Annotated in this window: 47 protein-coding genes and 10 pseudogenes (1 of these 57 only partly in view); 21 read left to right on the top strand and 36 right to left on the bottom strand. The window is 64.8% G+C overall.

Annotation, left to right across the window (positions count from 1 at the left end; translation table 11 throughout):
* On the bottom strand, nucleotides 1–840 hold an 840-nt coding region (locus ACQB61_RS22355; RefSeq protein ID WP_430514614.1), incomplete at its 3' end, for an FMN-binding protein.
* Between the two features lie 546 nt (nucleotides 841–1,386).
* Nucleotides 1,387–2,487: a DUF418 domain-containing protein gene (locus tag ACQB61_RS22350; RefSeq protein ID WP_430514613.1), complete on the bottom strand. Its 1,101-nt coding sequence runs from the start codon at nucleotides 2,485–2,487 to the stop codon at nucleotides 1,387–1,389.
* 72 nt (nucleotides 2,488–2,559) lie between these two features.
* On the opposite strand from ACQB61_RS22350, the gene ACQB61_RS22345 reads away from it, so the two are divergent.
* Both ACQB61_RS22345 and ACQB61_RS22340 read left to right on the top strand, forming a co-directional pair.
* A complete protein-coding gene (locus ACQB61_RS22345; RefSeq protein WP_430514612.1) occupies nucleotides 2,560–2,874 on the top strand; it encodes a TetR/AcrR family transcriptional regulator in 315 nt (104 codons plus the stop codon).
* Nucleotides 2,871–3,134 (top strand): hypothetical protein, encoded by a 264-nt coding sequence (locus tag ACQB61_RS22340; RefSeq protein WP_430514611.1) that lies wholly within the window; start codon nucleotides 2,871–2,873, stop codon nucleotides 3,132–3,134. Before ACQB61_RS22345 ends, ACQB61_RS22340 begins: the two co-directional genes overlap by 4 nt.
* Before the next feature lie 40 nt (nucleotides 3,135–3,174).
* On the opposite strand, the gene ACQB61_RS22335 is transcribed toward ACQB61_RS22340, so the two are convergent.
* Together ACQB61_RS22335 and ACQB61_RS22330 are read right to left on the bottom strand one after the other, a co-directional pair.
* Complete coding sequence (locus tag ACQB61_RS22335; RefSeq protein WP_430514610.1) at nucleotides 3,175–4,650, bottom strand: aldo/keto reductase; 1,476 nt, start codon at nucleotides 4,648–4,650, stop codon at nucleotides 3,175–3,177.
* Nucleotides 4,651–4,869: 219 nt separating this feature from the next.
* Nucleotides 4,870–5,523, bottom strand: a complete 654-nt coding sequence (locus ACQB61_RS22330; protein WP_430514609.1) for a GntR family transcriptional regulator — start codon at nucleotides 5,521–5,523, stop codon at nucleotides 4,870–4,872.
* A gap of 153 nt (nucleotides 5,524–5,676) precedes the next feature.
* On the opposite strand from ACQB61_RS22330, the gene ACQB61_RS22325 reads away from it, so the two are divergent.
* The 8 genes and pseudogenes from ACQB61_RS22325 (at nucleotide 5,677) to ACQB61_RS22290 (ending at nucleotide 11,837) form a co-directional block, all read left to right on the top strand.
* Entirely contained in the window at nucleotides 5,677–6,075 is a 399-nt protein-coding gene (locus tag ACQB61_RS22325) for a TIGR04076 family protein (protein WP_430514608.1), read from the top strand.
* Nucleotides 6,072–7,156 (top strand): annotated as a pseudogene (locus tag ACQB61_RS22320) (aldo/keto reductase). The gene ACQB61_RS22325 and the pseudogene ACQB61_RS22320 overlap by 4 nt, the downstream one beginning before the upstream one ends.
* Entirely contained in the window at nucleotides 7,149–7,571 is a 423-nt protein-coding gene (locus tag ACQB61_RS22315) for an ATP-binding cassette domain-containing protein (RefSeq protein ID WP_430514607.1), read from the top strand. The pseudogene ACQB61_RS22320 and the gene ACQB61_RS22315 overlap by 8 nt, the downstream one beginning before the upstream one ends.
* Complete coding sequence (locus ACQB61_RS22310) at nucleotides 7,550–7,921, top strand: ATP-binding cassette domain-containing protein (protein ID WP_430514606.1); 372 nt, start codon at nucleotides 7,550–7,552, stop codon at nucleotides 7,919–7,921. Before ACQB61_RS22315 ends, ACQB61_RS22310 begins: the two co-directional genes overlap by 22 nt.
* On the top strand, nucleotides 7,914–8,681 hold the full coding sequence (locus ACQB61_RS22305; protein ID WP_430514605.1) for an ABC transporter ATP-binding protein: 768 nt from the start codon (nucleotides 7,914–7,916) through the stop codon (nucleotides 8,679–8,681). The genes ACQB61_RS22310 and ACQB61_RS22305 overlap by 8 nt, the downstream gene beginning before the upstream one ends.
* Complete coding sequence (locus tag ACQB61_RS22300) at nucleotides 8,678–9,592, top strand: branched-chain amino acid ABC transporter permease (RefSeq protein ID WP_430514604.1); 915 nt, start codon at nucleotides 8,678–8,680, stop codon at nucleotides 9,590–9,592. Before ACQB61_RS22305 ends, ACQB61_RS22300 begins: the two co-directional genes overlap by 4 nt.
* The gene (locus tag ACQB61_RS22295) at nucleotides 9,589–10,509 is read left to right on the top strand and encodes a branched-chain amino acid ABC transporter permease (RefSeq protein ID WP_430514603.1); all 921 of its coding nucleotides are present in this window, start codon (nucleotides 9,589–9,591) and stop codon (nucleotides 10,507–10,509) included. The genes ACQB61_RS22300 and ACQB61_RS22295 overlap by 4 nt, the downstream gene beginning before the upstream one ends.
* Before the next feature lie 47 nt (nucleotides 10,510–10,556).
* Nucleotides 10,557–11,837, top strand: a complete 1,281-nt coding sequence (locus tag ACQB61_RS22290; protein ID WP_430514602.1) for an ABC transporter substrate-binding protein — start codon at nucleotides 10,557–10,559, stop codon at nucleotides 11,835–11,837.
* A 57-nt stretch (nucleotides 11,838–11,894) separates the two neighbouring features.
* Here the strand turns inward: ACQB61_RS22290 and ACQB61_RS22285 are convergent, their stop codons facing one another.
* From ACQB61_RS22285 to ACQB61_RS22245, 9 genes and pseudogenes are all read right to left on the bottom strand, one after another.
* Nucleotides 11,895–13,484, bottom strand: a complete 1,590-nt coding sequence (locus ACQB61_RS22285) for an FGGY family pentulose kinase (RefSeq protein WP_430514601.1) — start codon at nucleotides 13,482–13,484, stop codon at nucleotides 11,895–11,897.
* The gene (locus tag ACQB61_RS22280; protein ID WP_430514600.1) at nucleotides 13,477–14,184 is read right to left on the bottom strand and encodes an HAD family hydrolase; all 708 of its coding nucleotides are present in this window, start codon (nucleotides 14,182–14,184) and stop codon (nucleotides 13,477–13,479) included. Before ACQB61_RS22280 ends, ACQB61_RS22285 begins: the two co-directional genes overlap by 8 nt.
* Before the next feature lie 6 nt (nucleotides 14,185–14,190).
* Nucleotides 14,191–15,674, bottom strand: a pseudogene (locus ACQB61_RS22275) (mannitol dehydrogenase family protein).
* A gap of 48 nt (nucleotides 15,675–15,722) precedes the next feature.
* Nucleotides 15,723–16,499 (bottom strand): L-iditol 2-dehydrogenase, encoded by a 777-nt coding sequence (locus ACQB61_RS22270; RefSeq protein ID WP_186392318.1) that lies wholly within the window; start codon nucleotides 16,497–16,499, stop codon nucleotides 15,723–15,725.
* Nucleotides 16,496–17,494: an ABC transporter ATP-binding protein gene (locus ACQB61_RS22265; protein WP_430514599.1), complete on the bottom strand. Its 999-nt coding sequence runs from the start codon at nucleotides 17,492–17,494 to the stop codon at nucleotides 16,496–16,498. The genes ACQB61_RS22270 and ACQB61_RS22265 overlap by 4 nt, the downstream gene beginning before the upstream one ends.
* A 12-nt stretch (nucleotides 17,495–17,506) precedes the next feature.
* Entirely contained in the window at nucleotides 17,507–18,331 is an 825-nt protein-coding gene (locus tag ACQB61_RS22260; protein ID WP_430514598.1) for a carbohydrate ABC transporter permease, read from the bottom strand.
* A 13-nt stretch (nucleotides 18,332–18,344) separates the two neighbouring features.
* Nucleotides 18,345–19,217, bottom strand: a complete 873-nt coding sequence (locus ACQB61_RS22255; protein ID WP_430514597.1) for a carbohydrate ABC transporter permease — start codon at nucleotides 19,215–19,217, stop codon at nucleotides 18,345–18,347.
* Nucleotides 19,218–19,751: 534 nt separating this feature from the next.
* A pseudogene (locus ACQB61_RS22250) lies at nucleotides 19,752–21,064 on the bottom strand (ABC transporter substrate-binding protein).
* 140 nt (nucleotides 21,065–21,204) lie between these two features.
* Nucleotides 21,205–22,161, bottom strand: coding sequence for a sugar-binding transcriptional regulator (locus ACQB61_RS22245; protein ID WP_430514596.1), 957 nt, complete (start codon nucleotides 22,159–22,161; stop codon nucleotides 21,205–21,207).
* Between the two features lie 231 nt (nucleotides 22,162–22,392).
* Between ACQB61_RS22245 and ACQB61_RS22240 the strand changes: the two genes are divergently transcribed.
* Genes ACQB61_RS22240 through ACQB61_RS22230 form a run of 3 tightly spaced genes read left to right on the top strand, consistent with a single transcriptional unit; the run spans nucleotide 22,393 to nucleotide 23,911 of the window.
* The gene (locus tag ACQB61_RS22240; RefSeq protein ID WP_430514595.1) at nucleotides 22,393–22,656 is read left to right on the top strand and encodes a helix-turn-helix domain-containing protein; all 264 of its coding nucleotides are present in this window, start codon (nucleotides 22,393–22,395) and stop codon (nucleotides 22,654–22,656) included.
* 11 nt (nucleotides 22,657–22,667) lie between these two features.
* Entirely contained in the window at nucleotides 22,668–23,456 is a 789-nt protein-coding gene (locus tag ACQB61_RS22235) for a HipA N-terminal domain-containing protein (protein ID WP_430514594.1), read from the top strand.
* Nucleotides 23,348–23,911: a HipA domain-containing protein gene (locus tag ACQB61_RS22230; protein WP_430514631.1), complete on the top strand. Its 564-nt coding sequence runs from the start codon at nucleotides 23,348–23,350 to the stop codon at nucleotides 23,909–23,911. The genes ACQB61_RS22235 and ACQB61_RS22230 overlap by 109 nt, the downstream gene beginning before the upstream one ends.
* Here the strand turns inward: ACQB61_RS22230 and ACQB61_RS22225 are convergent.
* The 10 genes from ACQB61_RS22225 to ACQB61_RS22180 all read right to left on the bottom strand — a co-directional run bounded on the left by ACQB61_RS22225 (nucleotide 23,908) and on the right by ACQB61_RS22180 (nucleotide 32,658).
* Nucleotides 23,908–24,087: a hypothetical protein gene (locus ACQB61_RS22225; protein WP_430514593.1), complete on the bottom strand. Its 180-nt coding sequence runs from the start codon at nucleotides 24,085–24,087 to the stop codon at nucleotides 23,908–23,910. The two genes, ACQB61_RS22230 and ACQB61_RS22225, sit on opposite strands and share 4 nt — an antisense overlap.
* Nucleotides 24,039–25,058, bottom strand: a complete 1,020-nt coding sequence (locus ACQB61_RS22220; protein ID WP_430514592.1) for a saccharopine dehydrogenase NADP-binding domain-containing protein — start codon at nucleotides 25,056–25,058, stop codon at nucleotides 24,039–24,041. The genes ACQB61_RS22225 and ACQB61_RS22220 overlap by 49 nt, the downstream gene beginning before the upstream one ends.
* An 18-nt stretch (nucleotides 25,059–25,076) precedes the next feature.
* Nucleotides 25,077–25,856: an amino acid ABC transporter ATP-binding protein gene (locus tag ACQB61_RS22215; protein WP_430514591.1), complete on the bottom strand. Its 780-nt coding sequence runs from the start codon at nucleotides 25,854–25,856 to the stop codon at nucleotides 25,077–25,079.
* A gap of 11 nt (nucleotides 25,857–25,867) precedes the next feature.
* The gene (locus ACQB61_RS22210) at nucleotides 25,868–26,533 is read right to left on the bottom strand and encodes an amino acid ABC transporter permease (RefSeq protein WP_058900953.1); all 666 of its coding nucleotides are present in this window, start codon (nucleotides 26,531–26,533) and stop codon (nucleotides 25,868–25,870) included.
* 120 nt (nucleotides 26,534–26,653) lie between these two features.
* Entirely contained in the window at nucleotides 26,654–27,574 is a 921-nt protein-coding gene (gene dapA / locus ACQB61_RS22205; RefSeq protein WP_430514590.1) for a 4-hydroxy-tetrahydrodipicolinate synthase, read from the bottom strand.
* A gap of 18 nt (nucleotides 27,575–27,592) precedes the next feature.
* Nucleotides 27,593–28,336: a 4-hydroxy-tetrahydrodipicolinate reductase gene (locus tag ACQB61_RS22200; RefSeq protein WP_430514589.1), complete on the bottom strand. Its 744-nt coding sequence runs from the start codon at nucleotides 28,334–28,336 to the stop codon at nucleotides 27,593–27,595.
* Between the two features lie 79 nt (nucleotides 28,337–28,415).
* Nucleotides 28,416–29,771 (bottom strand): aldehyde dehydrogenase family protein, encoded by a 1,356-nt coding sequence (locus tag ACQB61_RS22195; RefSeq protein WP_430514630.1) that lies wholly within the window; start codon nucleotides 29,769–29,771, stop codon nucleotides 28,416–28,418.
* A gap of 61 nt (nucleotides 29,772–29,832) precedes the next feature.
* Nucleotides 29,833–31,218 carry an FAD-dependent oxidoreductase gene (locus ACQB61_RS22190; protein ID WP_430514588.1) on the bottom strand — a complete coding sequence of 462 codons (1,386 nt, stop codon included), beginning with the start codon at nucleotides 31,216–31,218 and terminating at the stop codon, nucleotides 29,833–29,835.
* Nucleotides 31,208–31,480: a 2Fe-2S iron-sulfur cluster-binding protein gene (locus tag ACQB61_RS22185; protein ID WP_430514587.1), complete on the bottom strand. Its 273-nt coding sequence runs from the start codon at nucleotides 31,478–31,480 to the stop codon at nucleotides 31,208–31,210. Before ACQB61_RS22185 ends, ACQB61_RS22190 begins: the two co-directional genes overlap by 11 nt.
* On the bottom strand, nucleotides 31,477–32,658 hold the full coding sequence (locus tag ACQB61_RS22180) for an NAD(P)/FAD-dependent oxidoreductase (protein WP_430514586.1): 1,182 nt from the start codon (nucleotides 32,656–32,658) through the stop codon (nucleotides 31,477–31,479). The genes ACQB61_RS22185 and ACQB61_RS22180 overlap by 4 nt, the downstream gene beginning before the upstream one ends.
* A gap of 149 nt (nucleotides 32,659–32,807) precedes the next feature.
* On the opposite strand from ACQB61_RS22180, the pseudogene ACQB61_RS22175 reads away from it, so the two are divergent.
* Nucleotides 32,808–33,736, top strand: a pseudogene (locus tag ACQB61_RS22175) (LysR family transcriptional regulator).
* A gap of 312 nt (nucleotides 33,737–34,048) precedes the next feature.
* Nucleotides 34,049–34,873 (top strand): transporter substrate-binding domain-containing protein, encoded by an 825-nt coding sequence (locus ACQB61_RS22170; protein ID WP_430514585.1) that lies wholly within the window; start codon nucleotides 34,049–34,051, stop codon nucleotides 34,871–34,873.
* A 68-nt stretch (nucleotides 34,874–34,941) separates the two neighbouring features.
* Here ACQB61_RS22170 and hpaI read toward each other — a convergent pair whose 3' ends face one another.
* The 6 genes and pseudogenes from hpaI to ACQB61_RS22140 form a co-directional block, all read right to left on the bottom strand.
* Nucleotides 34,942–35,721 carry a 4-hydroxy-2-oxoheptanedioate aldolase gene (gene hpaI, locus ACQB61_RS22165; RefSeq protein ID WP_430514584.1) on the bottom strand — a complete coding sequence of 260 codons (780 nt, stop codon included), beginning with the start codon at nucleotides 35,719–35,721 and terminating at the stop codon, nucleotides 34,942–34,944.
* Entirely contained in the window at nucleotides 35,721–36,536 is an 816-nt protein-coding gene (gene hpaH, locus ACQB61_RS22160; protein ID WP_430514583.1) for a 2-oxo-hept-4-ene-1,7-dioate hydratase, read from the bottom strand. The genes hpaI and hpaH overlap by 1 nt, the downstream gene beginning before the upstream one ends.
* Nucleotide 36,537: 1 nt before the next feature.
* Nucleotides 36,538–37,430, bottom strand: a pseudogene (locus ACQB61_RS22155) (fumarylacetoacetate hydrolase family protein).
* Nucleotides 37,431–37,729: 299 nt separating this feature from the next.
* Nucleotides 37,730–38,709, bottom strand: a pseudogene (gene hpaD, locus ACQB61_RS22150) (3,4-dihydroxyphenylacetate 2,3-dioxygenase).
* Between the two features lie 59 nt (nucleotides 38,710–38,768).
* Nucleotides 38,769–40,282: pseudogene (gene hpaE, locus ACQB61_RS22145) on the bottom strand (5-carboxymethyl-2-hydroxymuconate semialdehyde dehydrogenase).
* A gap of 2 nt (nucleotides 40,283–40,284) precedes the next feature.
* Complete coding sequence (locus tag ACQB61_RS22140; protein WP_430514582.1) at nucleotides 40,285–40,689, bottom strand: 5-carboxymethyl-2-hydroxymuconate Delta-isomerase; 405 nt, start codon at nucleotides 40,687–40,689, stop codon at nucleotides 40,285–40,287.
* A 444-nt stretch (nucleotides 40,690–41,133) separates the two neighbouring features.
* On the opposite strand from ACQB61_RS22140, the gene hpaR reads away from it, so the two are divergent.
* Nucleotides 41,134–41,622: a homoprotocatechuate degradation operon regulator HpaR gene (hpaR, locus tag ACQB61_RS22135; protein WP_430514581.1), complete on the top strand. Its 489-nt coding sequence runs from the start codon at nucleotides 41,134–41,136 to the stop codon at nucleotides 41,620–41,622.
* 297 nt (nucleotides 41,623–41,919) lie between these two features.
* On the opposite strand, the pseudogene ACQB61_RS22130 reads toward hpaR, so the two are convergent.
* Nucleotides 41,920–43,955, bottom strand: a pseudogene (locus ACQB61_RS22130) (NAD(P)-binding protein).
* Between the two features lie 124 nt (nucleotides 43,956–44,079).
* Here ACQB61_RS22130 and ACQB61_RS22125 point away from each other — a divergent pair.
* Complete coding sequence (locus tag ACQB61_RS22125; RefSeq protein WP_430514580.1) at nucleotides 44,080–44,739, top strand: TetR/AcrR family transcriptional regulator; 660 nt, start codon at nucleotides 44,080–44,082, stop codon at nucleotides 44,737–44,739.
* A gap of 177 nt (nucleotides 44,740–44,916) precedes the next feature.
* Here the strand turns inward: ACQB61_RS22125 and ACQB61_RS22120 are convergent, their stop codons facing one another.
* The 6 genes and pseudogenes from ACQB61_RS22120 to fepB form a co-directional block, all read right to left on the bottom strand.
* Nucleotides 44,917–46,302 (bottom strand): hypothetical protein, encoded by a 1,386-nt coding sequence (locus tag ACQB61_RS22120; protein ID WP_430514579.1) that lies wholly within the window; start codon nucleotides 46,300–46,302, stop codon nucleotides 44,917–44,919.
* Between the two features lie 239 nt (nucleotides 46,303–46,541).
* Nucleotides 46,542–47,716, bottom strand: a pseudogene (locus tag ACQB61_RS22115) (trans-sulfuration enzyme family protein).
* Nucleotides 47,717–47,816: 100 nt separating this feature from the next.
* Complete coding sequence (locus ACQB61_RS22110; RefSeq protein WP_430514578.1) at nucleotides 47,817–48,854, bottom strand: FecCD family ABC transporter permease; 1,038 nt, start codon at nucleotides 48,852–48,854, stop codon at nucleotides 47,817–47,819.
* Between the two features lie 7 nt (nucleotides 48,855–48,861).
* The gene (locus ACQB61_RS22105) at nucleotides 48,862–49,392 is read right to left on the bottom strand and encodes a FecCD family ABC transporter permease (RefSeq protein WP_430514629.1); all 531 of its coding nucleotides are present in this window, start codon (nucleotides 49,390–49,392) and stop codon (nucleotides 48,862–48,864) included.
* The gene (locus ACQB61_RS22100; RefSeq protein WP_430514577.1) at nucleotides 49,304–49,774 is read right to left on the bottom strand and encodes a FecCD family ABC transporter permease; all 471 of its coding nucleotides are present in this window, start codon (nucleotides 49,772–49,774) and stop codon (nucleotides 49,304–49,306) included. Before ACQB61_RS22100 ends, ACQB61_RS22105 begins: the two co-directional genes overlap by 89 nt.
* A gap of 136 nt (nucleotides 49,775–49,910) precedes the next feature.
* Complete coding sequence (gene fepB / locus ACQB61_RS22095) at nucleotides 49,911–50,768, bottom strand: Fe2+-enterobactin ABC transporter substrate-binding protein (protein WP_430514628.1); 858 nt, start codon at nucleotides 50,766–50,768, stop codon at nucleotides 49,911–49,913.
* Between the two features lie 294 nt (nucleotides 50,769–51,062).
* On the opposite strand from fepB, the gene ACQB61_RS22090 reads away from it, so the two are divergent.
* From ACQB61_RS22090 to ACQB61_RS22075, 4 genes and pseudogenes are all read left to right on the top strand, one after another.
* Entirely contained in the window at nucleotides 51,063–51,854 is a 792-nt protein-coding gene (locus tag ACQB61_RS22090; RefSeq protein WP_430514576.1) for an ABC transporter ATP-binding protein, read from the top strand.
* A gap of 27 nt (nucleotides 51,855–51,881) precedes the next feature.
* The gene (locus ACQB61_RS22085; protein WP_430514575.1) at nucleotides 51,882–52,109 is read left to right on the top strand and encodes a hypothetical protein; all 228 of its coding nucleotides are present in this window, start codon (nucleotides 51,882–51,884) and stop codon (nucleotides 52,107–52,109) included.
* A pseudogene (locus tag ACQB61_RS22080) lies at nucleotides 52,091–52,321 on the top strand (LLM class flavin-dependent oxidoreductase); the annotation flags it as partial. The gene ACQB61_RS22085 and the pseudogene ACQB61_RS22080, both read left to right, overlap by 19 nt.
* A 134-nt stretch (nucleotides 52,322–52,455) precedes the next feature.
* Nucleotides 52,456–52,618, top strand: partial view of an LLM class flavin-dependent oxidoreductase gene (locus tag ACQB61_RS22075; protein WP_430514574.1) — the 5' end (the start) only. Its footprint extends 533 nt past the window's final position; the window shows 163 of its 696 coding nt (coding positions 1–163); its start codon is at nucleotides 52,456–52,458; its stop codon lies off the right edge, out of view.

The raw sequence follows: 52,618 nt of genomic DNA, 5'->3' as shown, positions 1-52,618 counted from the left end.
GCTGTCCCCCGGCTTCAGCCAGGCATCGATCGCCGCCTTCTCGCCCGGCTCCAGCAGGCTTTCGCCGATGCCGGGAATGCTGACGAGCGTGGCATAAAGGTCGATGAAGGTGGCATCCGCCGGGCCTTCCTCCGGGCGCTCTGCGGCGCGCTGGTCCGGCAGGGCGGCAAAGGCGGCATTGACCTGCGCGACGTCCAGCGACAGGCGGCGGATGGTGCCGTCTCCGGTCTGGGTCAGCCAGTCGTCCGCGGCTTTCACGTTAGGATCAATGACACGCTGCGGGCCTGTAGCGGGGCGTTCCGCGGAAAGCCCGCCAAGTCCGAGGCTGCGCGCTACCTTGATGCTGGCGCGCACGACGGAATCGTCGATCACCATCACCGTGACGGTTGCGCCCGAAATGATCTTGAGGTCGTGGCTGGAGCCGCCGGACGCGGCTTCCTTTGCAATGTCGAGACCCTTGTAGCCCTCGATCAGCTCCACCATTCGCGCTTCGGGAATGCCGACGAGAACGATGGGCTCGGAGTGCTTCAGCAGCTTCACGCCCTTCAGCAGCCCGTCGGTGCCGATGGCGGCCATCACATGGATGGGCTTGCCGGAATAGCCTGTGGTGCTGGTGAAATCCGAGGTGACAAAGGCATAGGCCACTGTCTTGCCGCCGCTCAGAACATCGGCAACCGGCAGACCGGAGTGAATGGCACCATAGCCCTCGGCCCCCTCGACAAGGCTCGCGGCGGGAACCTGCGGCAGGAACCGGGACAGATGGGAGGGGGCGGCCTGCTGGGCGCTGGCCATGGCGGGCAGCAACAAGGCTGCACACAAGAGGAGCAGAAGGCGGATCATGTGCCTGTCCTTGGAGGTGCCCGCGCGGAGGCGCTCCCCGGACAAGCCTCTGTCCGGGGGCTGCGTGACCTTGCAAGGCGTGGGAGCTTGGGAGGGGAAGAAGGAGAGAGGCTCCGGCAGTCCGGTCTGCGGCTGGCTGCGAGCACAGGGTGCAATCGGCGCAATCTCCGGTGCAGCAGCTCTTTTTCTGCGGTGCTTCGGCAACGTTGCCTGCCGCATCCAGATAGACCGTCCGGCTTGCGCCATCCGCGCTGCAGATGACGATCTGCATCACACCGGCGGCAGTTCCTGTATCAGGCATTCCGGCATGCGCCGCCGCCATCCCGCTCGCTGTCCCTGTAAAAACAAGCAGGCAAGCCAGAAGGATCGACAACAAGGAATGGTGCAGCCGGTTGAACATGGCCGCGAGGAAACCACGGCGGACCGCTGTCTTCTTTGATGCTGATCAATATGAATGACAAAAGTCAATTCAGTTGAGAATTTCAAATAGTGGTGTGACGCAACAGATGGCGGCAGGAACTCTATGCAGGCAGAGCGCTTCCGGGGTCATCCGTAAGTGACACGGCGCAATAGAAGCTCCAGGGGGCCGTGGCCAAAGACACGCGCGAATGCTGATGTCAAAACCATGGACAGAACCGTTAGGCCAAGGGAGAGCGGCAGCAATGCCATCTGGCCAAGTGTGCCAAACAGGCCAAGGCCATATCCGCCAAACACAAGCCCGGCCAGAACGCCCTGCAGGACATAACAGGTGAGCGAGTTTCTGCCCGCGAGAATGAGGAAGCCTGGAAGTCTGATCCTGTCAGCTGCCATCAGGATCATCCCGAGCCAGGCAAGCGCCAGCACCGGACCGCCGAGGGCGAGGCCGCTTAGGCCCGCGAGCGTCAAGGCAGGTGGCAAAACGTCCGAATGAAGGCCCAGCACATAGCCGCTGTTCAGGACAAGACCTGCGGCCAGAAGAAGCGGTACTGCGCGTTTTAACCTGGCAGCGGTCAAGTTGCCCGTCTCAAAGAAACCGGTCCTTGCTGCCGTTATTCCTGCCAGGAAGGCGGCCAGTGCAAGGTGCCCCTGGAAAAGAACCAGAAAACCGAAGCTGTCTGGCCAGTCCCGCCAACGGGCGTGAACCGCCTCGATGAAGCTGCCGCCAAGGTTTGGGGTGTCCGGGGGAACAACGGAGCCTTGCAGCATGAGCCCAAGAAGAATGAGGCACCCTGCGGCAACCGGGACAAGTCCGGCAGCCAGCATCAGAAGACTGCGGGTGGGCAGAGGTCTGGCGGCCCATGCCACAAGCCCGAGCAAGGCATAGAGCAGCAGTATATCTCCGGTGAAAACCAGCGTGGCATGCAGCATGCCAAGGACTGCAAGACACGCCAGCCGCCGGCTGAACCGCCGGGCGAAAGATGCGCCTTTCTGGTTTGCAGCCCGGAACTGGATCTCTATTCCCCAACCGAAAATGAAAGAGAAAAGCAGAAAGAACTTTGCCTGGAACAGCAGCTCCACCAGAACCACTGCGATCCGGTCGATACCATCTGCCGGCAGGTATAGGGTGGCGTCCGCCGGGAGCGCCAGGAATGGCAGGTTGACCACCGCGATGCCGAACAGGGCAATCGCCCGTACCATGTCGACTGCCTGATTGCGCTCTGCCGCCATTGGGCTATGATCTCCATTGAGCACTTGCTCAACTTATATTGAGCGAGCGCTCAATCTGTCAAGGAGTTCCGAATGACTGCCATGGGCAAGCGCAGCCGTATTCTGTCTGCTACCGCCGAACTGCTGATGGAGCAGGGGCTTTTGGCAGTGCAGACCAGGATGGTGACAGAGCGTGCCGGTGTCGGGACTGGTTTGCTGAACCACTATTTCCGCTGGCCGGACTTGAGGGCGCAGGCCTGGGCCGCAATTTTTGACGCTGTGGCGGCAGATCTGCACCGGGAGGGCGAGAGTGCGGCGGAAGCTCTGGAGCGGTTTATGAGCGAGAGTTTTTGCCGGAAGCCCGGCCCTTTTGGCGCTTGTGGATCGAGGCAGAGTCTCTTGCAGTGAAAGATGCTCCGCTGGCCGAAGCGCTGTCCGCAGCGCGGGTACGCTTGCGCCAGGGGCTTGCAGACATTTTGCTCAGCGGCTCGGCGGATGCCTCGTGGCACCTGAGCAACCCACGCGCCACCGCTCTGCGGCTTGAGGCGCTCCGCGACGGTCTGGCGGGGCTGCTGCTGGCCGGCGATCCCGAACTTGATCCGGACAGCGCAGAGGAACACCTGCGCAGCGCATTCAGGCGGGAAGCGGAGAGATTAGCTGCCACCTGAATACGCTGGAGCAAGCACGAGCCGGTAATGGACCTGCCGCTCAGCCGCGCAGGATGGCTTCGGCTTCGATTTCCACCTTGTAGTCGCCGATGAGTTTGGCCACTGCCAGCAGGGTGTTGGCGGGTTTGATGGGGCCGAAGATGCGGCCATGGGCGCGGGAGACTGGCAGGGCGTCGTTTGGGTCGGTGAGGTAGACGCGGGTGCGCACCACATCCTCGGCGCTGGCGCCAAGGGCTGTCAGTGCGGCAAGGATCTTGTCGAGGATATAGGTCGTCTGCGCTGCGGCATCGCCCGGCGCCACCGGGCGGCTGCTGCCGGCGGTGGCGGTGGTGCCGGAAACCAGAATGCGGTCACCGATGCGCTGCGCCCTGCAATAGCCCGCGATATCCTCCCACTCCGATCCGGTCAGCACCCGCGTGGCGCCGGGGCGGTGGGGCACGGCCTCCGTCGTATTGGCCAGCGGCATCTGGTCGAGATGGTGGCTGAGATCGCCCGAGGCGGTGAGGAACGGCGGCTTGCGGTATTCATCGCCGCAGTCGCCCGGAACGGCCTGCATTTGCGCGAAAGCCTCTGCAAGCTTGCCATGATCCTCCGCATCAAGGGCAAAGGAGAAGAGCTTGAGGTTGCCATCCGTGTGCATGGCCTCGCCCAGCCTTGCGCCGATGATCACGCCCGCCACCTGCCGCTGCTCCAGCACCCAGCGGGTTGCGACGTTGGAGATGGAAACCCCGTGCCGGTCCGCGATCTGGCGGGCGGTGGACAGCAGGGTCTGGAAGGCATCCCAGCCGCCGGTCACGTCGATGAAGCGCTTGTACTTCATCTTGCTCCAGTCATTGATGTCCAGCGGCTCGCGCTGACCCAGCCACTTGTCCGACAGGAAGCCGCCGCAGAGCGTGCCATAGCCGAAGAGATGCACCCCATGCGTGGCGCAAACTTCCGCCAGCGGCCCGGCGGCGCGCCTGTCCACCAGCGAGAAGGAAACCTGATTGGTCAGCAGCGGCACCCCGTCGGCCAGTGCCAGATGCAGATGGGCCGCATCGAAATTGGTGACGCCGATGCCGTCGATCAGCCCTTCCTGCTGCAACTTCGCCAGCTCGTGCAGCGCGTCCAGCCAGCCGGGGTGCTCGAAGCTCCACCAGTGGAATTGCAGCAGATCGACGCTGGCTACTCCCAGCCGGTCCAGCCGCTCCTGCACGCCGGCGCGGACAATCTCCGCCGTCATCGGCCCCGGCTCCGGGCACCATTTGGTGAAGGCAAGCGGACGGGGGCTTTTGCCGGCGTGGCGGGACAGCATCCGGCCTGCCAGAATTTCCGAGGTGCCGTAATGGTCGGCCATGTCGAAGGTGTCGAAGCCCTGCCGCACATAGGCGTCCAGCCAGTCCGCGCCGGTCTCCGGGTCGATGGCGCCGCTCTTGCGCTCGATATCGGCCACCTGCCACAGCCCCGTCAGCGCCCGGCTGATCTCAAGGCGGGGCGACAGGCGGAAGCGGTCGGGGCGGGAAACGGTTTCGGTCATCGGCTGGCTCTCGGGTTTGGCGGCTACTGGATGCACTGATCGTGCTGGGCGAGGTTCAGGGTTTTGGAAAGGGCTGCAGTCTGGGTGACTGGGCAGTGCGTCTCAGCCCTCTCCCCCTCAAAGGGGGAGAGGGGTGCTGCGGCAAAACGAAGGCCCAATCCCTGAATGTCTTCGGGCCGGACGCCTGAACCCGGCCGCTGGCGGGGTGGGAGGTGCGGGTCATGCGGAAGGAATGATCACGCGGAAGCTGCGCTCGATGTCGTTGACGAGGGCGGCCTTTGCCGCTTCCCGGTCCCCGGCCTTCAGCGCGGCGATGATTTCCTCGTGGTGCTTGTGCTCGGGCATGCGCAGGGCGTCTTCGCTCTTGATGATGAGGTTCAGATAGGCGCCGTATTGCACCCAGAGCCCCTCCACCAGCGGCACCAGCACTTCGGACTGGCTGGCGCGGTAGAGGGTGAAGTGGAAATCGTAATTCTGCTTCAGATCCGGAACGGTTCGGTCCGGCGCGGGCGGGGCGTGGAGCACGGCTTCCAGCTCTGCCACGGTCTGCGCCGTCATGCGGTCCATGGCAAGGTCCAGCACCAGCGTTTCCAGCGCCAGCCGCGCCCGCTTGAGATCCTGCATCCGGTTTGCATCAAAGGGCGGCACCTGCAGCGTGCGGCTGGGGGTATCGACCAGCGCGCCTTCGGCCACAAGGCGGCGCACCGCTTCGCGCACTGGCGTCATCGAGGTGCCCAGCTGTTCGGCAAGGTCGCGCAGGCTGACGGTATCGCCTGGCGCAAATCCGCCGCTGGTGAAGGCATCGCGCAGGGCGAAATAGACGTTTTCCCGCAGTTTCGACTGGTCGATCCGCGCAATGCGTGGTGCGGTCATGGTGCTGTCCCGGCGTGCTGCCTGCATGTTGAACCTGCCTGAAGTTTAACCACCTTAGGCTGATTGACAATCGGAATATCCCAAACCTATGATCAAATATCACAGATAACAAGCCTCCTTCAAAGGAGCCTTCCAGATGAGCGTGAGCCGGACATGAGTGCGGATGAGACAGCGAACAGGGAAGACGGCTTCTGGCTCTACGACCTGAAAGTCGAGACCGTGCTGGGCGGGCGCACCCCCGTCTGCCGCCATGTTGAGGGCGAGGCCTTCACCGTGGAAGGCGAGGCGCTGGTGTTCGGCGCCGGGCAGCGCGTTTCCATGTATGCGCTGGCCGCGCTTCTGCCGCTGCTGCCGGCCAAGCAGCGCGACACCCACGCCAATGACTGGATGTCCACCGACGCGGAGATTGCCTGCCCCGACCCCCATTGCGGAGGCCGGTTCCGCGTGACCCGGCTTGGCAAGCGGTACTTCCGCCACAGCGAAACCACCGGCCTGCCTGAGGCCCGCGACACCCCATACTGGAAAAAGGCCGAGGGAGGCCCTGCCGAATGACCGCCGCTGAAACCGCAGACCTGCGCCCCGGCCACCGCATTTCCCGCGTCATCAAGGGCGGCTGGCAGCTTGCCGGCGACCATGGCCCGGTGGAGCGCGAGGCGGCCATTGCCGATATGGAAGCCTTCCTCGATGCGGGCATCACCACCTTCGACTGCGCCGACATCTACACCGGCGTGGAGGAGATGATCGGCAACTTCATCGCGGATGTGCGCCGCCGCAGGGGCGCGGAGGTGGCTGACCGGGTGATCGTGCACACCAAGCTGGTGCCGGACCTCTCCCGCCTTGCCGATATCCGCCCGGACGAGGTGGAAGCCATCATCGACCGCTCGCTGAAGCGGCTTCAGATCGAGCGGCTGCATCTGGTGCAGTTCTTCTGGTGGGATCTGAGCATCGGCAACGCGGTGTCCGCGCTGGAGGTGCTCAAGCGCTGCCAGGAGAAGGGCAAAATCGCAAACCTTGGCACCACCAACTGGAACGAGGCGCAGATGAGCCTCTTCACCGGTGCAGGCTTTGATGTGGTCTCGGCACAGGTGCAATATTCCGTTCTCGACCGGCGCCCCGCCGGGGATTTCTCGAACTGGGCGCGCGAACATGATGTGCAGCTGCTGTGCTACGGCACGCTGGCGGGCGGGTTCCTGACGGAAAACTGGCTGGGCCAGGCCGATCCGGGCTTTGCCTTCGAAAACCGCTCGCTGATCAAGTACCGGCTCATCATTGACGAGTTCGGCTCCTGGGACCTGTTCCAGACGCTGCTCTCCACCCTGAAGGCGGTGGGGAGCGGCATGGTGTGTCCCTCTCCAGCGTTGCCACCCGCTGGGTGCTGGATCAGCCGCAGGTGGCGGCGGGCATCGTCGGGGCGCGCTATGCGCGGCATCTGCCCAAGACGATGGAAGTCTTCGGCTTCCAGCTGGACGAGGCGGACCGGGCGGCGATCGGCGCGGTGCTGGCGCAGGCGGGCGGGCCGCAGGGGCCGGTCTATGGTCTTGAGGGCGACCGCACCAGCCGCCATGGCCGCATCATGAAGTACAATCTCAACACCAAGCCTGATGATCAGGTGCTGGCGGCGGCCCATGGCTGAGGTGCTGCTGTCCACCAAGGGCCTGACCCGCGACTTCAACGGCTTCCGCGCCGTGGACAGCGTATCGCTGGACATCCGGGCGGGAACCATCACCGGCCTCATCGGGCCGAACGGGGCGGGCAAGTCCACCCTGTTCAACCTGCTCACCGGCACGCTGAAGCCCACCTCCGGCACGGTAACGCTGGCGGGCAGGGATGTGACCGGCCTTGCGCCCGATGCCCTGTTCCGCAAGGGGCTGGGGCGCACGTTCCAGATCCCGCGCCCCTTTGCGCGCATGAGCGTGCTGGAAAACGTGATGATGGCCCCGCCCGCCCAGACGGGGAAAGCCTCTTCGGCCCGCTCTTCGCCTCTGGCCGTGTCGCCGCGCAGGAGCGGCGCAACCGGGAGCGGGCGATGGAGGTGCTGGAGTTCGTGACGCTGGCAAAGCTGGCCGATCATCCGGCGGGCAAGATTTCCGGCGGGCAGATGAAGCTGCTGGAACTGGCGCGGGTGCTGATGGGCGATCCCGCCATCATCCTGCTGGACGAACCGGCGGCAGGCGTCAACCCGACGCTGACCGGCGTTCTCATCGAAAAGATCGAGGAGCTGAACCGCCAGGGCAAGACCTTCGTCATCATCGAGCATGACATGGACTTCATCATGCGCCACTGCGATCCCGTCATCGCGCTTGCCGAGGGCAAGGTGGTGTTCGAGGGCACGGCGAAGGAAGCGCAGGCCAATCCGGTGCTGCTGGATGCCTATCTGGGGAGCATGGCCGATGCCTGACGTTACCCGACCAGATCAAGCGGCAGGGCCTGACGATGGCGAACTCGTCATCCGCGGGCTTTTCGCCGGCTATGTTCCCGATCTGCCGATCCTGAAGGACGTGGCGCTGACGGCGGAGGCCTGCAAGGTCACCGTCATCATCGGCCCCAATGGCGCGGGCAAATCGACGCTGATCAAGGCGGTGGCCGGGCTGGTGCCGGTCAGCGGCGGCAGCGTGCGCTACCGGGGGCAGGACATCACGGGGCTGCGGCCCGACCGGATGGCCGGTCACGGCATCGCCTATGTGCCGCAGACGGACAACATCTTCCGCACGCTGACCATCCGCCAGAACCTGGAACTGGCGCTGCGCAATGCAGGCAGCGCGGCGAAGGCGCGGCTGGACGAGCTGTTCACCCGCTTTCCTCCGCTCGCCGCCAAGCAGAAGGAGCGGGCTGGGGCCTTGTCCGGCGGGCAGCGGCAGTTTCTGGCCGTCGCCATGGCGCTGGCGGTGAAGCCCTCGCTCGTTCTCATGGACGAGCCTTCCGCCGGGCTGTCGCCCAAGGCGGCGGAAGAGGTGCTGGCGCTGGCAAAGGATCTGACGCAGCAGGGTGTCACCATCCTGCTGGTGGAGCAGAACGTGAAGCAGGCGCTGCGCATTGCCGATCACTGCTACATCCTCGCCGACGGGCGCAACCAGCTTGACGGGGCCGCAGAGGCCCTGCGGGCGGACCCGGTGGTGGGGGAAATCTATCTCGGCGGCAAGAGGTTGAGGGCATCATGATCCAGGCGCTCGTGGACGGAATTCTCGTCGGATCGGTGCTGTCGCTGGGCGCCATCGGCCTCACCATGGTGATGCACATGCTGCGCTTTGCCAACTTCGCCCACGCGGAGCTGCTGACCATCGGCGCCTATGTGGCGCTGGTCTTCGACCGGTTGTTTCAGGCGATCCATGGCCCGCTGGGGCAGAAGCTGGCGCCGCTGTCGCTCACGCTCTCCCTGCTGCTGGCCATGGTGCTGGCGATGGCGGTTACGGCGGCAAGCGCGGTGCTGATCGACCGGCTGATCTTCCGCCGGGTGCGGGAGAAGGGCGGCGAGCTGTCCATGGTCTTCGCCTCCTTTGGCGTGGCGCTGATCGTGCGCAGCGTCATCGGCCTCAGCTTCGGCCTGCATACGGAGCTTTACTCCAAGGGCATCGCCTTTGCCGTGGTGCTGAGCCGTAATCCGCTGCTGATGATCAAGCCGGATCAGGTCTTCGTCCTCTGCGCAACGCTCCTGGTGATGGCGGTGCTGCATCTGGTGCTGACGCGCACCACCTTCGGCTTTGCGCTGCGGGCGGTGGCGGAAAACCCGTCGCTGGCACAGGTCAACGGCATTTCGCTGAAGCGCATGGTGACGCTGATCTGGGTCATCGGCGGCGGTCTGGCGGCGCTGGCCGGGGTGTTCTACGGCATGACCAACCACCTCTCGCCGGTGATGGGCCGCGACATGGTGCTGCCGGTCTTTGCGGCGGCAATTGCCGGGGGCATCGGCAGCATTCACGGGGCGGCGATTGGCGGCTTTCTGGTCGGCATTGCCTCCAGCCTTGCGCTGCTGATCGTGCCCTCGGGCTATTCGCCCTCCATGCCCTTCCTCATCATTCTGGCGGTGCTGCTGGTCCGCCCCAACGGTCTTTTCGGCGAGGCACGGTCATGATCGGGGTCATCTCCTATCTCGTCTTCTTCACGACGCTGGCCTCCATTCTCGCCATCGCGGTGATGGGCCTCAATCTGCAATGGGGCAACACGGGGCTGTTCAACGGCGGCGTGGCGGCCTTCTTCGGGGCAGGGGCCTATGCCACGCTGATCCTCGGCGGCCTGCCGCAGGACGATCATCTGGGCGGCTTTGCCCTGCCGTATCTTCTGGCGCTAGCGGGCGGCGTGGGTGCGGCGGCGCTGCTGGCCTGGGTGGCCGGTGTGCTGACGCTGAAGCTGCGCCATGATTATCTGGCCATCGCCACCTTCGGCATTGCGGTGGCCTTTGAAAACGTCATGCGCAATGCGGAATGGCTGAGCGGCGGGGCCAAGGGCGTGCGCGGCTTCGAGCGGCCCCTGCGCGGCCTTCTGGGCGATGGCTTCACCTACAACCTTGCCTATCTCGCCTTTGTTCTGGCGCTGCTGGTGCTGGTCTATCTGATGCTGGAGCGGCTGACGGCCTCGCCCTTCGGGCGGCTGCTGCGCGCCATCCGCGAGGATGAGGAGGCAGCCCGCTCGCTCGGCAAGCAGCCGTCGCGGGTGCGCCTCACCGCCTTTGTCACCGGTTCGGCCATCATGGGGCTGGCGGGCGGGCTTTACGGCACCTTCTATGCCTTCGTCAGCCCGCAGGATGTGCTGCCGACGCTGACGTTCCAGATCTGGGCCATGCTGATCGTCGGCGGGGCGGGCAACAACCGGGGCGCCATCGCCGGAGCCTTCCTCATCTGGACCGCATGGACAGCCAGCGGCTGGGCCCTGTCCCGTTTCGCGCCCGCCGAGGCGCAACTCTATACCGGCTCCATTCAGTTCATCCTGATCGGGCTGGTCATCGTCGGCATGCTGCTCTGGCGCCCGCAGGGCTCTTCGCGGAGCGGCTGACCGTATCGCAATCGGGAAAACCCGGGCAGTAAACAGAGGGGATTGAAATGACGATGAAGCGGAGTTTGCAGCGGGCAGGCCTCGGTCTGGCCCTCGGAATGGGCGCTCTGGCCGCCCCGCAATTTGCCGGCGATGCGGCAGCGCAGGCCTGCACCCGCAAGATCGGCGCGGTGCTGCCGATCTCCGTGGACTGGGGCCGCCCCATTGCCGAGACGGCGAAATTCGTGGTCGAGCAGGTGAACGAAGCTGGCGGCGTGCAGGGCTGCCAGATCGACATGGTGCTGCGCGATGACCAGACCGACCCGAAGGTTGGCGTCGATGCCGCCAAGGCACTGGTGGATATTGATCAGGTGCCGGTGCTGCTGGGCTCCGTGTCGAGCGGCGTTTCCATGCCCATCCTCACCTCCGTCACCGTGCCGGGCAAGGTGATGCAGATGTCCTGCTGCTCGTCCTCCTCGGCCTTCACCAAGCTGGCGGAAGAGGGCAAGACGGACGGCCTGTGGTTCCGCACCTTCGCCACTTCCGGCGTTCAGGCGGCCGTGGGCGCCATGGTCGCCCGCGACAAGGGCTACAAGTCCGTTGCCGTGCTCTACAAGAACGACGACTGGGGCCAGGACATTGGCCGCATCGTTGCCGCCAACCTCGAAAAACTCGGCATCAAGGTGACGGGTGTGGTCGCCATCAACGACGCTCAGCCCTCCTTCCGCGCCGAAGTGACCGAAGCGCTCTCCGGCGAGCCGGAAGCGGTCTATCTGGCGCTCTACCCCACCGAAGGCACGGCGGTGGTGCGCGAATGGCTGTCGCTGGGCGGCACGCAGAACATGATCCTCGCCAACTCGCTGAAGTCCGATGACTTCCGCAACAATGTCGGCCTTGAATATCTGGCCAACGCGTCGGGCACGGACACGGCCTCGCCGCGCACCGAGTCGGCGGCGGCCTTCGTCACCCGCTATCAGGAGAAATTCGGCAGCCAGCCCAACGGCCCCGGCCTTGCCAACAGCTATGACGCGGCGATGATCGCCCTGCTGGCGATGGAAGCGGCCGGCAAGGACGCCAAGGGCCCCGAAATTGCCGCAGCGGTGGCCAAGGTCACTGACCCGGCAGGCACGCCCGTCACGGCAGATGGCGCAGGCTTCGCGGAAGCCAAGAAGATCCTCGCAGGCGGCGGCACCGTGCTCTACCAGGGCGCAACCGGCAACGTGAAGTTCGACAAGAACGGCGATGTTTCCGCCCCGGCGGTCATCTGGAACTTCACCGCCGAAGGCACGAAGGAAGAAAAGTACATCCCGCTGGAAGAAGTAGACGCCTTCATCGCCTCGGTTCAGTAACCGCGAAACGGCGCAAAAAGACACAAGGCCGCAGGCATCACCCCTGCGGCCTTTTTGTTATCCGGCCATGATCGCGGTGAGTTCTGCGCGGTGGCGGATCATGGCGGTGTGGAGGGCCTTGTCGCGGTGGAGCGCGGCGGCGGCTTCCGGCTGCGGGGTGAAAACCCGCATGGCGAAGCGCATCGCCTCTCCCGCCTTATGGACAGAGGGGAAGGCCCCGGCGGCCACAGCGGCATGCAGGGCGGTGCCGAGCAGCACGGCATCGCAATGCGCCGGTACATGCACGCTTGCGCCGGTGGCATCGGCATGAAGCTGGGCCAGCAGCGCGTGCCCGGCAAAGCCGCCGCCGAGCAGAAGCCGCTCCGGCCTGCCTGCGTCAGTGGGCTGATGGTCCAGAATATGGCTGATGCCGCAGGCGAGAGCGACGCAGCTGCGCCAGTAGAGCCGCAGCAGGCCCTCTTCGGACGTGTCCAGATCCAGCCCCGAGAGGCTGGCCGTCAGGCGCGGATCGGAGACCGGCGAACGGGTGCCGTGGATATCCGGCAGCACGGTGATGGGCAGGCCGAAATCCCGGCCTTCGCTTTGCAGCCGCGCTCCGATGGCATCCAGAATGGCCCGGTGCCGCGCCTGCGAGGGTTCGCCGCCGCTGGGGTGTGTCTTCAGCACATGGTCGAGAAAGGCACCGGAGGCCGACTGTCCTGATTCCAGCAGATACAGCCCCGGAATGGCCGCGCCCTCGAAACCGCCCCAGCAGCCGGGGCCGGAAACGGGCGCCTGCGTGAGCCGGATGATGCAGCTGGATGTGCCTGCGATGAAGGCCGCTTCCTGCGCAAGGGGCGCCTGCGGCCGTTCTCCGGCGGCAAAAAGGCCGAGCGCGCCCGCATAGGCATCGATCAGCCCCGGCGCCACGAGGCAGGCGGTGGTGAGCCCGAGCGCTTCCGCCGCTTCCGCCGAGAGACGCGCCACCGGCTGGTGGACGGGATGAGAGTGCAGCGGCAGGCCTGCGCGCTCCATGAGATCCTCAAGGCCCGCCTTTGCCAGAAAGTCCTGCGGCGGCGCACCGGGTGTTTCCGCCGTGTAGCCCCATTTGGAGGCCATGGGCGAATGGCTGCGCGCGGTGGAGCCTGTGGCCCGCCAGGTCAGGTAGTCGGAAAGATCGAAGATGAGGCCAGCCTTGCGCCAGATCTCCGGCATATGCCGCTTCAGCCAAAGCAGCTTGGGGATCTGCATTTCCACCGAAAGCCTGCCGCCGAAACGGGCCAGCAGCGGATCTTCTATGGCGTTGCAATGGTCCGTTTCCGCGATGGCGCGGTGGTCCATCCACAGAATGGTGTCGCGGGTTGCAGCGCCCGTGGTGGAGATGGAAAGCGGCTGGCCCTGTGTGTCCCGCACCACCAGCGAGCAGGTGGCGTCGAAGCCGATGGCGAGAATATCTGCGCCCGCAAGACCGGCCTCGCCGAGGGCGGCGCGCACCGCACGGCAGACGGCGGACCAGATCTCCCCGCTGTCCTGTTCCATGTGCCGGGGTTGGGGTGTGTGCAGCGACACTGGCACAACGCAGCGGGCAGCTTGCCGTCCGCGAAGATCGAACACACCGGCACGCGCGCTTCCCGTGCCAACGTCCACGGCCAAGATGTGGTCAGGCATCCGTTATGTCTTCCGGTCTCCTCGCTGGGAGCACAAACTGAAGCAATTCCCGCATGCCGTCAAACCGCGCATCGGGCTTCAGGTCCTTCAGCGCGGCGGTGTAGGAGGCGTGACGGGTGTGCGCCCCGCCGGTGAAGGCAATCACGCCCATGCCTGCGGCCTGCGCGGCCATGATCCCGGCGGGGCTGTCCTCGATGACCAGACAGTCAGCGGGCTCCACATCCATGGCCGCCGCTGCGTGCAGGAAGAGATCCGGCGCGGGCTTGCCGTTCTCAACCATCGTGGCGCTGAAGATATGCGGCGCAAGCCCGTCGAGGAGGCCGGTGAGGGAGAGCGAGAACTCGATGCGCTCGCGCTGGCTGGACGAGGCGACACAGCAGGCGATGCCACTGTCTTTCAGCGCCCCGATCAGCGCCGCCACCCCGGCGATGGGCTGAAGCTCCTGCCGGAAGCGGTCATAGAGCACCTCGCGCATCCGGTTGAGGAACGGCGGATCAATCTCCACGCCGAATTCTGCGGCGACGGTTTCGCTCAGCGAGCCAAGGCTGCGCCCCAGAAACCGGCGGGCAGCGCCATCCGCATCAAGGCTGATGCCCTTTTCCGCAAGGGCCTCGATCAGCACGTCGAGTGCAATGGCCTCGCTGTCGACAAGCACGCCGTCACAATCGAAAATCACCAGCCGGATCTGCTGCTTGGTCATGGATACTCAGCTCGCAAGGGTTCCATTCAGATAGCGCCGCAACGTATCTGCCGTGCCATGCGCCCGCAAGCTGACCAGCGCCTCGCCAAAGCGCTGGCGGAAGCGGCTGTCCGTGCCGACGGGGCCGAAGATATCGGCAAGGCCGGTGAAGGCGTCCGGGTCCGTGCGTGAGGCAAGGGCTGCGGCATGCAGCCGGTCTGCGGCCGGGTCATTGAAGGCAATCGGCTTGCCACCATCGCTGGTGCCCTCGAAATAGCGGCACCACAGGGCGGAGACGAGGGCAAGGCCCTGCACATCAAGCCCTTGTGCCAGACGGTCCGCTGTCGAAGGCAGGATGAACTTCGGCTGCCGGTTCGATCCGTCCTGCGCGAGGCGGGGGATGGTGTCGCCGATCTTAGGGTTCGAGAAGCGGCTCTCGATCAGCGCGAAATAATCCTCAAGGCGGGTGTCCGGCACGGGCGGCACCACGGGGATGATTTCCTCATGCTCCAGCTTGGCAAGGAAGCTGCGGATCAGCGGGTTTTCCATGGCCTCATGCACGAAATGGATGTCCATCAGTGCCGCCGGATAGGCAATCGCCGCGTGGCCGCCGTTGAGGATCCTGAGCTTCATCAGCTCGTAAGGCGCCACATCGGGCACGAAGGTGACGCCCGCCAGCTCCAGTGCCGGGCGGCCCAGCGGGAACCGGTCCTCCAGCACCCATTGCTTGAAGCCCTCGCAGAACACCGGCCAGCCGTCTTCGATGCGGTAGGCCTCCGCTGTCATGCGGATCTCCCGCTCGCCCGTGGCCGGGGTGATGCGGTCCACCATGGAATTGGGGAAGGCGACATTGGCGTGGATCCAGTCTGCGAAAGCCGGATCGGAGAGGCGCGCCAGCCCGCAGACGGTGGCCTCCGTCACCTCGCCATTGCCGGGGATGTTGTCGCAGCACATGACGGTGAATGGGGGAATGCCCGCCGCCCGACGCGCCTTCAGCCCGGCGATGATCAGCCCGAACACGGTCTGCGGATGCTCCGGGTCCTTTGCGTCGGCGATGATGGCCGGATGGGCGGCATCGAACTTCCCCGTCGCCGGGTCGATGAAATAGCCCCTTCGGTGATCGTCATGGAGACGATCCGGATCTGCGGGGAGGCCAGTGTGTCGATGATGCGGGCAAAGTCCGGTGCGGTGATCATGTCCAGCATCGGCCCGGTGACGGTGGCGCCGGAGCGGTCTGCGTCCTGCTCGACCACGGTGGTGAGGAAATCCTGCCCCTTCAGCACCTCGTGCATGCGCCGGTCGGAGGGCATGACCCCGGCGCCGATGATGCCCCAGCCGAGATCCCGGCCCGTGTTGAACAGCTCGTGCAGATAGACCGCCATATGGGCGCGGTGAAAGTTGCCGGTGCCGAAATGCAGGATGCCGGGCGCGAGGTCTTCGCGGCGGTAGGCGGGCAGGGCGGCCCGGCCCTTGAGGCTGGCGAGCGTTGCGAGTGAGAGCTTCGTCGTCATGAGTGCAGTCCTTGACTGGCGGGGGAGGGCGGGAGGGCCGTGCGGCCCTCAGCTCATCCAGTTGCCGCCGTCCACATTGTAGGTCTGGGCGAGGATGTAGGCGGCCTCGGGCGAGGCGAGGAACACCGCCATGCCGGTCAGGTCTTCCGCCCGGCCCATGCGGCCGAAGGGCACGGCCTCGCCCACCAGCTTCTTCTTCTCGCCAAGCGGCCGGTTCTCGTATTTCGCAAACAGGGCATCGACCCCGTCCCAGTGCTCGCCATCAACGACACCGGGGGCGATGGCATTGACGTTGATGCCATGCTTGATGAGGTCGAGCCCGGCAGATTGCGTCAGCGAGATGATCGCGGCCTTGGTGGCGCAATAGACGGCGACCAGCGGCTCGCCGCGCCGGCCGGCCTGGCTGGCCATGTTGATGATCCTGCCGCCCTTGCCGCGCGCAATCATCGACTTCGCGGCGGCCTGCAGCATGAACAGCGTGCCGGCCACGTTGATTGCGAAAAGCCGGTCATAGCTTTCCCGCGTGATCTCCGTGATGGGGGCCAGATCGAACAGGGCGGCGTTGTTGATGAGGATATCCAGCCCGCCCTGCCGCTCCTCGACTGTGCGCACGGCGGCATCGATCGAGGCCTGATCGGTGACATCGAGCTTCACCGCATAGGCGGCGCTGCCGATTTCCGCGGCGGTTTCGGTGGCGCGGAGAAAGTCGATGTCGGCAATGGCAACGGTTGCGCCCTCGCGCACATAGGCTTCGGCAAAGGCCCGGCCGATGCCCCGCGCCGATCCGGTGATCAGGGCGGACTTGCCCTCCAGTCTGCCGCTCATTGGGCCTGTCCTTCGCCGTTGAACCTGTGCAGGCGGGTGAGATCCGGCGTCACGTAGACGGTGTCGCCATGGCGGACGGGAAATTCGCCGCCGGTGCGGGTGGTGATGGTGCCCGCGCCCTCCACCTCCACATGCAGGAAGGTGTCGGAGCCCAGATGCTCGGCCACCGTGACCTTGCCCTGCCACAGCCCGCTGTCGAGCGACAGGGTGACGTGCTCCGGCCGGATGCCGATGGTGTGGGCCCCATGCTCAGCGGCGGTGGGGCCGCTGATCAGGTTCATCTTCGGCGAGCCGATGAAGCCGGCGACGAAGAGATTGGCGGGGCTGCGGTACAGCTCCAGCGGCGAGCCCACCTGTTCGATGCGGCCCTTGTTCAGCACCACGATCTTGTCGGCCATGGTCATGGCCTCCACCTGGTCGTGGGTGACATAGATCGAGGTGGCCTTCAGCTTCTGGTGCAGCTCGGTGATTTCCAGCCGCATGGCAACGCGCAGCGCCGCATCGAGGTTGGACAGCGGCTCGTCAAACAGGAAGCAGCGCGGATTGCGCACGATGGCGCGGCCAATGGCGACGCGCTGGCGCTGGCCGCCGGACAGCTGGCCGGGACGGCGCTCCAGATAATCGGTGAGATTGAGGATGCGCGCGGCTTCCTCCACCTTGCGCTTGATTTCCGCCGGATCGGCTTTCGCCATCTTCAGCGGAAAGCCGATGTTGGAGCGCACGCTCATGTGCGGATAAAGCGCGTAGGACTGGAACACCATCGCCAGGCCGCGCTGCGCGGGCGGGGTGTGGGTCTGGTCCTTGCCGTCGATGAGGATGCGCCCGCCGGAGGCGTCCTCAAGGCCTGCGATCAGCCGCAGCAGCGTGGACTTGCCGCAGCCGGACGGGCCGACAAAGACCACGAACTCGCCATCGTTGATCTCAAGGTCGATCCCCGGAATGACGGCATGTTCGCCGAAGGACTTGGAAAGCTGTTCGAGTTTGATGCTGCCCATCAGCGGGGTTCCTTACTTGACGGCGCCAAAGGTGAGACCGCGCACGAGCTGCTTCTGGCTGAACCAGCCGAGGATCACGATCGGCGCGATGGCCATGGTCGAGGCGGCGGAAAGCTTTGCCCAGAACAGGCCTTGCGGACTGGAGAAGGAGGCGATGAAGGCCGTGAGCGGTGCCGCGTTGGCTGTGGTCAGCCGGATCGTCCAGAAGGCTTCGTTCCAGGCCAGGATGATGTTGAGCAGCAGCGTCGAGGCGATGCCCGGCAGGGCCATGGGCGTGAGCACATGGACAATCTCGTTGAAGAGCGAGGCTCCGTCCATGCGCGCCGCTTCCAGGATTTCGCCCGGGATCTCGCGGAAATAGGTGTAGAGCATCCAGATGACGATCGGCAGGTTGATCAGCGTCAGCATCACGGTGAGGCCGGTGCGCGTGTCGAGCAGGCCGAAGTCGCGGAACAGCAGATAGATCGGCACCAGCACGGCGACGGCCGGCATCATCTTGGTGGAAAGCATCCACATCAGGATGTCCTTGGTGCGCTTTGTCGGCGAAAACGCCATGGCCCATGCGGCGGGAATGCCGACGAGAAGCGCCAGCACCGTCGAGCCCGCGGCCAGCACCACCGAATTGAGGAAGGGCTTGATGTAATCGCGCTGGGTCTGCACCGTGACGTAGTTCTCCAGCGTGAAGCTGGGGATCAGGCTGAAGCCCCGGATCGCCTCGGTCTCGGTCTTGAGGCTGGTGATCAGCGTGTAGAGGATGGGGAAGAAGATCACGAGTGCCACCGTCCAGGCGATGAGCGTGACCGTGATCTTGCGGCGGGTGCTGGTGGCGCGGGCCATAATGCGTGTCTCCTTACCGGTCCAGGTTCTTGCCGGCGGCGCGCATCAGGAAGATGGCGACGATGTTGGCGAGGATGACGGCGGTGATGCCTCCCGCTGATGCGCCGCCCACGTCGTAGCCGAGCAGCGCCGTGCGGTAGATCAGGAAGGCAAGGTTGGTCGAGGCATAGCCCGGCCCGCCATTGGTGGTGACGAGGATCTCGGCATAGACGCTGAGCAGGAAGATCGTCTCGATCAGGATCACCACGGTGATGGCGCGGGCCAGATGCGGCAGCGTCAGATAGATGAACTGGTTGAAGGCATTCGCCCCGTCCATCTCCGCCGCTTCCTTCTGCTCCGCATCCAGCGACTGCAGCGCGGTGAGCAGGATCAGCGTTGCGAAGGGCAGCCACTGCCAGGCGACAATGATGATGATCGACAGCAGCGGATATTGCGCAAACCAGTCCACCGGATCGAGCCCCAGCGCCCGGTTGATATCCGCCAGCACGCCGTAGCCTGGATGCATGATCATGTTCTTCCACACCAGCGCAGCCACCGGCGGCATGACGAAGAAGGGCGAGATCACCAGAATGCGGACAATGCCCTGTCCGAACATGGGCTGATCCAGCAGCAGCGCCAGCAGCAGGCCGCCCGTGATGGTGATGAGCAGCGCGCCGCCGACGATCAGCAGCGTGTTCCAGACGGACTGGAAGAAGGCCGGGTCCGTGTAGAAATAGCGGTAGTTGAACAGCCCGGCGAAGCTGACATTGGCCGGGTTCAGCAGATTGTAGTTCTGGAACGAGAACCACAGCGTCATCGCCAGCGGCACGATCATCCAGATCAGCAGCAGCCCGACGGAGGGTGCCATCATCAGACGTGCCAGTGTGCGTGTGTTCTGAGTAGCCATGATGAAATCTTGCCCTGATGAGCGCTGCGCCAGAGGCCGCAAGGACCCGGGAAGCCCCGCCCGGACCCCTCATGAGAGGCCCGGACGGGGAGGTGGAGGATGGGGCCTGGCCTGTCTTGTTAATCTCTGCGGCCAGTGTTTTTTACGGCTGCAAGGAGGAGGTCAGTTCTCTCCTTTTGCCGCAGCGTCCCTCTCCCCCTTGAGGGGGAGATGTCTGCGTCAGCAGACAGAGGGGGTCGCAGCGCTTCAGAAAGACACTACCTCTCATACAAGCGGACAGTCAGTTACTCCCCTCTGCCCCCTGCCGGGGGCATCTCCCCCTCAAGGGGGAGAGGAGTTGGTGCCTCACCGGCAGTCCGGAGAAAACACTGCCCCGGAGAGCCTCTTTCCTTGCTCCCCACCAGAGGCAAAGGCGGCGGCTTTCTCTCCACGGCAGGGCCTCTCAGCCTCCCCTCCCCTCAAGGGGAGGGGGACTGAAAGGCCGTGCCGCAAGGCTGAAGCCTCACTGCGGTCACGTGGCAGCCCCTCCGCTGCTTACTTGATGTAGCCGCCGCGGGTCATTTCGCGGACGGTCATGGTCTGGGCCTGGGCGAGCGCGTCATCGACGGACATCTGGCCGGCCAGTGCTGCCGCGAAGAGCTGGCCCACCGAGGTGCCGAGGCTCTGGAACTCGGGAATGGCCACGAACTGCACGCCCACATAAGGCACCGGCTTGACAGTGGGGTTCTTCGGGTCGGCGGCGTTGATGGAGTCCAGCGTCATCTTCGCAAAGGGCGCTGCGGCCTGGTACTCGGCATTCTCATAAAGCGAGGTGCGGGTGCCAGGGGGAACGTTGGCCCAGCCTTCCTTCGAGGCGACAAGTTCCAGATAGGCCTTGCTGGTTGCCCAGGCGACGAACTTTTCCGCCGCTTCCGCCTTCTGTGTGCCAGCCGGGATGGCGAGGTTCCAGGCCCAGAGCCAGTTGCCGCGCTTGCCAAGGCCCGTATCAGGCGCCAGTGCAAAGCCCACCTTGTCAGCGACGGTGGAATCCTGCGGGTTCGTTACGAAGGAGGCGGCGACGGTGGCGTCGATCCACATGCCGCACTTGCCCTGCTGGAACAGCGCCAGATTTTCGTTGAAGCCGTTGGAGGATGCGCCCTGCGGCCCGGCGTCATTCATCAGCTTCACATAGAAGTCGAGGGTGTTCTTCCATTCCGGCTGGTCGAACTGCGGCTGCCAGTTCTCGTCAAACCAGCGGGCACCGAAGGCGTTGGCCGTGGCCGTCAGGAAGGCCATGTTCTCGCCCCACCCCGCCTTGCCGCGCAGGCAGATGCCGTTGATGCCATTGGCCCGGTCGGTCATCTTGCGCGCCGCATCGGCGATGAAGTCCCAGGTGGGGGCGTCCGGCATGGTCAGCCCGGCCTTTTCCATCAGGTCCTTGCGGTACATGACGAAGAGCTCTCGCCATAGAAGGGCGCGGCATAGAGCTTGCCGTCCTCGCCCGTCAGGCCCGAGCGGATGGCCGGCAGGAGGTCGTCCACGTCATAGTCCGCGCCGAGGTTGTCCAGCGGCAGCAGCCAGCCCTGCTTCGTCCAGATCGGCACCTCATAGGTGCCGATGGTCATGATGTCATACTGCCCGCCTTTGGTGGCGATGTCGGTGGTGACACGCTCGCGCAGGACGTTCTCCTCCAGCGTCACCCACTGGACCTCAATGTCCGGATTCTGCGCCGTGAATTCGGAGGTGAGGCCCTGCATGCGGATCATGTCGCCGTTGTTGACCGTCGCAATCGTCAGGGTTTCGGCCGAGGCCATGCCGGCAAGGGCCAGCAGCGAGCCCGCGCCCAGCAGAATCGTCTTCAAGTGCATGTCTTCCTCCCAGAAGAAAATGAGCATTCGCCTTGCTCGTGAGCAATTACTCACTTTGAGCGCACAAAATGTCAATCCGGATTCCATGCTGCGATGCCGCAAGGATCAGGCAGGCAATTGATATTGTTTATGAAAAAATCTTACGTTCGGGAAAGAAGGTGCCGGGCGGCCTCTTCATCGGTGATGAGGCTGTTGATATGCCCGCCCCGCACGGCGGCGAGGATCGCCGCATGCTTGCGCTTGCCGCGCGCGATGCCGGTGACGGTTGAGGTCTGGCGCGAGGGGATTTCGAGGCTGGCGACCCGTTCGTTGACCGGGTGATCCAGCAGCTTGCCATCCGCGCCAAAGATCCAGCCACAGATCTCGCCCGCTGCACCCGCCTGCAGGATGTCTTCCATCTCCTGCGGTTTCAGGAAGCCATCGACCAGCAGCGGCGCGCTCATGTTCATCTCGCCGATGCCGACGAACGTGACATTGCTGCATTGACCGAGGGCGATGGTCGGAGCGACGAGCGGCTGGCTGTGCAGCAGCTTGCGTTCTGCCGGAGAGGAAACGATCACCGGCAGCGGCATGGGGAAGTGCGGCGCCTTCACCGCATCGGCCATGGAAAAGATGACGTTGAAATAGGCGGCCGAGCCATCCGGGCTGATGTTGCCGGTGAGTGAGACGATCTTGTGCTGCGGGCATTCCAAGGGCGGCAGCTGGTCGATCACGGCGCGCAGGGTCCGCCCCGTGCCCATGGCAATGACAAGCGGGTCGCTCTGCTTCAGCCAGCGCTCCAGCTGGGCAGCACCAGCCTCGGCAACGCCGACTGTGGCCGATTCCGAGGCCGGATCGGTGGGCACGATCTCCACATCCTTGAGGCCCCAGCGCGCCTTCACCGCCTCGGCCAGTTCCAGGCAGGCGGCGATGGGGTGGTCGAGGCGCACCTTGATCAGCCGTTCGGCAACCGACAGTGACACCAGCCGCTGCGCGCTCTGGCGCGAGATGCCCATGGCGGCGGCGATTTCGTCCTGGGTGCGGCCCGCGACGTAATAAAGCCAGCCGGCCCTTGCCGCATCATCCAGCCTTGTCTGCCCTTCGCCACGTTTCGCCATGGAAGCTCTTCCCCGTACTCTGGCGACAGTGCTGCCAATTTTGCCCGCCGCTGTCAAATCGGGCGCTTGCGCGGAGGATGGTACAGAACGGTATCGTTGGAGTGTGTAAGCGCTGTAAAGATACCTTTCTGTATCTTTTCTACGTGTTCAGCCTCAATGCTACAGAAAGGTATCATCTTGTGGTGCTCAGCTCATGATGCTACAGATGTGTAGCAGATTGGTGAGGTGCAGATGGCATTGTCTCCGGCAGAAGAGCGGCTGGCACGAGAGTTTGGCGCGGCCATCCGGGCGCGGCGCAAGGCGCTGGGGCATACACAGGCGGATCTTGCGGGCATGATCGGCACCAACCGCCGCTTCATCAGCGAGCTGGAGCGGGGCAAGGGCACCAGCCACCTTGGCCCTGCGCTGGCGGCCGCCGAGGCGCTTGGCCTGCGCGTCAACGCCCTGATGACAGGCCCGCTGCAAACCTCCCCCAGTCCGCTTCCGCCCTTGTGAGGAGCTGAGCCTTGCAGCTTTTTTACGAGCGCCACCTGGCAGGCAGCATCATGGAGCGGGACGGCAGCGCGCCGGTCTTCTGCTATGATCCGGACTGGCTGGCGCAGCCCTGGGCCTTTCCGTTGTCCGTGTCGATGCCCTTGCGGGCAGAGCCTTACGGCTGGCCGGTTTTGGGGCCGTGGCTTCTCAACCTGCTGCCGGAAGACGCTGATGCGGTGCGGATGATGGCCCGCATTCTGGATGTGCCGCACACGGATGTGCTGGCGCTGCTGGAGCGCGCGGGGCGCGACACCTCCGGTGCCTTCTCCTTCGCCGGGCGGGGCCTGACCACCTGCGAGGTGCGGGAAACCGGCTCCGAAGCGGATCTGGAGCGGATCATCTCGGAGCTGCCCCGCAAGCCGTTTCTGGCCGGTGAGGATGGGGTGTCCATGTCACTCGCGGGGGTGCAGACCAAGCTGTCCGTGCGCGTGCTGGAGGATGGGCGCCTCGCCATTCCGCTCAATGGCACCGCTTCAAGCCATATCCTGAAGCCGGACAGTTCCCGCCTCTGGGGCAATGTGCAGAACGAAGCCTTCTGCCTGACGCTGGCACGCCTTGCCGGTCTTGAGGCCAGCGAAGTGACCACGGGCCGGGCGGGAGAGCGGACCTATCTTCTGGTCCGCCGGTATGACCGTCTGGCGCAAGGGAGCACCTGCGGCGGCTGCATCAGGAGGATTTCTGTCAGGCGCTCGGCCTGCCGCCCTCCGCCAAGTATCAGCACAGTCAGGCACCGGGGCCGAAGGGCAGCTTTGCGGCGATGATGGACCGGCTGCGCGCCGCCGGGGGCGGCGCGGATGTGTTGCGGCTGTGGGATGCCATGGTCTTCAACGTGCTTGCCTGCAACACCGATGCGCACATGAAGAACTACTCCCTCATGATCGGTCCGGACGCGGTGGCGCTGGCGCCGCTTTATGACGTGCTTTGTGCGCAGGTCTGGGACGGCATCACGGAAAACCTCGCCCTCGACGTGGCAGACAAGCGGCGCGGCAATCAGATTGCCGGGCGTCACTGGCAGCGCGAGGCCGAACGCTGCGGGCTTGCCCCGCGTGCCGCCGTTGAGCGGGTCCGGTCGCTGGCCGGGAGGGTGATGGAGCAGCTGGATGCGGCAAGGCAGGCCGTCTGCGCCATGCCGGCAGGAGATCACCCTCTCATGGACGAGGTGCAGGCCGCGATCCTCAGCCGCTGCCGCACCGTTCTTGGCTCGCTTGAGCGCTAATATGGCGCTGCGGCGCTGCCACTGAGCAGCGGTGCGAGGTAGGGGCCCGTGAGCATGGCCTCCACGTCAAGCGAGGCCGGGTCCAGCATGCCCGTTGCGGCCAGTTTGCCGCTGGCAAGGCTGCTGATCAGGGTGGCGGCATAGGCGGTTGCGGTGGCGGTGAGGGCGTTGACCATTGCGGGGTGGGAGCCGCTGTCTGTCCCTTCACGTGTGCCGAAGCCTGCGGGGCCATGCAGGAGGTCATGCGGGGGCCGAAGCGCAGGCACTGGGTCCGTTCCACCGGCTGGCGGCCGCGCATGGCCTTCACCGTCAGCATCACATGCAGCACGTCATCCTCCACCACCGGCAGCCCGTTGCAGAGCAGCGACTTCAGCATGTCGCGGCGCTGGCGCAGGCCAAGGTCATCCAGCAGAAAGCGCATGTAATCCAGATGGCCGGGATAGCGCAGGGTCTTGAAGGTGACGCTGCGCGGTGAGAACCGGGCCACCGCATCCAGATCCCCCAGTCCGCCCGAGGTGGTGAAGGCCTCGAAGGCGACGCCATCGATGTTGAGGCGCTCGTAATCCTCCAGCGGCGACAGTTCCGTGCTGCGGCCCTCGCGCAGGGCGGTGCAGGGGCGGGTGTATTCGTCGATCAGCCCATCCACATGCCAGATCTGGCCATAGCCCAGCCGGTTGGCGGGATAGCGGGGCAGGGCGCCAACGCGGATGATGAGGTCGGACACCGGCGCATAGCGTTTCAGCAAGGCGCAGGCGAGAGTGCCGGCAAGGCCCGGTGACACACCGCAGCCGGGCAGCACGGCGCGGGTTGCCGCCAGCTCCTCCAGCGGCTGGCGGGCCGCTGCCGGCGTGGCGATGAAGTCGAGATAGTGGACGCGGGCGCGCCGGGCAGCCTCTGCCACGGCGGCGACGGCGCTGTCCGGCACGGCGGCCACCACGAGATCCTCGCCCGCCAGAACCGTGTGCAGCTCCTCCCCATGGCACAGGAGGCGTGTTTCCAGCGCCGCAGTTGCGTGGCGCAAGCCGTCGAGCGCATCCTCGGAGCGGTCAAGCACCCGCACCCGGAAGCTGGGATCCTGCGCCAGCAGAGCGGCAAGGGCGGTGCCCATCCGCCCTGCACCCACGATAGAGATCTTGAAGCCGGACATGGCTTTCTTGCCTTTCTGTCAGGGCCGGAAACGGGCCACAAACGCCTGGAGACGGGGATTTTCCGGGTTGAGGATGACGCTGTCCGGCGTGCCGCTTTCGGCAATGACGCCCTGGTCGAGAAACAGCACCCGTCCGGCAACCTCGGCGGCAAAGGCCATTTCGTGGGTGACGATGGCCATGGTCATGCCCTGTTCGGCAAGCGAGCGGATGACAGCCAGAACCTCACCGACAAGCTCCGGATCGAGCGCGCTGGTCACCTCGTCCAGGAGCAGAACCTCCGGCTCCATGGCCAAGGCCCGGGCAATGGCCACCCGCTGCTTCTGCCCGCCCGAGAGATGATTGGGGTAGGCCGCGTGTTTTTCGGCAAGGCCGACCTTTGCCAGCAGATCCATGGCCAGCTCTTCGGCTTCCCGGCGCGGCCTGCGGCAGACGGTGACCGGGCCTTCGGTCACGTTTTGCAGCACGGTCATGTGCGGAAACAGGTTGAAGTGCTGGAACACCATGCCGACATGGCGGCGCAAGGTGCCGATGCCGATCTTGCCCGCACTGTCACGGAAACTGTCGCCCACCGGCTGCTGACGGAAACGGATCTCGCCGCCGGTCGGATGCTCCATGCGGTTGAGGCAGCGGATGAAGGTGGATTTGCCCGAGCCCGACGGCCCGATCAGGGCCACCACTTCGCCGCGGTTGAGGCTGAGGTCGAGACCCTTGAGCACCTGAAGGTTGCTGAAGCTCTTGCGCAGTCCGGAGGCTTCGATCACCGGGTTTTCTGCGGCACGGCTGGTTTCGCTGGTCATGCGCTTCTCCTTCAATCGCTCACGCGCAGCCGCTTTTCCACCCGGTCGGCGATCTGCGTCACGGGCAGCAGCACCGCGATGTAGAGGACGGCCATGACCGTGTAGGATTCGAGCGGGCGGTAGGTCTGGCCGTTGACGACGGCCGCCATATAGGCAAGGTCGGCCACCGAGATCACCGACACCAGCGAGGTGTTCTTGAACTGGATGACGGACTGGTTGATGAAGGACGGCAGCATCCGCTTCAGCGCCTGCGGCAGGATGATGCGCTGCATCGACTGCCAGGGGCTCATGCCGATGGCCGCTGCCGCCTCACGCTGGCCCCGGTCGATCGAGACGATGCCGCCCCGGAAGATCTCCGCATAAAAGGCCCCGACATAGAGCGACAGGGTCAGCATGGCGGCCACCCGGTTGTCGATGGTTCCGCCCACCAGCAGCGGGAAGGCGTAGTAGAACCACAGCAGCTGAACCAGAAGCGGCGTGCAGCGGAAGATTTCCTGATAGGTGCGGGCGGTGAGGTCGAGCACCTTCCAGCCGGACAGACGCATGGCGCAGGTGAGAAAGCCGATCAGCACCCCGAACAGGATGGAGCCTGCCGTATAGAGGACGCTGATCCAGAGCCCCCACAGGAACAGATCCCTGTACTGCCAGGCGGAGTGAAAATCCCAGGTGTAGGTCACGATCCGCCTCCTGTTCTGCCGGGGGCCGGCGCATGTAATGTGTCAGTCATTCTGGTCCCTCTGGGTCTTCCGGTTCTTGTGTTTCTTTCCGCTGCCGGACATGTCCGGCTCTCGGCCGGTTTAGCAGGCGGTGCCGGGAAAGGCGCCGGATGCCGAGCCGAAACGGCTCAGGGCAGCGGCAATGGTCTGGCGGCTCCGGTCGGAGACGGGCACCATCGGCAGGCGCATCTCGGGTCCGGCGAGATTGGCGAGGGCGAGAGCCGCCTTCACCGGACCGGGATTGGATTCGATGAACATGCTGCCGGCAAGCTCCGCGACCAGTTCATGCACCGCCAGCGCACGGGCCGTGTCGCCCTGTTCCCATGCCTTCACCAGTTCCACCATCTCACGCGGGGCGATGTTGGAGACGACGCTGGTGACACCGCAGGCGCCCAGCGACAGGAACGGCAGCGTCAGGCCATCGTCGCCCGAATGAATGATGAGGCGGCTGCCGCAGGCCTGCCGCAGCTCCGTCACGCGGGAAGGAGAGCCGCCGGCTTCCTTGATGGCGACGATATTGGCGTGCATGTCCATCAGCCGGGCGCAGGTTTCCGGGGCAATCTCGACGCCGCAGCGGCCGGGCACCGAATAGAGCACCACCGGCAAGGAAGTTGCCTTCGCCACGGCGCTGTAATGGGCGATGAGGCCTGCCTGCTCCGGCTTGTTGTAATAGGGGGTGACGACGAGCACGCCATCGGCCCCGGCAGCTTCGGCCTGGCGCACCTTTTCCACGGCCTTTGCCGTGTCATTGGCACCTGCGCCCGCGAGGATGAAGGCGCGGCCCCGGGCCAGTTCCACCGTCCGGCGGATCAGGTCTTCAGCTTCCGCATCGGACAAGGTTGCCGCTTCGCCAGTGGTGCCCACGGGCACGAGGCCCGTGACACCGGCTGCAAGCTGGCGTTCCACCAGGGCGGCATAGGCATCATGGTCGATGCTGCCGTTGCGGAACGGGGTGACGAGGGCGGTGAAGACACCGCGGAAGCGGTCAGAAAGCTGTGTCATGGGGCTCTCCCGTGGAAGTCATGTGGTCTGGGTGTCGGCGAGCGTGTAACGCCCGCAGTCTGGTCTGGCCGTGCGGAGCCAGCTGGCGGCAGCCATTGCGCCTTCGGCGTAGGCTGCCAGTGTGTGAACCTGATAGGAGAGCGTCAGCCCGGCGGATCCCAGGTCAAAGCGCACCTCGTTGATTCCGGTGACATCACCCTCGCGGTTGACGGTGATGTCCGGCTCGCCCGCAGCAAAGCCCATGGCCGCACTCCGCGCCTGGCGCACGGTTTCCGCCAGCCAGCGCGAGGTGCCGGACGGTTCGGCCTTCTTGCGGGCGTGATAGACTTCCCGCACCGTGGCCTCGGCGCCCGGCATGGTGCTGGCAAAGCGTGCCGCGCATTGGCGGAAAGCCTCAAAGCCAAGAGCGAAATTGGCGCTGATCACCATCGGCCGGTGGGCGGACCAGCCGGTCAGCTGGTCCTCCTGCGCCCTGGAAAAGCCCGTTGTGCCAATGACGCAAGGCAGCGGGCTGGTGCCGATCTGCTCTTGCAGCCAGAGCGAGGCAGCAGGGGCCGAGAAGTCGATGATTACATCGCAGCGGGTGTTCATGGCCGCCTCTGCGGGCCGGTATTCCAATGCGCCGCCCGCCACTGGCTGCCCCACATGGCGTGAGGTGGGCGAGACAAGCGCGGCCACCAGCTCCAGCCCCGGACTGGCAAGCACCAGTTCCACCAGCTGTGTGCCGACACGGCCGGATGCTCCGAAGATTGAGATCCGCATTGCTTCTGCTCCTGCTGCCAGGTCTTTCGATGCTGGCGTGTCATTCCTTGAAAATGCTCATGTCCTGCGCGGGGTGGTGTCAGTCGATGACCACCTTGGTTTCGGACATCTCCCGCAAGGTGATGCGCACCCCTTCGCGGCCAAGCCCGCTGCGCTTGATGCCGCCGAAGGGCACATGCTCGGCGCGGAAGTCCGGTCCCTCGTTGATCATGACACCGCCCACCGCCAGCTCGCGGGAGAACAGCTTCACCAGCGCATGGTCATTGGTGAAGACCCCGGCTTGCAGGCCATAGTCTCCCGCATTTACCTCGCAGATGGCCGCCGCCGGATCGCGGAAGCTGCGGATAGCGATGACCGGCCCGAAGGTTTCCTCGGCAATGACCGGCGCATCGGCGGCCACATTGCGCAGCACCGTGGGGGCGACGAGCGTGCCCTCGCGGGTGCCACCGGCCAGCAGCTCTGCGCCGCCCGCAAGTGTCTGGTTGATCCGGTTCTCCACCAGAGCGGTAGCCGCCTCGTCGATGACCGGGCCCATCACCGTCTCCGCCTGCCGGGGATCGCCTGTGCGTATGCGTGCGACTTCGGCCAGCAGCCGGGCGGTGAACTCTTCCTCAATATCCTCATGCAGGTAGAGCTTTTTCACCGCTGCACAGCTCTGTCCGGCGATTTCAAAGCGGTGGCCGATGGCCGTCGCCACGGCCCGGTCGAGATCCGCATCCGGGAGCACGAACAAGGGGTCATTGCCGCCCAGTTCCATCAGGCAGCGCACCAGCCCGCTGGCGGCCTTCAGGGCAAGGCCAGCCGCCGGGCCGCCGGTGAAGGACAGAAGGTCGATGGGCGCACGCGCCAGCGACAGCGCCGTTCCGGCGCCGCCATGCACCACCTGAAACAGCCCGTCCGGCCAGCCCGCCTTTGCGGCCAGCTCACAGAGCATCGCGGCTGCGAGCGGGGCTTTGGGGGAAGGCTTGGCGATCACCGCATTGCCCGCGGCAATGGCTGGCCCCAGCTTGTGGCACAGCAGGTTGAGCGGATAATTGAAGGGCGTGATGGCCCCGACGACGCCCACCGGCTGATAGGTGACGGTGGCCAGCCGGTCGGCGCCGCCCTCGACGATCGCGCAATGCAGGGCCTCGCCGTCGAGGAAAGTGGCTGCATCGCCCGAGAGCCGCAGGGTGTTCTGGGCCCGGCGCACTTCATTGCGGGCTTCCGTGATCGTCTTGCCCATCTCGTTGCAGATGGTCCGTGCCAGTTCTTCCGCATGGGCGGCAATCTGCGCGGCCAGTGCCTCCAGCAGCTTGCGGCGCAGGGCAGGTGTGGAGTGCCGGAAGTCTGCCTGCGCCTTGCGGGCACGGGCGAGGGCGGCGAGAACCTCCGCTCCCGTGCTGACCGGAACTTCTCCTGCGAGTGCGCCATCAAAGGGGTTGCGCACCTCGATGGCATCAGCGCTGGCAGGGGAGAGGGGGCTGTGATGGACGCGGCGGTCTGGATCGGCAGTGTCATTGTGTGGCCTCTTCAGCGTGGTCAGCCTTGCCGGGCTCAGGCCGGATCAGGCTGGAAATGGGAACGGGGCGGACAGGCCAGCGGTGGCCGGTGATTGTGGAAACGGGCAGGCTGCTGCCGGTCAGCTCGGCCACTGCGGCCGCGGTGTTGGCGGCGCAGAACCGGCCCTGGCAGGCGCCCATGGCAAAACGCCCGTTCAGCTTCAGTTCGCGGCCAGAGAGGCCGGGGGCTGCGGTGAAAAGCTTGCGCAGATCGCCCATTGTCCCGCCTTCGCAGCGGCAAAGCGCCGTGTCGTCGGGCAGGGCGGTGAAGTGCTCTGCTCCACCTTGCGGCGAGAAGGCGCGGGCAATGAGGGCCTGAGCGGATGCATCGCGCCTGGTGGCGGCGGTGAGGCGGGATTGCAGGCGTTCCGCCGGTTCTGTCCGGCCCGCGAGCACTTGAAGGCAGATCTGCCCGGCGGCCTCTCCGCCGCGTGCGGCAGCAGAGGCGCCGAGTGCCTCACGGCAATCTCCGGCATGCAGCACCAGCGGATGGCCGGGTGCACTTTGCGAGGTGCCTGAAGGGGCAAGGCCGAAGCTGTTTCCGGCGAGGCCGTCATGCAGCGCGACGCGGTCTGCGGCCAGCATATGCGCCCGGCCATGCCGGTCCTGCCACTGCGCGGCAAGGCCGTCTGCCGCCGTTTCAATGCCGGTCAGCCTTGCACCCCGGTGCCAGGGCACACGGGCGCCGAGAAGGGAGGCCACATAGCCGCCGGCCTCCAGACAGAGGCCGGGCCAGCGGAGCAGGCCAAGCCCTGCGCGCAGTTGCCGCAAGGGATCACCGGCCTCGATGACCGCGAGCGGCGGGGTGCCAAGGCGGGCAAGCTGGGCGGCCACCGCCAGCAGCAGCGGGCCAGATCCGGCCAGAACGGTGCGCCCGGCAGGAGCTCTGCCCGTTTCCTTCATCATCACCTGTAATCCGCCTGCCGTCATCACGCCGGGAAGGGTCCAGCCGGGGCGCGGCAGCACGCGCTCCACGGCCCCGGTGGCAAGGCACAGGATGCGGCAGCGGAAGGTCTTCACCTGACCGGCTTTCCGGTCCTCCAGCATGACAAGGCCGTCCGCATCGAGGCCAAGATAGAGGTGTTCCGGCAGGCGCTGGATTGCGGGCGTGTGTTCAAGACCGGCAAACAGCCGTTCCCGCAGCCGCTTCTGCGCTCTGGCCAGGGACACCGGCGCTACGCCGGGAATGGCCATGCGGAAGATGGCGCCGCCGGGGCCGGGCCGCTGGTCCGCCAGCAGCACGCTGGCGCCGCCGCGCGCTGCGGTGAGGGCGCAGGCCATTCCCGCCGGGCCGCTGCCGATGACGATGACATCGTGAAAGGACAGGGTGTCAGCGTGCATCACGGCCTCCTGCGCTGGTCTGCATCACCGGCCGCACCTCGCTGCCGCTGCGGGCGGGGGTGAGGCAGGCCTCGCGGATGGTGCCATCGACCAGCACGGCACAGGCCTGACAGGCCCCGATGCCGCAGAAATAGCGGGCGGGCTGGCCGTTTGCGTCTGTGCCGAAGTGCAGGACCCCGGCAGCTGTCAGTGCCGCTGCAACGGTTTCACCCGGACGGAAGGTGACGGTCTCGCCGCACCAGAAAAAGCTCAGGCCACTCATGCGGCAAACCTCAGGCTGGCGAAGCGGTCCGGTGCGAAGGGAGCAAGATCCAGCTCCGGCTCCTGGCCGCAGATGAGTGCCGCCATGGCTTTTGCCACCACCGGGCCAAGGCAGATGCCGTCGCCCTCGAAGCCGGTGAGAATGTAGCCATTGGTGCAGCCGGGCAGGCGCCCGGCAACCGGCAGGGCATCGGCAACGGCTGTGCGGGCTCCGGCGAAGCTGCGCAGCAGCCGCAGGTGCGCAAGGCCAGGCACCAGATCTGCGGCCTGCCGCAACATGGTGCTGACGGCTTCAAGGTCCGTCTGGCGGGTGTCGCCGTGGTCCTCACGCGTGCCGCCGATGAGAAACTGTCCTGTCCGCAGCGGGTCGATGACAAGGCCGAAGCCGCGCTGATCCCTGGCGCCTGCCGCCTTCTGGCTGCCTTTCGACAGGAGATAGCGGCCCGACATGATTGAGCCCGGCATGCCGGCACTCAGAGCCCGGTCCCGCTCCGTGACCAGAAGCTGGCCCTTGCGCGGGGTCAGCACGCCGGAAAGACCGAGGAGGGCGGAGGTGCCGTTGCCGGTGGCGATCAGCACCGCGCTGGCATTGAGTGTGCCCTTGCTGGTGTGCACGCCGGTAATGCGGCTGCCATCGGCGCAGGTCTGGAGGCCTTCCACCTTGCAGTTCCGGTGAACCGTGGCCCGCGATGCGGTCAGCAGCCGGTGGACGACCTGATAACCGATGGCATGGCCCTCGCCATGCACTTCCAGCACAAGGCAGGCATTGCGCGAAAGCGCGGGGAACCGGCTGCCGATCGCGGGTCCGGTGAAGGCAGTGACCTTGATCCCGGCGCTGGCAAGGGCGGCCCCGTGCCGCTCCAGCACGGCCTCTTCCTCGGCCGTGGAGGCCACGATGAAGGTGGAGCGCTCGTGGAATTCGGCGGCCAGCAGCCCCTCCTGCGCCAGTGACCGGTAGAGCGCGATACCTTGGAGGGCCGCGCTCATCAGCGGGCCCGGCCGCTTGCTCGCGACGGAGACCGCACCATCGGATGCGCCCGAGGCTCCGGCCGCAGGCATTGCCGCATCGAGAACCTCGACGTTCAGGCCCTGCCGGGCGAGAAAATAGGCTGCGGCGCTGCCGGCAATGCCTGCCCCGGCGATGATGATGGGAGAAGTCTGCGCGAGCGGCGTATCCACCGTCTGGTCCCCTTGTTCTGACTTGCGCCCAAGTGTGGGGCGGCAGACGGGGCAGCGTCGATACAAGAACACAGCATTCCTTGTTCCTGATTTTTGTATCGGCTAACTCAGTTCCGGCCATTATGGCGGGGAGAGAGAGGTAGACCAGCATGGCCAAGATCAGCCTGACACTCATACAGACTTTCTACGAAGTTGCCCGCCATGGCTCGTTTTCGGGCGCCGCGCGGGAGCTCAATCTGAGCTATCAGTCCGCCGCCAATCATGTGCGGCGGCTGGAGCAGCTGCTGAACGGGCGGCTGATCGAGACCGAGCAGGGCGCCAAGCGGATCACCCTCACGCCAAGGGGGTGATGCTGTACAACCTGCTTTATCCGGAGCTGGATATCATGCTGGAGCGGCTGACGAAGCTGATCGAGAACCAGCGTACCGCGCTGCGGGTCGGCATGCCGCAGGCGATCTTCTTCTACCTGTTTCCGAAGGTACTGAGCCGCTTCCGCGCCCAGTTCCCCGATATGGAGTTTGCTGTCTACGAGCGCGATACGGTGCTCGCAGAGCTGGTGAAGAACGGCAGTCTCGACATCTGCATCTCCGAACGCTACTTCGGCGACCCCGTGGTGCCGCAGCGGCAGCTTGGCACCTACCGGCTCGCTCTGGTCTATCCGCAATCCTGGGGCCCTGCGCCCGAGGTGCGCGACGTTCCCCGCTGGGCGCGGGACAAGCCCTTCATCACCTTTGAACCGGGCCAGACCCTGCGCAATCTGACGATGGACTTTCTCAGCCGTGACGGGGCAAACGTCCAGCCCACGATCACCGCCTCCGGCAGTTCCAGCGTCAAGCGCTGCGTGGAGGAGGGGCTGGGCTTTTCGATCATCCCCGAATGGTGCCTGCTGCCCGAGGATCAGGGCATCACCAGCCTGCGTCTCACCAACCTGCCTGAGGTGCGGGTCTACTTCGGCACGGCCGGTTTCCTGCAGAAACATCAGGCCGTGCAGCAGCTGTTCGATGACTGCCGCAAGGAGCTGGTCGGCCCGATCCTTGAGGCGCCGCGCGGCAGCGAACTCAACTACCCGGTGCCCTAAGGCGGACCGGCATTCATGGTGCCCGCAACACGCCGCGCCCCCTCTGCGCGGTGTGCGTCAGTCTCTCCGCTCTGGACGTGGATGATTCCGGATCTCCGCTTCGCTTGGTCCGGATGGGCGCTGAAGGCAGGGTGAGGTTCTGGCTCAGGCAGCGCTGCACATATAAAAAACAGGATAAGGGCGGCCTCTTCCTTAGCATTGTTCAATTCCGCGCCCCGGCTAGGCTGAAACCCGGCCAGTAGTGCTGCCGTTCCACTACAAGATGTGGAACAGGCAAAAGCAATTCCAGGGGAACAACGGAGGCCCGGCAACATGAACTTTCTTGCAAAACTTTGCGGCATCGCCGCCATGGCACTGGCAGCGGGAACCGCAGCAGCCAGTGCCGGCACGATTGATGATATTCGTGCCCGCGGTGTCCTGCGCATTCCGGCCATCCTCAATGAGGTGCCCTACTTCAACAAGGACCCGCGCACCGGTGAATGGCAGGGCTTCGTCATCGACATGGCCAGCGATATTGCCAAGACGCTGGACGTGAAGCTGGAAGTGGTGGAATCGAGCTGGTCCAACGCGATCCTTGACGTGCAGAGCGGCAAGGTGGACATGGCCTTCGCTGTCACCGCAACGCCGGTCCGCGCCATGTCCGTGTCCTTCTCGGACCCCACCTATTACAACAGCTTCATCATCGTGTCGGCCAAGGACGAACTGACGGGCATGACCTGGAAGGAACTGAACGATCCGAAATACACCTTCGCGGTGGACATGGGATCGGCACAGGACCTGATTACCCAGCAGTATCTGCCCAATGCCAACATTCTGCGCTTCAAGACGCGCGACGAGGCGATCATCGCCGTCACCACTGGCAAGGCGGATGGCCTCGTCAACACCATGCTGAACGGGCTGGTGATTTCGAAGAAGGCGCCTGCGGTTGGCACAGTCAAGGTGCCGGTGCCTGTGCTCTCGACGCCTTCTGTGGTGGCGCTGAACTATGGCACCGATGAAACCTTCAAGAGCTTCGTCTCTGCCTGGGCCGAATACAACCGCCGCATCGGCAACAACCAGACCTGGATCTTGAAGAGCCTTGAGCCCTTCGGCATCACCTTGACCGACATGCCCGAGGGCTTCGGCTTCGGCGGCTGATCACGGCATCATCCGCCACACCACGCAGCGCCCCGCCACAAGCGGGGCGCCTTGCGTTTGAGGGCAGCTTACCCCTCCGCCTCTCCCCTGAAACGCTCAAGCAGCTGGCGGGCGCCATTGGCCAGCAGGCCTACGTCATGGCCGATAGCGATGAAGGTGGCGCCCATTTGCTGGTAGTGGCGGGCAAGGGCAAGGTCGGTGCTCAGCACGCCGGCCGCCTTGCCGCAGGCGGTGATGCGGGCGATGGCGTCCGACACTGCCGCCTGCACCTCCTGCGCGCCGGGACGGCCCAGAAAGCCCATGTCTGCGGCCAGATCTGACGGGCCGATGAAGACGCCGTCCACCCCCTCGACCGCGCAGATGGCTTCGAGATTTTTGAGCGCCATCACGCTTTCGGCCTGCACCAGCAGGCAGATTTCGTCATTGGCGGTTTCCAGATAGCGCTCGATCCGGTTGTAGTCCGAAGCCCGCGCCAGCGCCGCACCCACACCCCGGATGCCGGCCGGCGGATAGCGCACGGCCCGCACGAGGGACGCGGCCTGAGCCGCATCCTGCACCATGGGGATGAGCAGGGTCTGCGCGCCGATGTCGAGCATCTGCTTGATCACCCAGGCTTCGCCCATAGGCGGGCGGATGACTGCATGGGAGGGCGCGCCGCGCATGGCGCGCAGTTGCGAGGCAAGCCTTGGCACATCGTTGGGCGCGTGCTCGGCATCCAGCAGCAGCCAGTCATAGCCGGTTCCGGCGCAGATCTCGACGGCGGCCTCGCTGCCGATCGCCTGCCACAGGCCGGTTTGCAACTGCCCTTCGCTGAGGGCCTTCTTGAACGGGTTGACGGGCGCGGGCATCAGGCGGTTTCCTTTGCGAAATGCAGGCTGACGCTGCCATGCGGGCCGAAATCTGCGGTCACCGTGTCGCCGGGGCGGGCCTCAACCGGGCGGATGAAGGAACCGGCCAGCACGATCTGCCCGGCCTCGATGCCCTCGCCATACTGCGCCAGCCGGTTGGCAAGCCAGGCGACGCCGCGTGCAGGCTGGTTCAGCACGCCTGCGCCAAGGCCGGTTTCCTCCACCTCGCCGTTGCGGCTGACGATGGCGCCCATCCAGCGCATGTCGGTCTGGTCCGGCCGCAGGGCCCGCCCGCCGGTGACGATCCCCGCATTTGCGGCATTGTCGGCGATGGTGTCGCAGACATTGCGCGTCTGTTTCGTCTGCGGGTCCATCCTCAGGATACGGGTGTCGAGGATCTCGATGGCCGGGGTGACGTAATCCGTGGCGTTGAGCACATCGAAGACAGTGACGCCCGGCCCCTTCAGCGGCGCCTTCATGATGAAGGCGATTTCCGCCTCGATGCGCGGCTGGATGAAGCGTTCCGGCGGGATCTGCGCGCCATCCTCGAACAGCATGTCGTCCAGCAGCACGCCGGAATCGGGGATATTGATGTTCAGCGCCGATTGCATGGCCTTGGAGGTGAGGCCGATCTTCCAGCCAATGACACGCCGCCCCGCCGCCAGCTTGCGCTGCACCCAGGCCGCCTGAATGGCATAGGCATCATCCATGGTCATGCCCGGATGGGCCAGCGACAGCAACCCGGTCTGGATGCGGCTGCGCTCGGCCTCGTCCAGCCTTGCGGCGGCGTCTTCAATCTGTGTTGCGCTCAGCATCTCACCCCTCCCTTGCTGCATCCGGCATTTCGTCCGCGATGGTGTTGCGCAGCGTGCCAAGCCCGTCCGCGCTCACCTCCACCACATCGCCGGGCTTCAGCCAGACAGGCGGCTCGGCCCGTGCACCTGCACCCGTCGGTGTGCCGGTGACGATCACATCGCCCGGCGCCAGCGTGGTGAAGGTGGAAATGTAGCTGATGAGCCGGCGCACGGGGAACAGCATCCGCCCCGTCTTGTCATCCTGCCGCAGTTCGCCGTTCACCCGCGTCTGCAGCCCGATATCCTCGATCTGGGCGGGGAGGTGAGGGGCACCAGCCAGGGTCCCATGGAACCGGAGGCATCGAAATTCTTGCCCTGCGTGACGTTGAAGCGCGCATGGCGCACCCAGTCGCGTAAAGTTCCCTCGTTGCACAGGGTCAGCGCCGCCACGTGGGACAGCGCGTCCGGCTCCGCAATCCGCCGCCCCGCCTTGCCGATGACCACTGCGATCTCACCCTCGTAGTCGAGCTGATGGCTCTCCGGCGGGCGCACCAGCGGCTGGCCGTGGCCGGTGAAGGACCCGGCAAAGCGCACAAAAAGCGAGGGATAGGCGGCGGCTTCCTTGCCGTCCTTGTACTCCTCGTTGCGGTCGGGAAAGTTTACCCCGGTGCAGATGATCTTCTCCGGCTGGGTCACCGGAATGGTGAAGGTGATCTCTTCAAGGCTCATGTCCGGCGGCAGGCCGCCGTGGCTTTCGGCAATTTCCGTCAGGCTGCCCCGTGCGATGATGTCCATCAGGCTGGAAAACCGGCCCTTCAGGCGCTCGGACAGATCAATCACCCCATCCCCCGATACAAGGCCAAAGCCCTGTTGGTTGCCTGCGGTGCGGAAACTCAGAAAGCGTGGCTGGGTCATAGCTGGTTTGTCCTCTCGTTTCCCCTTCTCACAAGGGCAGTGTCTCTTCCGTGCGGCAATGGGGAGGACTGCACTCTCCTTTTGTCGCAGCGCCCCTCTCCCCCTTGAGGGGAGATGTCAGCGGAGCTGACAGAGGGGGTATCAGCGCCTCAACACGGCATCGCCTTTCGTTTGAAAGGATAGCCCGTTACCCCCTCTGCCCCCTGACGGGGGCATCTCCCCCTCAAGGGGGAGAGTAACGCGTGCTTGACTGGTCGCCCGAGTTTCCCCTCAAGGGGAGGGGGCGGGAGGCTGTGCCCTCACGGCGCGATGATCGGCTGGGCCTTCAGCAGCGGCTCCTGCGGGGTGGTGCCGGAGAACAGACTGCCGTGCTCGAACCAGGAGCGGGGGCAGGGGCGCCCCAGAGGGTCTGGCGCTGCGGGTCCTTCAGGTCCCACTTGATCGGCTCCAGATCCGGATCGACCGTCTGATAGTCGGAACAATAGATCTCGATGCGGTGGCCGTCGGGGTCGAGGATATAGAGGAAGAAGGCATTGGAAATGCCGTGGCGGCCGGGGCCGCGCTCGATGTTGGACACCCAGCCGGTGGTGGACATGAGGTCAAGAAGATCGATGATGTTGAGCGGCGTCGGCACCCAGAAGGCGGTGTGGTGCAGGCGCGGGCCGCGGCCGTTGGTAAAGGCCATGTCATGCACGCCGCCCTTGCGGTGCGTCCAGGCGGCCCAGAGCCGGCCCGTCTCCTCGTCCTCCGTATATTCGGTCACGCGGAAACCCAGCTCGTTGTAGAAGGCGACGGAGGCGTCCACATCGGGCGAGAAGCAGTTGAAATGGTCGATGCGCAGCGGCTTCACGCCCCGGTAAAGCGCATATTTCTGGTGGATTGGCGGCAGCCGGTCCATGCGGGCGTAGAACTCCAGCGGCGTGCCGAAGGGGTCTCGCGTGCGGAAGGTGCGGGACTGGAAGGGCCGCTCCACCCACTCCACCGGCAGGCCCTTGCCCTTGAAGAAATGCGCCGCCCGGTCCAGATCCTCCTCCGAAAAGACCTTGAAACCCAGATCGCGGGCCGAGGCCTCGTCCGATTGGCGCAGCACGATGCAATGGTGGCCGCGCTCCTCCATGGCACGCAGGTAGATGCAGCCCGCATCCTCATCGGTGACCTGAAGCCCCAGCGTGTCCACGTAGAAGGCGCGGGAGCGGGCAAGGTCCGTGACGGCAAATTCCACGTGGCTGAGGCGCACGATGTTGAAAGGCGGATAAAGGTTCGGTGCGGGAACGGGCATGACGGGTCTCCTCCCGGTCTTGCTGATATCTGGCGTAAACGGCGGTGGCGGCAGGCGGCTCAGCCGCCCAGCTTCGGGATGGTGTGGGCGCCGGTGGCAAAGGCGATGTTCTTGGTTTCCATGTAGAAATCAAAGGACCAGTCGCCGCCGTCCCGTCCGATGCCGGAGCTTTTCACCCCGCCGAAGGGGTGGGCAGGTGGCGGATGTTCTCCGAGTTCACCCAGATCATCCCCGCTTCCAGCGCCTCTGTGAACCGGAAGGCGCGGGTCACGTCCGAGGTCCACAGATAGCCGGTGAGGCCATAGGCCACGTCATTGGCCAGTGCGAGCGCTTCTGCCTCGTCCTGGAAGGGAATGGCCGTCAGCACGGGGCCGAAGATCTCCTCCTGCGCGATGCGCATGGAATTGCTGGCGTGTGTGAAAAGCGTGGGCGCCACATAGCAGCCGCCGCCGGGGCCCTCCGCCTTCTGTCCGCCTGCGGCAAGGGTTGCTCCTTCCGCCTTGCCGGTGGCGATGTAGTCCAGCACCTTCTTCTCGTGCACCGGATGGATCAGCGGGCCGATGACGGTGGCCGGATCCAGCGGATGGCCGACCTTGATGCGCCTCGCCTTTTCCGCGACGCGGGCGGTGAATGCGTCGTGGATCGAGGCTTCCACCAGCAGGCGGGAAGACGAGGTGCAACGCTCGCCGTTGAGCGAATAGATCATGAAGACCGCCGCATCGGCAGCCCGGTCCAGATCCGCATCGGCAAAGACGATCACCGGGTTCTTGCCGCCCAGCTCGAAATGCACGCGTTTCAGCGTCGCCGCCCCCTGCTGCATGATCATCGAGCCAGTGTGGCTTTCGCCGACGAAGCCGATGGCCTTGATCAGCGGATGCTCGGTCAGCGCCCGCCCGGCATCCTCGCCAAAGCCGTTGACGAGGTTCCACACGCCGGCGGGAAGCCCCGCCTCCTCGGCGATTTCCACCAGGATCCGGGCGGTCAGCGGCGACAGTTCGGCCGGCTTGTGCACCACGGTGCAGCCCGCCGCCAGCGCCGGGGCGATCTTCCAGGTGGAGAGCATGAAAGGCGTGTTCCAGGGCGTGATCACCCCCACCGGGCCAATCGGCACGCGGGTGGTGATGTTGACCTGACCGGGCGCCTGCAGGGCCTTGCCGTCGCGCGCTTCCGGGGCGCGGGCGGCGAAGAAGCGGAAATTCTCCGCCCCGCGCAGCGCCGCCTTGGCCATGAACTTCAGCGACTGGCCGGTGTCCATGCATTCCACCAGCGCGATTTCCTCCGCCCGCGCCTCGATGGCATCGGCAATGCGGTTCAGGATATCCCGCCGCGCCTCGCCGGAGAGGGCGGCCCAGGCCGGAAAGGCGGCCTTGGCGGCCTTTGCCGCCCGGTCGATATCCGCCGCCTTGCCATGGGCAACGCGGGCAAGCACCTTGAGATCCACCGGTGAGATGGTCTCGAACTGCGTGCCGTCCAACGCATCCACGTCTTCGCCGCCGATGCGGTTTTTCACGCCCGCCTCAAAGCGCGCCAGAAAAGCGCTGGCCCGGGCGATGTTGTCTTCCAGTGAGGGCATTGTCACTCTCCGGTTCCGGTCTGCATCTGGCGGATGCGGGGGTGGATGGCGTTGCGCTTCCAGCTCAAGGGGGCGCTGATCTCGCGGATTTCCAGCGACAGCATGAAGTGCGGGCTGGCGAACTGCGGCGCCAGAAAGGCACTGGCCGCAGCGAAGATGGCCTCTCCGGCGCGCTGGCGGTCCTCAAGGCTGCGGCCCTCGCCCATGCGCAGGGACATGTCGATGAAGCCGTTCTGCTCCAGCCGGTCGGCCACCACATGCACATCGCAGCGGAACCCGCGCACGCGCAGGGCCCCCAGCTCGAACAGCCCCGTCTCCAGAAGCGCGCCGGCGAGGCAGCTTGCAAAGGCAGGCATATCCACCCCGGCCTCCAGATTGGCCGAATAGTCAAAGGACAGATGCGGCATGGTTCTCCTCCCGGCCGGCTTGATAATTAACATGTTAAATGGTTTTGCAGGTCTGTCAACAGGGCAGTGTTTGCAGCGGGCGCGGCAAGAGGACCGCGCCTTCCTCTTGCCGCAGTGCCCATCTCCCCCTTGAGGGGGAGATGTCTGCGCCAGCAGACAGAGGGGGTGGCTGCGCTTCAGCACGGCATCACCTTTCGTATGAAAGGACAGCCCGTTACCCCCTCTGCCCCCTTCCGGGGGCATCTCCCCCTCAAGGGGGAGAGGAGTTGGAGCCTGACTGGAAGTCCGTTGTAAGCACTGCTCCAACAGGGGGATGGGGCGCTGAGAAGCCGTGCCGGGGTAACCAGTTTGCGGTCCTCCTCCGTGCGTCCAATCTAAACCCTGCCGTCAACAGGCGCTGGCTGCCGGTTTGCAAAAGCCGGTTTTCTGCCGCATAGAGGAAGCATGAAGCCCGCCGATACCGCCCCATCCGACGCTGATCAGGACGCGCTGCTGCCGCGTGACACCCGGCGCTCGCTGCCCATTGCCCTGCTGAGGGCGCGCGAGGCGCTGATGGCGCATTTCCGGCCCATGCTGGCGGCCCATGACCTGACCGAGCAGCAATGGCGGGTGATCCGTGTGCTGGGTGAGCGCGGCACGCTGGATGCCTCCGAGGTGGCGGACCGTGCCTTCATCCTGGCCCCGTCGCTGACACGCATCATCCGCACGCTGGAAGAGCGCGGCCTGATCCTCAAGGAGCGGGGCGAGACAGACGGCCGCCGGGTGATGCTGAGCCTCATGCCGGAGGGCCTGCGGATCATCGGCGAAGTGGCCCCCGAAAGCCGCCAGATCTACGCCAGCCTCGAAGCCCGCTTCGGCGCGGACTGGATCGCCGACCTGCTCGACCGGCTGGAATTGCTGTCGGATTTTAATGACGGGAACGGGGAAGCCTGAGGGCTGCAGTGGCAGCCGTTGTTTCAATGGCACGGCGTTTCAGGTCCAACGAGAGGGCCGTGTCTACAACGGACAGCCGGTCAGGCTCCAGCTCCTCTCCCCCTTGAGGGGGAGATGCCCCCGAAAGGGGGCAGAGGGGGTAACGGGCTGTCCAATCATACGAGAGGTGATGCCGTGCTGAGGCGCTGCCACCCCCTCTGTCAGCTGGCGCAGACATCTCCCCCTCAAGGGGGAGAGGGGCGCTGCGGCAAGACGAAGGCTCAAACCGTCTCCGTCCGCCCGCTTCAGCCCCACCCCTCACATATCCTTCACCAGCCGCAGCGCGTCGTAGATGGCGGCGTGGGTGTTGCGGGAGGCGATGGCGTCGCCGATGCGGAAGAGCTGGAAGGTGCCGCCGGGGTTGCGGCAGATCGCCTGCGGCTGGCCCTCGATCAGCGCTTCGTGTGACACTTCACCGAGATTGGACGAGAGGGGCTTCAGCTCGAAATAGAGATCGGCCAGCGGCAGGGTGCCGTGGTTGATCACCACCTGATCCACCGTCCGCGTCTGGCTGGCGCCGCCGTAATCGCTGCCCACATGGGCGGTGAGCTGGTTGCCCTGCCGCTCCACCGCCAGCAGGCGCCTGGTGACGGTGAAGCGTGTGTCCAGCTTTTGCAGGCTGCGCATGTAGGGCACCAGGTTCATGGCCATCACCTCCGGCGCAAAGCTGCGGTCGGGGGTCATGATCTCGACGCTGGCGCCCGTCCGTGCGATCAGTTCCGCCGCCTGCAATCCGCTGTGGTCGCCTGCATCGTCATAGACCAGCACCTGCCGCCCGGGCTTCACATCGCCGGAGAGAATGTCCCAGGCGGAGACCACCAGATCATTGCCTGTGCTCAGAACCTCCGTATCCGGCAGGCCGCCGGTGGCGATGATCACCACATCGGCGGCCTCCGCCAGAACATCGGCGCTTTCCGCCCATGTGTTGAAGCGGAAGGAGACGCCGAGCCGCTCGCATTCGGCCATGCGCCAGTCGATGATCGACAGCATCTCCCGCCGCCGTTCGCTCTGGGCGGTCAGGCGGATCTGGCCGCCGGGCCGGGCGGCTGCCTCGAACACGGTCACCTCATGCCCGCGCTCACCGGCCACCCGTGCGGCTTCCAGCCCGGCGGGGCCTGCGCCCACGATCACCACCTTGCGGCGGTGCGCGGCGGGGGCGATGTCATGCGGCATCGTCTCCTCGCGCCCGGTGGCGGCGTTGTGGATGCAGAAGGCAAGGCCGCCCTGATAGATCCGGTCGAGGCAATAATTGGCGCCGGTGCAGGGCCGGATGCGCTCTTCCTGCCCGGCGATGATCTTGCGCACCAGATGCGGGTCGGCCATGTGGGCGCGGGTCATGCCGACGAGATCCACCTTGCCGCTGGCCACCGCATGGCGGGCGGTGGCGACATCAGGAATGCGCGCCGCATGGAAGGTCGGCAGCTTCGTTTCCGCCCGGATGCTGCCGGCGAAATCCAGATGCGGGGCGCTGGCCATGCCCTGAATGGGGATCACGTCCGTCAGGCCCGCATCCGTATCGATATGGCCGCGCACCACATTGAGGAAGTCCACAAGGCCGCTGTCCTTCAGGCGGCGGGAGATTTCCAGCCCGTCCTCCGGCGTCAGCCCGCCGTCCAGCCGTTCATCGCCCGTGTAGCGGATGCCGACGATGAACTCCGGCCCGGTGCGCTTGCGGATCTCGCGCAGCACGTCGAAGGCAAAGCGCAGCCGGTTGTCGAGCGGACCGCCATAGGGGCCGTCCAGCGTGTTGGTCAGCGGCGACCAGAACTGATCCATCAGATGGCCATAGGCTTCCAGCTCGATGCCATCCATGCCACCGGCCTGCATGCGCTCGGCCGCATCGCCATAGTCCTTGATGATCCGCTCGATATCCCAGTCTTCCAGCTGCTTGGGAAAGGCCCGGTGTGCCGCTTCGCGCGCATGAGAGGGGAGACGACCGGCAGCCAGTCGCCCTTGTCCCAGCGGGTGCGGCGGCCCAGGTGGGTGAGCTGGATCATGATGGCCGCGCCCTGCTCATGCACCGCGTCCGTCAGCTCCCTTGTCCATTTCACCACCTCGTCCTTCCAGGCGAGGATGTTGTTGAACACGGGCGGGCTGTCGCGTGACACGGCGGCGGAACCGGCGGTCATCGTCATGGCCACCCCGGCCTTCGCCCGCTCCACGTGATAGGCGCGGTAACGGCCCTTGGGCATGCCGTCTTCCGGATAGGCCGGCTCATGCGAGGTGATGATGATCCGGTTGCGCAAGGTGAGATGCTTGAGCTGGAACGGCTGAAGAAGCGGGTCGCTGGACATGGGTCGTGTGCCTCTCTGGAAGGGCGGTTTTCTTCAGCAAAATGGAAATGTTCACTTGTGTCAAGTTTCAGTGCATGAGTGTCGTTTTCTTTGACGGGCCTGCGCCATCTGCTAGATTTGCGGCATGAAACAGGACACTGACATCACAGGTGAAACCGGCATCACGGGCGAAACCGGCTGGCGCGGCTCTGCGGACCTGTGGCTGGATGCGGCGCTTGAGGCGCTGCTGGACGCGGGCGTGGAGGCGGTGAAGATCCAGCCTCTGGCAAAGAAGCTCAGTCTGTCGCGCACCAGCTTCTACTGGTTCTTCAAGGACCGGGAGGCGCTTCTGGCCGCGCTGGTGGCGCGCTGGCGGGAGAAGAACACCGGCGCCATCCTCCGCCAGACGGGCGCCTATGCGGAGACGCTGGCCGAGGCGATGCTGAATGTCATCGATTGCTGGCTTGACCCGGCGCTGTTCGATTCACGGCTGGAATTTGCGCTGCGCAGCTGGGCGCTGCAATCGCCCGAGATCTTACAAGAGGTGCAGGAGGCCGACCGCCTGCGGCTGGAAGCTCTGACGGGCCTCTTCACCCGCTTCGGCATCAGCGGCGCAGAAGCGGACGTGCGCGCCCGCACGGTCTATCTCACCCAGACCGGCTATATCTCCATGCAAACGCAGGAAGACCTCGCCACCCGCATGCACCGCATCCCCGCCTATGTCACCATCTTCACCGGCCAGCCCCCAAACCAGCGCGAACTGGCAAGGTTTCATGCAAGGCATGGGTTTGCGGGGGAGGGGTGAGCAGAAGCAGGCGCTACGGCCTCTATAGGTCTGTGCGTGTTTTTGCTCGGTATGCGTCAGTACATCCTAAAGTGTATTCGAGTTAAAGATGCAATTTTGCTATATTCTTAGCGATTATTATTATCGAATTCCTCCTTTGGTAATTATAATAATTCTCGCATATCTAATGGAAATAAATTACTTGTATGCTGTAACATCAACTAAAACGATCAAATTTCCTGCTTCATCGAGTGTTATTGCCACTCCTGATACAGCTTTTAACTTCGTGGAGCCCGGCATTTTGAAGGAGCGATCCAACAGAAGGCCGTCTTCACTATCCCGCTCAGCCCCGAAGCCGCGTGCGATTTCTCCTGACGGATCTATGGCTATTATTGCGACGCTATCATTGGCCTCACCTAACAAGTAAATGAGACCATTATTGGAAATAGCGATATCCTTAAAGTAAGGGTAAAGAGCAGTCCTTGGACGAGAAGCGAACTCCAGAATCCTGCGGCCATCTCCACTAAAAGAGGAGTCCAGTGATCCGTCACTATTCAGGACAGCAATCGCAGGAAAGTTGAAAATTTCCCCCTGATTTGACCGGTTCTGAGCGTATAACAGGCCTAGGATATAAATTTTCCCATTTTTTATCTTCAGCTTCGTGCTCATAGGGCTTTGTTCGCCGAAGCCAAATACTGACACGCCATCCTTTCCGAATGTCTTGTCTAATCCGTCTCCGATTTCATTAATTCTTGCAACAAAGAGGCGTCTTTCTGCATCTGGACGGGTGTGGCCATAAACATAAATTTGACCGTTCTCTCCAACTGCTGTCCCCATGGGAACGGCTTCACCTAGTCCGAGCTGAATCTCCAGTGTCTTCTCAGTGCCATCAGGTGCAGCCGAGAATAAAAGAACGGGACCTTTGGCGTCGCCTTTACTGGGTCGCAGGAAGTAAGCAGTTCCGTCTTGCCCCAGTGATCCGATTGTTCCCTGGGAGATATCTGTTCGAGTCGCCAGACCTTCAACATTGAACGTGTGGTCGACGTATCCTGTCTCTTCCAGTCGCTGAACAAAAACACCTGGATCCGGCTTGTTGCCTTTCTCCCGAATTTCGCCGAAGACATGGAGGCGCCGTGACTTGTCGAGCGCTATAGCCGTGATATCTGAGGGGTACCAGCGCAGTGAGAAAGGTACCAGAAACTCAATTGCCCCCCATCCCTTTCCTAAGAAGCGATCGGCCAGCTTGTCGAATTCAAGAGAGTATTTTGCTAAAGCAATAGATCTTTTGTCTGCTTCGTCGCAGATTGCAGACAAATAAACTGACTTTCCAGATGTGGGGCCGCCATCCTCAGTAAAAGTCAGCGCTTTGGGGTAACATGTAGGCTTGATTTCCGGGAGTACGTAGCCTTTTCCTTTTTCAGAGGCATTGAAACTATCCACGACGCCTCCCGATGGTGAATAGACAGCGAGGCCCATCAAATGAATGTCATTTGTTGCCGCTTCGGATGCAAATAGCTGAGGCGTTCCTGTATGGATCCAAGCAAGAGAGAGAAATATTAAATTCAGTTTCTTGAATTTAGACATTTTGGATCGGCCTGCAATGAATTGGAAGTTAAACTATGGATTGTAAAGATAATGAGGGCAATAATTTTCCTCATTTGACGTATATGAATTTTGGCGGGAATTAAGCTCAAACCGAATATATTGCATGGCATTGACGGGTCTTTGCTGAACCTGAGGGAAATGTCGATCTGACGTTCTGCCTCGAGTGTCTTCATGCAAGGCAAGAGGTCGTTCTTGCTGCCTCATGAAAACGGAGCCATTCACCCGCCCGCCTTCTCCCTGATCCTCTCCAGCAGCGCGTCCACGTCTGCCATCAGGTCACGCGGGTCTTCGAGGCCTGTGCTGATGCGCAGGGCGGAGCGGGTGTGGTGCCAGCAGGGGTCTGTGCGGTCCTCGCGGATGGGCTGCGGTGCCATCAGGCTGTGGCTGCCGCCCCAGGAGGCGCCGATGGCGAATGTGGTGAGCCCGTTGAGGGCAGGGGCCACATGCGCCGCGGCCTCAGGGCGGAACAGTACGGAAAACACGCCGCTGACCCCGGCAAAGTCCCGCTTCCAGATCTCGTGGCCGGGGCATTCCGGCCGTGAGGGCAGCAGCACCGCCTCCACCAGATCATCTTCGGCAAAGCGGGCGGCCAGCTCCTGCGCCACCCGTCCGGCATGGGCAAGGCGCAGGGCCATGCTTTCCATGCTGCGCAGGATGTGGCTGGCGTCATCGGGCGAGACGCCGACGCCATAGCGGCCGAACTGGTTGCGCAAGCTCTGGGCCAGCGCTGGATCACGGACGCTGATGGAGCCCATGAGAATGTCCGACGTGCCGGAGAAATATTTGGTCAGCGCCTCGGTGACGATGTCGGCGCCATGCTCCAGCGGCTTGAACAAAAGCGGCGTCGCCCAGGTGTTGTCACACCCCACCAGCGCACCGGACCGGTGGGCCAGCGCGGTGATGGCGGGAATGTCCTGCACCTCCATGGTGGTTGAGCCGGGGATCTGCACCAGACGAGCCCCGTTTCCGGTGCCAGCCGGGCCTCCAGATCGCGCAGGGACAGCGGATCGAAAAATTCCACGCTGATGGACTGGCGGGCAAGATCCTGCAGGGCAAAGTCGCGCACCGGCGGATAGCAGGATTCGGTGATGAGCACCTTCTGTCCCGGCTTCAGCACCGCCAGCATGGCAAAGGCATTCGCCGCCTGACCGGACGGGGCAAGGAAGGTGTGGAGGCCACCTTCCAGCGCGTTGATCCGCGCCTCCAGCGCCCGCGTCGTCGGCGTGCCATGGAGCCCGTAGCTGTAGCCATCCAGCCCCCGTTCGCCGCGGCTTGCAAAGGCTTCCGCGGTGTCGAAGACGATGGTGGACGCCCGGTGCACTGGCGTGGTGAGGCTTGCAAAACCGTCCTCACGCACGGCAGGCTTGGTCACGCAACGGGTCATGTCATACATCTGGCAGCTCCTGAGCGAAGGGCAGGAAACCACGGCCCGGCGCTGCCGTCCAGCCGCAGCTTGCGTCTCTTTCCGCTATGCCATCCCGGCTCGCAAGGCTTCAGACAGTCCGGCTGCGTGAGAGCAGCCAGAGAAGATAGAACCCGCCGAGAAGGCCGGTTGTCAGGCCGATGGGCATGTTGATTTCAACGGGCAGGCGCTGGCTCAGCAGGTCGGCGGCCATCAGCAGAACCATCCCCATCAGCGCGGCGGAAAACACCGGGACATCAGGAGCACGGGTCAGCCGGCGCACCAGTTGCGGGGCGGCAAGGGCGATGAAGGCGACCGGCCCTGCGGCGGCCGTTGCAATGGCGGTCAGCGCCACGGCAGCCAGAACCATGGTCAGGCGCAGCCGCTCCGTCGAAAGGCCAAGCTGGCGGGCGGTGTCATCACCCATTTCAAGCAGGCAGAGCCTGCGTGCATGGATCAGCGTCAAGGGGGCGGCGAGGGCAAGCCCGGCAGCGGCCGGCAGCACATGCGCCCAGGTGCGCGTGCTGAGCGAGCCGGCGAGCCAGAGTTGGGCCGAGGCGGCCTGATCCAGATCCCCCATCACCAGCAGAACGGTGTTGACGCCGGAGAGCATGGCACCAAAGCCAATGCCGGTCAGCACGAGGCGGTAGCTGCCGGTTCTGCGCCCGCGCATCGACAGGACGAAGACCAGCGCCGCCGTTGCCATGCCCGAAAGCACGGCGGCAAGGGCCGTCTCTGCCGGTCCCGCATCGAAGAGGATGATCTGGACGATGGCCCCAGTTGCTGCCCCCGTGGTGAAGCCGATCACATCCGGCGAGCCAAGCGCATTGCGCGAGACCGACTGAAAGATGGCACCGGCCATGCCGAGCGAAGCGCCGACAAGCAGGGCCGTGAGCACCCTCGGCAGGCGCAGGCGCAGGATGATCCGGTCCACGGCAGGATCGGTGCCGGGGGAGAGCAGGCTGGCGGCGATGTCTCCCGTGCTGATCTTCAGCGAGCCTGTGGCCAGCAGCGCAAACATCAATCCAACGGCGAGGGCCGCCAGAAGGGCGCACATGGCGGCTGTGCGGGCGCGAAAGCGCAACGAAAGCCGGCCGGTGCGGAACGTGATCTGCGTGGATGGTTTCATCAGCGCCTCACATCTGCCGCAGGCGGATGCGCCGCACAATGGCAATGAAGAACGGTCCCCCGGCCAGCGAGGCGATGATGCCGGCGGCGACTTCGGCAGGCATGGCAATCAGGCGTCCGGCCACGTCCGCAGCGAGGAGCAGGATGGCCGCAATCAGCCCCGAGAGGGGCAGGATCCAGCGGTAATCCGGCCCGGTGATGCTGCGGGCAATGTGAGGGGCGGCGAGCCCGATGAAGCCGATGGGCCCTGCTGCGGCGGTTGCTGCGCCTGTCAGAAGCATGATGGCAAGGCAGGCAGAGGTGAACAGAAGCCTGGTGTTGACCCCGAGCGCCTGGCCCGTATCGCGGCCGAGTGCCAGCGCATTGAGCCCCGGTGCTAGGATCTGTGCAGTCACAAGGCCGCAGAGCGTGGCCAGTGCCAGCACGGTGGCGACGGAGAAGCTGCGGCCTTCAAAGGAGCCAGCGGCCCAGTTGCGGAAGCCGTCCAGCACTTCGGGCGGCGAATTGATGATGATGAGGGAAGAGGCAGAGCCAAGCATCACCGAAAGGCCGGCACCGGCCAGAACCAGCCGCACCGGATCTCGTGCCCGTTTCATGGGCCTGCCCCAGCACGAACACAGCCACACCAGCGAGGCCTGCACCGGCAAAGCCGAACCAGACATATTCCCAGATGCTGACAAAGCCGAAGAGGGAGATACCGGTCATGACGGCGAGGGCAGCACCCGCATTGATGCCCAGAAGGCCAGGTTCGGCCAGAGGATTGCGCGTCAGCGCCTGCATCAGCGCACCGGCTATTCCCAGCGCAAGGCCGGTGAGGAGCGCAACGCACATGCGCGGCAGGCGCAGGGACCAGATGATCAGATGCAGGTCGTTCTGCGCATCATACCGCAGCAGGGCCTCCAGAACGGCAGCGGGCGGCATGGGGCGCGAGCCGGCAAAAGGCTGGCCACGGCCCCCGGCAACAGAACGGCGAGCGCGGCGGCAAGCCAGATCTTGCGCCTTCGCCTGCCTGCTCCCGGCCTTGTTGCGGCTGGCGCTGTCCCTTCTGCCACGAGACTCATGGGTTGGCAGATCTGGGGCGGGCGAAACTGGCCGCGATTAGGCTCATGATCTCCTGCCCGGAATAATAGTCGATGCGGTGTGACGAGGGGCCAAGGGGATAGACCTGGCGGTTGCGCACCGCAGGCAGGTTGGCCAGCACCGGATCGGCGAGGAAAGCCTCAACGTCCTTGTCCGTCGCGCGCAGCAGGAAGACCGTTTCGCCCTGAATGGCGGCGGGCAGGTTTTCCAGCGAGATCAGGTCAAAGTCGGAGGAACGCGTCACCTGTCCGCGCATGCTGTCCGGCAGGCCAGCCACGGTCATGCCGAGAGAGGAAAGCAGCTGGGCGTGCGGGCTTTCCGGCTTGCCGATGGAGTAGCTGCCGCCAATGTTGTAGCCAACAATGCTGACGCTGCCTTTGGGCGGCACGATGGCCTTTGCCGTTCTGGCGGCCATGGCATCAAAGCGCTGGATGGCTGCTTCCGTTTCTCTCTCCCGACCGGTGGCTTCACCCAGCTGGCGGGCAACCGCCTGCCAGCTCTGGTTGGAATAGTTGATGACAATGACTGGCAGATCCTGCGCCTGCATCTCTGCCAGATGGGTCTTCACGCTGTCGGCACCCGTTGCCGACACCACCACCAGATCCGGCGCACTGCCAATCACGGCTTCCAGATCAAAGGCCAGATTGCTGTAAAGCACCTCCACCCCGCGTGCATCGGCTTCAGCCGCCCATTGCGAGAAGAAGCCCTTGCTGTCCGTAAGCGGGCCGGGCGTGGTGGCGGCACTGGCTGCGACCGGGGCATTCATCGCCAGCAGGATGCCCGTAAGGCTGGGAGTGGTGGACACGATCCGCTGCGGGGCGGAAGCCAGTACCAGCTCTCCGCCTTCGTGGGTGATGGTGCGCGGCCAGTCTGCGGCACTGCGGGCGGGTGCAGCGGCGCGGCAAGAAAGAGGGCCAAAGCCGCGAGAGCGGCAAACCGGGCGGTAAGGCTGGTCATGGGATGTCCGGTGTCTGCTTGGTCACACGGCCACCCCACAGCCTGCTGGCGCAGGTGGCCGTAATAAAATATGAGGAATATACTCCGTATTTGTATTTGTCCATATTGAAGAACGCATTCCGCGATGCGATACGTTCGACGCCCGCTCGCGGGGCCGCCAGAAAGGAAAGTCATGACGTCCCGGCTGCATGCCAACTCTCTGACCCTTGCCTATGAGGAGCGTTCCGTGTCGACGGATCTGACGGTGTCGGTGCCGGACGGGTCCTTCACGGTCATTGCCGGCCCGAATGCCTGCGGCAAGTCCACGCTTCTGCGGGCTCTGGCACGGCTGATGAAGCCGCTGGCCGGGGATGTCGTGCTGGACGGGCGCAGCATTGCCTCGCTGCCGGCGAAGGAAGTGGCCCGCCGCCTTGGCCTGCTGCCGCAAAGCCCGGTGGCTCCGGCGGGGATTACCGTTGCCGATCTTGTGGCGCGCGGCCGCTATCCGCATCAGAGCTTCCTGCGGCAATGGTCGCGGGAGGACGAGGCAGCCGTTGGCGCGGCCATGGAGGCGACACGGGTTTCACCGCTTGCGGACACGCTCGTCGATGAACTGTCCGGCGGCCAGCGCCAGCGCGTCTGGATTGCCATGGTGCTGGCGCAGGAGACGCCCATTCTCCTGCTTGATGAGCCGACAACCTTCCTCGACATTGCCCACCAGATCGAACTCATGGATCTGCTGGCGGATCTCAACCACAAGGGCCGCACGGTTCTGGCGGTGCTGCATGACCTCAACCATGCCTGCCGTTATGCCACCCACCTGATCGCCATGCGCGGCGGCAGCATCCGCGCCGAAGGCCCGCCTGCCGATATCATGACGCCCGAACTGGTCGAGGATGTCTTCGGCCTGCCCTGCGTCATCATTCCCGACCCCGTATCAGCCACGCCGCTGATCGTGCCGAAGGGCCGCCACCACGGCGCCTGAAAGCCCTGATCTTCCAAGGAACGCTTCATGACCCGGAAACAGATGCATATCGGACTTTGCCTGACAGGCACCTGGATGAACGGGCAGGAGCCGGAACCCGATGCCCTTGCGCACCATGTGGCCAACCCGCTGGCGCAGAGCATCGAGCTTGCGCAGGCGGCGGAACGGGCGAAGCTCGATTTCATCTTCAAGCCGGATACGCTGGGGGTGATGCCGCGCAAGGGCGCAGCCGCCCCATGCCGGGCCTCGACGTGACGCTGGTGATGGCGGCGCTGGCGCGGGAGACGAGCCATGTCGGCCTTGTCACCACCGCCTCCACAACCTTCAACCCGCCCTATGTCATCGCCCGCCAGATGCAGACCCTGCACTGGCTGAGCAATGGCCGGGCGGGGTGGAACATCGTCACCTCCATCGAGGGGGCGGAAAACTTCGGCTCGCAGCCGATGCCCGCGCCGGAAGAGCGCTACCGCAAGGCCGCTGAATTCACGCAGGCCGTGCGGGCGCTGTGGGACAGTTTCCCCTATGAGGCGCTGACCGGGGAAAAGTCCATGGCACCGGCAGCGCATGAGGGGAGTTCTTCTCTGTCGCCGGGCCGCTCAACGTGCCGGGCCATCCCGCCGGAAGCCCGCCGCTGTTTCAGGCCGGCGCGTCGGACGCAGGACGGGCCTTCTCCGCCTCGGTCGCCGATGCCACCTTTGCCGCAGCGCCCGACATGGCCGCCGCGCTGGATCTGCGGGCCGATCTGAGAGCCCGGGCCGAGGCCT

Origin of the sequence: Pannonibacter phragmitetus (genome assembly GCF_050510895.1) — a bacterium.
GTDB classification, from domain to species: domain Bacteria; phylum Pseudomonadota; class Alphaproteobacteria; order Rhizobiales; family Stappiaceae; genus Pannonibacter; species Pannonibacter phragmitetus_B.
This window is presented reverse-complemented; position numbering and strand designations above follow the sequence as displayed.

Coding starts and splice junctions, on each gene's coding strand:
- ACQB61_RS22350 (WP_430514613.1), bottom strand. CDS start 2,487: ATGGCGGCAGAGCGCAATCAGGCAGTCGACATGGTACGGGCGATTGCC.
- ACQB61_RS22345 (WP_430514612.1), top strand. CDS start 2,560: ATGACTGCCATGGGCAAGCGCAGCCGTATTCTGTCTGCTACCGCCGAA.
- ACQB61_RS22335 (WP_430514610.1), bottom strand. CDS start 4,650: ATGACCGAAACCGTTTCCCGCCCCGACCGCTTCCGCCTGTCGCCCCGC.
- ACQB61_RS22330 (WP_430514609.1), bottom strand. CDS start 5,523: ATGACCGCACCACGCATTGCGCGGATCGACCAGTCGAAACTGCGGGAA.
- ACQB61_RS22325 (WP_430514608.1), top strand. CDS start 5,677: ATGAGTGCGGATGAGACAGCGAACAGGGAAGACGGCTTCTGGCTCTAC.
- ACQB61_RS22315 (WP_430514607.1), top strand. CDS start 7,149: ATGGCTGAGGTGCTGCTGTCCACCAAGGGCCTGACCCGCGACTTCAAC.
- ACQB61_RS22310 (WP_430514606.1), top strand. CDS start 7,550: ATGGAGGTGCTGGAGTTCGTGACGCTGGCAAAGCTGGCCGATCATCCG.
- ACQB61_RS22305 (WP_430514605.1), top strand. CDS start 7,914: ATGCCTGACGTTACCCGACCAGATCAAGCGGCAGGGCCTGACGATGGC.
- ACQB61_RS22300 (WP_430514604.1), top strand. CDS start 8,678: ATGATCCAGGCGCTCGTGGACGGAATTCTCGTCGGATCGGTGCTGTCG.
- ACQB61_RS22295 (WP_430514603.1), top strand. CDS start 9,589: ATGATCGGGGTCATCTCCTATCTCGTCTTCTTCACGACGCTGGCCTCC.
- ACQB61_RS22290 (WP_430514602.1), top strand. CDS start 10,557: ATGACGATGAAGCGGAGTTTGCAGCGGGCAGGCCTCGGTCTGGCCCTC.
- ACQB61_RS22285 (WP_430514601.1), bottom strand. CDS start 13,484: ATGCCTGACCACATCTTGGCCGTGGACGTTGGCACGGGAAGCGCGCGT.
- ACQB61_RS22280 (WP_430514600.1), bottom strand. CDS start 14,184: ATGACCAAGCAGCAGATCCGGCTGGTGATTTTCGATTGTGACGGCGTG.
- ACQB61_RS22270 (WP_186392318.1), bottom strand. CDS start 16,499: ATGAGCGGCAGACTGGAGGGCAAGTCCGCCCTGATCACCGGATCGGCG.
- ACQB61_RS22265 (WP_430514599.1), bottom strand. CDS start 17,494: ATGGGCAGCATCAAACTCGAACAGCTTTCCAAGTCCTTCGGCGAACAT.
- ACQB61_RS22260 (WP_430514598.1), bottom strand. CDS start 18,331: ATGGCCCGCGCCACCAGCACCCGCCGCAAGATCACGGTCACGCTCATC.
- ACQB61_RS22255 (WP_430514597.1), bottom strand. CDS start 19,217: ATGGCTACTCAGAACACACGCACACTGGCACGTCTGATGATGGCACCC.
- ACQB61_RS22245 (WP_430514596.1), bottom strand. CDS start 22,161: ATGGCGAAACGTGGCGAAGGGCAGACAAGGCTGGATGATGCGGCAAGG.
- ACQB61_RS22240 (WP_430514595.1), top strand. CDS start 22,393: ATGGCATTGTCTCCGGCAGAAGAGCGGCTGGCACGAGAGTTTGGCGCG.
- ACQB61_RS22225 (WP_430514593.1), bottom strand. CDS start 24,087: ATGGTCAACGCCCTCACCGCCACCGCAACCGCCTATGCCGCCACCCTG.
- ACQB61_RS22220 (WP_430514592.1), bottom strand. CDS start 25,058: ATGTCCGGCTTCAAGATCTCTATCGTGGGTGCAGGGCGGATGGGCACC.
- ACQB61_RS22215 (WP_430514591.1), bottom strand. CDS start 25,856: ATGACCAGCGAAACCAGCCGTGCCGCAGAAAACCCGGTGATCGAAGCC.
- dapA (WP_430514590.1), bottom strand. CDS start 27,574: ATGACACAGCTTTCTGACCGCTTCCGCGGTGTCTTCACCGCCCTCGTC.
- ACQB61_RS22200 (WP_430514589.1), bottom strand. CDS start 28,336: ATGCGGATCTCAATCTTCGGAGCATCCGGCCGTGTCGGCACACAGCTG.
- ACQB61_RS22190 (WP_430514588.1), bottom strand. CDS start 31,218: ATGCACGCTGACACCCTGTCCTTTCACGATGTCATCGTCATCGGCAGC.
- ACQB61_RS22185 (WP_430514587.1), bottom strand. CDS start 31,480: ATGAGTGGCCTGAGCTTTTTCTGGTGCGGCGAGACCGTCACCTTCCGT.
- ACQB61_RS22170 (WP_430514585.1), top strand. CDS start 34,049: ATGAACTTTCTTGCAAAACTTTGCGGCATCGCCGCCATGGCACTGGCA.
- hpaI (WP_430514584.1), bottom strand. CDS start 35,721: ATGCCCGCGCCCGTCAACCCGTTCAAGAAGGCCCTCAGCGAAGGGCAG.
- hpaH (WP_430514583.1), bottom strand. CDS start 36,536: ATGCTGAGCGCAACACAGATTGAAGACGCCGCCGCAAGGCTGGACGAG.
- ACQB61_RS22140 (WP_430514582.1), bottom strand. CDS start 40,689: ATGCCGCATCTGTCCTTTGACTATTCGGCCAATCTGGAGGCCGGGGTG.
- hpaR (WP_430514581.1), top strand. CDS start 41,134: ATGAAGCCCGCCGATACCGCCCCATCCGACGCTGATCAGGACGCGCTG.
- ACQB61_RS22125 (WP_430514580.1), top strand. CDS start 44,080: ATGAAACAGGACACTGACATCACAGGTGAAACCGGCATCACGGGCGAA.
- ACQB61_RS22120 (WP_430514579.1), bottom strand. CDS start 46,302: ATGTCTAAATTCAAGAAACTGAATTTAATATTTCTCTCTCTTGCTTGG.
- ACQB61_RS22110 (WP_430514578.1), bottom strand. CDS start 48,854: ATGAAACCATCCACGCAGATCACGTTCCGCACCGGCCGGCTTTCGTTG.
- ACQB61_RS22105 (WP_430514629.1), bottom strand. CDS start 49,392: ATGCTTGGCTCTGCCTCTTCCCTCATCATCATCAATTCGCCGCCCGAA.
- ACQB61_RS22100 (WP_430514577.1), bottom strand. CDS start 49,774: ATGCCGCCCGCTGCCGTTCTGGAGGCCCTGCTGCGGTATGATGCGCAG.
- ACQB61_RS22090 (WP_430514576.1), top strand. CDS start 51,063: ATGACGTCCCGGCTGCATGCCAACTCTCTGACCCTTGCCTATGAGGAG.
- ACQB61_RS22085 (WP_430514575.1), top strand. CDS start 51,882: ATGACCCGGAAACAGATGCATATCGGACTTTGCCTGACAGGCACCTGG.